Here is a 41,605-nt window from a genome sequence, read left to right as displayed (position 1 = left end):
ATTATACGATATAAATGATTAAATCACAACGATTTATCAAAGTATAATTTACGAAGAACACAAGCAAAGGAGTGATGCAGGTGAAGGATATTCTCTCGGTTATAACCGCATATCGGGAGGAACGGGGCTGGACAGAGTATCAGCTTGCAGAACGCTCCGGTTTACCGCAATCCACGATCTCCTCGTGGTATCGTAAGAACATGGTTCCGACCATTCCATCTCTGGAGAAAATCTGCACAGCTTTTGGTATTACGCTGTCTCAGCTGTTTGCAGAAGGAGATGCACCTGTTTCCTTGACTGAGGCGCAGAAAAAACTTCTGGAACGCTGGTCAAGACTAAGTGAAGAACAGCAGGCCGTTGTATTTGCTTTGATTGATAAGATGTAAAAAATCCGTCAGAGGCACATCTTGAAGATGTTGCTTCTGGCGGATTTTTTGTGTCAGCCTAACAGGTGTTTCTCCGTCACAGCCTTTAGATACAGTTCTGGCTCACCATTCAAAATCAGTTCGGCATAGGCCAGCGGATCGTTGTAGATTAGCCAGTCCAGCTCCGACCGCTGGTACATGCTGTTTGCCACCTCGTTCTCCACGGTGGTGCAGTCGATGGAGAGTAGCGCTCCTTTTTCCAGGCGCAGCTCCACGCAGGCGGTGTCCATGTTAAACTCACAGGATACAATCTTTCTCATGCTCGTTACCTCCCAATGTTAAATTTCGGCTCATTCTCCGCAGCGGCACAAGGACCGTTTCGGTTATTTGGGATATTCGCAAGCAATGCGTGTGGATAGCCACACACAAATCCGGCAAGCAATGCGAGTGTTAATACACACTCACATTTCCTGCCGTCTGCTTGTTGAGGGCAATGCCCCCAAGCCCCCTTTTGAACACAGAATTTCATTCTGTGGCTGCGCGTTCTCCGAACGCTTCTGAGGGATATGCCAAAACGCTGTAACCTTCTCTAACCGGTACGTCATGAAACGCGACGTACCCTATGGAACAAGTTGTTCCACCCACCCGTATCGTTTCGGGAGCTACCGTGAAACAACGTAGCCCTGGAAAGATGGGGTGGCAAAATATCGCCCCGGTTTTTCCTTTCCGCGACGGTGGCGACGGTCGCAACGGTGCTGGGAGTACCCCTCAAAACATCGTCGCGACCGTTGCGAGCGTCGCGCTTTACTCGATTACTTCAAACGCAGGTGCTTCCACCACAATGTAGGTCAGCCGGATACGCCGTCCAGCGTGTTTGGTTTTATTCTCGTACTTCACCTGATGTTCTTCCAGCAGGCGGCTGGCATTCACATTCAGATGTTTGGTGAGCCGGTTCACTGCCATATCCGTTTGAATCGCCTGGGCCAGCTCAGTGGGACTGCTTTCCCATTCTCGGTTATCAACAGATACGATCTTCGCCACAGCTTCCAGTACCGGGTCCGTAGGCTGCTTCCAAAGCTCATTCTCTGCATGGTCGAGACCCCAAACCAGGTTCTCTTGGTCTTTGCTCAGATACAGCCGCTGATCCGGCTGGTCTCTGCCTACCGCCTCCAAGGTGGCCTTGCTATCTGTTCGCTTCTCCTTCTGCATCAGGAGCGCACCATCTGCACAGCCCAGCAGGCCGGTTGTACCGGAAATCATCTCAAAGCTGTCTCCCGCAGGCTGCTTTCTGGTGTGGTGGACGATCAGGACGCAGACCCCATACCGATCGGCAAATTGCTTCAGCTTGCCGATCACCTCATAGTCGCTGGAATAGCTGTAGCTGTCGCTCACCGCTTCCCGAACCTTTTGCAGGGTATCCACAATAATCAGCTTGGCATCACTGTGTTCCCGGACGAACTTTTCCAACTGTTCATCCAGGCCACCGCCGATCATCTTGGCGCTGGTGGCAAAATGCAGGGAGCTTGTTCCCTCTACACCAAACATGCGGAACATCCGGCGCTGCAAACGGCTCTCATCATCTTCTAGGGCAAGATAAAGGACGGTTCCCTGGTGGACTTTGTAGCCCCACAGTTCTTGCCCGGTACTGACATGGCGGGCGATTTGCGCCACCAGGAAGGACTTGCCGATTTTCGGCGCTCCGGCAAGGATGTACGCTCCTGTATAGAGCAGGTTCTCAATCACCGCGGACTTGCCCTCGAACACATTGTCCATCAGCTCGTCCAGGGTCACAGTATAGAGGTATGCCGGGTCGCTCATGCGGCCCATCTTCCGGTAAAGTTCCTCCAAATCTCTTTCGGGGGAATTGCTTTTTTCGTCCGGGTCTGGTATAGTGGTCTTGGAATTTTGAGAGATTGACTGCCCATCATCTGCGCCAACAGATGAGCCCTGGGCGGTCATTTTCTTTTTATCATCGGTCATAGGCAAAATCCTCCTGCATCCCGTTCATAATGGTGGCGATCATCTGGATGGTGTCCAGCAGCTCGCCGTTTACGCCCTGCCCAGCTTCGATCCGGCGCAGCTCGTCCAGCACGGCGGCCAGCTGGTCCCGCAGGGCCTTGTAGACCCTGGGGTTGCCCTGGACCACCACATCCCGGCAAAGCAGCCGTCGGATGATATAGTCCTGCTTGGTCAGGCCGGTGAGCTTCACCGCCGTCTCGATCTGGGCGTCCTCCTCCGGGGAGACCCGAAAAGCCACGGTCTTGTTCCTCCAACGGTTGTGCTTATCCAAATTCTTTGCTGACATTTTTAATTGCTCCTTTCCATGTTCAATTTATCCGCCATTTCCGCCTGCTTGGACGGAAACAGATGCGCATAGTTGTAAGTGATGTCGATGCTCTCATGTCCCACCCGGTCCGCGATGGCCGTGGCAGAGAACCCCATGTCGATCAGAAGTGAAACCGCGCTGTGACGAATATCGTGGATTCTGATGCGCGGCACTCCCGCTTCTTTGGCTCCCCGGTCCATTTCCCGGTGGAGATAGCTCTTGGTGACGGTGAACATTCGATCATCCGGCCCGATCCCGTAGAGCATCTTGATGTAATCTTGGATTTCCTCGGCCAGAAACTGCGGCATGGTGATGACCCGATTGCTCTTTTCCGTCTTGGGGGTAGTAATCAGGTCTTGGCCGTTCAGCCGCTGATAAGACTTGTTGATAGACACAGTGCGCTTCTCAAAGTCAAAGTCCGCCGGAGTCAGCGCCAACAGTTCCCCCTCTCGGATACCGCACCAGTAGAGCATCTCAAAGGCATAGAAGGATAGCGGCTTGTCCATCATCACCTCGGCAAATTTCAGGTACTGCTCCTTGGTCCAGAACATCATCTCCCGGTTTTTCTTTTTGCCCATGCTGCCTGCCTTCTTGCAGGGATTTTCCCGGAGGTTGTAATACCGAACCGCGTGGTTGAAGATGGCGCTGAGCTGATTGTGGACCGTTTTCAGATACACCGGCGAGTAGGGCTTGCCGTTCTCGTCCTTATGGTTCAGCATCTCGTTCTGCCAAGTGATAATCTGCTGGGCGGTAATGTTGCACATTTTCAGTCTGCCGAAGTAGGGCAGCAGCTTGGTGCGGATGATATGGTCCTTGGTAGCCCAGGTGTTCTCCTTGAGCCGGGTTTTCATATCCGCCGTGTAGAGATCCACGAAACTCTTGAAGGTCATGTCCAGATCAGCGCTGGCCTTGTTGAGCTGTTCGCGCTCCCAGGCCTGTGCCTCCCGTTTGGTCTTGAAGCCCCGCTTCTGGGTCTGCTTGCGCTCGCCATTCCAGTCAGTATAGCGGTAGACCGCCCGCCAAGTATTCGTCTTTTCTTCTTTGTAGACCGCCATGATTAGCCCTCCTTTCCCGTCTTGCCGTAGCAAAACTTCTCCATGAAAAAGTTCCGATTGACCCGCCCGGAGATGGTCACATAGCCCTTGTCCCGGAGTTCGGCATTGAGCTTGTGGATTACCTTGTAGGCGTGGGACTTGGAGATGCCCAGCTCTTGGGCCACTTCCTCCACGCGCATAAAGTTTTGTGCCTGCATTGAAAATACCTTCCTTTCTTCATTGATGGCTGCTGCGGTTGGATGTTGTGTTCCATAAATGCCTCCTCACTTTCGTCCGCCACTTTTTTCCCGGATGTATAACCGATGAATCGTAGCAGTTCTTTTTTATTTATTGATTCTAAGCTATTATGCTTAGTCTATTGTCATTATACTAAGCATATTAGCTTATGTCAATTGTGGCGCGCAAAATAAATTAAATAAAATTGTTTAGTATTCTCTTGACTTTACTAAGCATTTCTGCTACGCTTTCCCTAAAGACAATCAACGATTGGAGTGGATGATATGGCGATTGGCGAACGGATTCACTTTTTCCGTCTCCTGCGGGGGATGACACAGAAATATCTCGGCATGGCGCTGGGCTTCCCGGAGAAGTCCGCTGATGTGCGCCTTGCTCAATATGAAACAGGATCAAGAACCCCTAAGGCAGACCTTACTGCTGCCCTAGCCCAGGTACTGGATGTCTCGCCCCATGCCCTCTCTGTCCCGGATATAGACTCCTATGTGGGGCTGATGCACACCTTGTTTACCCTGGAGGACAACTACGGGCTCAAAATCAGCGAAACAGATGGAGAAGTCTGCCTGAAGGTGGATGTGCGGAAGAATAAGGATGCCGCCCGGCTGCATGAGATGCTCTGTTCCTGGCAACAGGCCGCAGCCATGCTGGAGGCCGGAGAAATCTCCAAAGAGGATTACGACAAGTGGCGCTACCACTACCCGGAATTTGATCAGACCCAAAAACAAGTAAAGGTTATGTCACAAAGACTAAGCGACATGCTGACAGAGACAATTAAAATTCCAAATAATTCCCAGGAGTGATATCATGGCAAATTCAATGTTTGAATCGACCTATGCAGCGTGCCAAGAAATAACTAAAACTTTTGATATGGTATGGGCTCTTGATGCAGGCCTTTGGAACTTACGGAGAGATGCACAAAAATATTATGCTGAACATCCTGATGCTACTGAGGAGGAAGTCAAGGACAATTTGGTGCAAGGCCTAACCATTCATGGCCTTAACCCAAAACAAATTGCGATAGAGTTAAGTTGGGAATATGAAGAACAATATATTGCAAAATTATTGCTTATAAATGCAACTGCTATCTTTGATACATGGGTTGATACATTTGTAGAGGCAACAATTTCTAAGAATGTACTACAGCAAATAATTTATCCCAAAAGAGCTCACAAAAAGCCGTATACATTAGGCGATAAAATTAAAGCTGATTTCAAAGCTGGCTTCTTTGACACTTATGTAAAACAATTAAAGGCTGAGCAAAAGTCAACATTATCTGGAAGCTTTGAATTCACTGCCGAGAGACAAGATAATTACATCGAAAATCTTCGATTAACTTATAAATATTTCAAAAGTTGTCGAAATTGCTGCGCCCATGGTGATGTAAACTTCACCGCAGCTACTGAGAAAAGCTATAATGCGATCAAAGCTCTCACCAAAACTGACTGCGGGCTCAAAGAATTCCCAAAAATTGAGCCAACTGTTCAAGGAAATCCCTTCAAACTCTATCTGCGGGGTGTTGTTGGATTTTATGACATTTTAATACGAATTATCAATCATTTTGACTTGTTTGCAGCTGATTATATAGCAGTTGAAAAAGAACTATTAAAACGTTGGTCACAAATTCCAAACGTCAAATTATCAGCAAACTCCGAGAAGAGAAATCGATCTATTAGGAACTACATAATAAGTGTAAATATGTGTCCTCCTTACTCAAATAAAACAGACGATGTGTTTCTCTTTCTCAAGGGAATGAAAATTGTAAAATAAAAAGAGAGCTAACTGACTAATCAAAATCAGTTAGCTCTCTTTTTATGAATAATGAAAAAGTGTTGCCAAATCGTTGCCACGAAGGGCCTTAACCCCTCAAAAACCCAGTGAAATCAGGCTTTTCCGGACTTCTGAAATTACTCCCACTCTATGGTGGCCGGGGGTTTACTTGTGATATCGTAGACCACACGGTTAACATGCTGGACTTCATTGACAATGCGGTTGGACACCTTCTCCAATACGTCATACGGAATACGTGCCCAGTCAACCGTCATGAAATCCGCTGTGGTAACACCGCGCAGGGCAACGGTATAATCATAGGTACGCCCATCCCCCATCACGCCGACGGAACGAACGCCGGTCAAAACAGCGAAATACTGGCTGATGGAGCGTTCCAGACCGGCAGCGGCAACCTCCTCGCGGAAAATGGCGTCTGCTTCGCGCACAATTTCCAGCTTCTCCTCATCCAGAGCGCCAAGCACACGGATTGCAAGACCTGGTCCCGGGAAGGGCTGACGCCATACCATCGGACTGGGAATTCCCAGCTCCAATCCCACACGGCGAACTTCATCCTTGAACAGATCGCGCAGCGGCTCCAAAATGCCCTCAAAGCCGATGTCCTTCGGCAGGCCGCCCACGTTGTGATGGCTCTTGATCACGGCTGCTTCTCCTGTACCGCTCTCCACCACATCGGGATAAATGGTTCCCTGGCAGAGAAACTCAATCTTACCAAGCTTGGAGGACTCTTCCTCAAACACACGGATGAACTCTTCTCCAATAATTTTACGCTTGCGCTCCGGATCACTGACACCAGCCAAGCGCTGCAGGAAACGCTCCTTTGCATTGACACGGATCAGGTTCATATCAAACTGGCGGCGGAATACACGCTCGACCTCGTCCCCTTCGTTCTTTCTCAGGAGACCGTGATCCACGAAAATGCACACCAGATTTTTCCCAATCGCCTTGTGCATCAGTACAGCAGCCACAGAGGAATCCACTCCACCGGAAAGCGCGCAGAGCACTTTCTTGTCTCCCACTTTTTCCCGGATGGAACGGATGCTCTCGGCAGCAAAGGCATCCATACGCCAATCACCCGTACAGCCACAGATATCATACAGAAAACGGCGCAGCATATCGCCGCCAAAGACAGTATGCTCCACTTCGGGATGGAACTGGAATGCATACAGCTTACGCGAAGCACACTCCATTGCCGCTGTGGGACAGTCATCGCTGACCGCTGTCACACGGAAGCCTTCCGGAACCTCTGCAATATAATCGGTATGGCTCATCCAGCAAACAGAGCTGTCCTCCAGTCCGTCAAACAGGATGCTTTTTTCAAAACGAACCGGCGTCTTGCCATATTCACGAATCTCACTGGGAGATACTTTGCCGCCAAGGCTGTACGCCATCAGCTGAGCGCCGTAGCAAATTCCCAGCACAGGAATATCGAGATCAAAAATCTCCTTATCACAGACAGGGGCATTTTCTCCATAGACGGAATTCGGTCCGCCGGAAAAAATGACACCGCGATACCCAGCCGCCCGAATTTCGGCGGCCGTCATGCGATACGGCTTAATTTCACAGTACACGTTCAGGTCACGGACGCGGCGGGCAATCAGCTGGCTGTACTGTCCACCGAAGTCCAGAATCAGAACCGCTTCATTTTTCATAGGTTTCCTCCAAATGATTGTGTTCTCTGCCACCTGGAATATCATCACATGCTAAGAGCCATATTATTCCACGGTAACGGATTTTGCAAGATTCCTGGGTTTATCAATATCGCAGCCTTTCATGGACGACACATAATAGGCAAAGAGCTGGAGCGGCACCACGGAAAGCGAGGGCAGCATCATCGGGCAGGCATCGGGAATGTAAAACACATAGTCCGCTTCCTTCTCGATCTGCGTCTGCTCCTGCGTCGTCACGCCAAGCACAACAGCTCCGCGCGCCTTGACCTCCTTCATGTTGCTCATCATCTTTTCAAACAGACTCTTCTGCGTCGCCAGAGCCACGACAAGCGTGCCGTCCTCCACCAGACTGATTGTTCCATGCTTCAATTCACCGGCAGCGTAGGCGTCGGAATGGATATAAGAAATTTCCTTGAGCTTCAGGGAGCCTTCCAGCGACATGGCATAGTCGAGGTTGCGGCCGATAAAGAACACATCCCGGACATTGAAGAACTGGGAGGCTAAATACTGGATATTAGCGCGATTTTGCAGGATGCTCTCCATTTTTTCCGGAAGCGCCTCGAGCTCCTTCACATACTCCGCGTACTGCTCCGGAGTCAGCCGTCCCAGCAGATCCGCCAGATAGATGGTAAGGAGATACACAACCGCCAGCTGCGTGCTGTACGCCTTAGTCGTGGCGACGGCAATTTCAGGGCCCGCCCAGGTGTAGATCACGTCGTCGGATTCGTTCGCGATGGTGCTTCCCACCACGTTGACAATTGACAGCGTATAGGCTCCCAAACGCTTTGCTTCCCGCAGAGCGGCCAGCGTATCCGCTGTTTCTCCCGACTGGCTGATCACAAGTACCAGCGTATCCTTACCGAGAATCGGCTGACGGTACCGGAATTCGGAGGCGACGTCCACCTCCACGGGAATCCGGGCCGTCTGTTCCAGCACATATTTCGCCACCACGCCGACATGATAAGCGGAACCGCAGGCGACAATAAAAATCTTGGAAAACGACTGAATTTGCTCTGCGGTCAGGGAAATTTCATCAAAGACCACGCGGCCATCCCGCAGGCGCGGCGAGATCGTGTCGCGCACCGCCTTGGGCTGTTCCATGATCTCCTTGGCCATGAAATGCTCATAGCCGCCTTTTTCCGCCGCGGAAACATCCCAGTCAATATGAGTGATCTGCTTTTCCACCGGCTCCCTATCCATATTGAGAACCTGGACGGAATCCTTTTTCAGAATCACAATCTCATTGTCCTGCAAGCGGTAAATATCACGTGTGCGGCTGAGAATGGCCGGAACGTCGGAAGCAATGAAATTCTCTCCCTGGCCCAGCCCCACAATCAACGGACTGTCCTTGCGCACCGCGACAATCTGATCCGGCGCGTCCTCACACAGAACGCCGAGGGCATAGGAACCCTCCACGCGCCGGAGCACCTGGATCACAGCGTCAATGATGTCGCCCTTATAATAATACTCCAACAGCTGCGCCACAACCTCCGTATCGGTTTCCGAAACAAAGGTGACGCCCTTTTTCATCAGCTTTTCCTTGAGCTGAAGATAATTCTCAATAATCCCGTTGTGAACCACCGCGAATTTTCCGGAATCGCTCACCTGCGGATGGGAATTCACATCCGACGGCGCGCCGTGCGTCGCCCATCTGGTGTGACCGATGCCAATCACACCGGGAACCAGCGCGCCGTCCTGCGTCATTTCACGGAGCACCTGCAGGCGTCCTTTTGCCTTTGCAACATGCACGGTCTTTCCGTCATAAACAGCCAGCCCCGCGGAATCATAGCCGCGATATTCCAGCTTCTCAAGACCGCTCAAAAGAACCGGTGCTGCCTGCACCTCACCTGCATATCCAACTATACCACACATAAAATCCTTGGCTCCTTCCTGAGGACTCCTCCTCAGCGGTAAATGATATCATCACGGGATGGGCCATTGGAAACCATCGTAACCGGAACCCCAATCTGCTGCTCCGCAAATTCAATGTAACGGCGCGTGTTTTCCGGAAGCTTTTCATAGCTGCGGATTCCACGAATATCACACTTCCAGCCCGGCATGGATTTCAGCACCGGCTTGCAGCGCTTGAGATCGCAGGTGGGCGGGAAATAGTCAATCTTCTTTCCGTCCAGCTCATAGGCCACACACACAGGAATTTCATCCAGATATCCCAGAGCGTCGAGAACCGTCATAGCAATCGCGGTCGTTCCCTGCACCTGGCAGCCGTAGCGGGTAGCCACCAGATCCAGCCAGCCCATACGGCGCGGACGGCCCGTGGTCGCGCCATACTCGCCGCCATCGCCGCCGCGGCGGCGCAGCTCGTCGGCTTCTTCTCCAAAGATCTCACTGACAAACTCACCGGCTCCCACAGCGCTGGAGTAAGCTTTTACCACCGTGATGATTTCCTTGATCTCATACGGCGGCAAACCGGCTCCCACCGCGCCATAGCCCGCCAGAGTTGAACTGGAAGTGACCATCGGATAAATACCGAAATCGGGATCCTTCAGAGAACCAAGCTGGCCTTCCAGCAGGATGCGCTTGCCTTCCTTCACCGCGTTGTGCAGAATGGAGAAGGTGTCAGCCGCATACGGAGCGAGCATCTCTTTGTATTCCATCAGCTTTTCAAAGACCTCATCAACCGTCAAAGGCGGCTGATGATACAGGTGCTCCAAAAGGACATTTTTGATCGCCAGCACATGCTCGACACGGTCGCGGAGCAAAGACTCCTCCTCAAACAACTCGCTGACCTGGAATCCGATCTTCGCAAACTTATCGGAATAGAAGGGAGCAATGCCGGAACGGGTGGAGCCAAACGATTTGGAGGACAGGCGAGCCTCCTCCAACGTATCAAACGTCACATGGTACGGCATAACCACCTGTGCGCGATTGCTCACCAGAACATGCGGCTTTGGTACTCCACGGTCCTCCAACGCCTTGAGCTCACCAACCAGCTTTTCCGGGCTCAGAGCCACACCGTTTCCGATGATGTTGAGAATATGACCGTGAAACACACCGGAAGGCAGCTGATGCAGGGCAAATTTTCCGTAAGGATTGATGATTGTATGTCCCGCGTTGCTGCCGCCCTGATACCGGATCACGATATCGGACTGCGCTGCCTTGACGTCTGTAATTTTTCCTTTTCCTTCGTCGCCCCAATTGGCTCCAACGATTGCAGTTACCATACTGAAAGCACCTTTTCCCTTTCCTAATATATGCCGGTTTGATTTTCTGTGTGCCTGTCCGCTGTAAAATGGAATACGGACAAAGGTATTTTACACGTTGATCTCCGGCGTTTCCTCTGCGATCTCCTGGTATTTGGCCAGAACAGGCTCCACCACATCATGCAGGAATCCTGCCGTCTGAAGCGGAGCGCATCCAACATAACGGGAAGGCTCCATCATTTTCTCCAGCTCTTCCAGCGTAACACCGAACAGGGAATCGCCTGCGATCCGCTCCAGCAGATCGTTTTCACCGCCCTCTTCCTTGACCACGCGGGAAGCCGCCATGGAGTGTACACGGATCCGCTCATGAAGCTGCTGGCGATCGCCGCCGCGCTTGACCGCGTCCATCATGATGTTCTCCGTTGCCATGAAGGGAAGCTCCCGGCGCAGACGCTGCTCCATCACCTTCGGATAAACCACAAGACCGTCGGTAACATTGCGGTACAGATTGAGAATGGCGTCTACTGCCAAGAATGCCTCCGGCACACTGATGCGCTTGTTTGCGGAGTCATCCAGTGTTCTCTCAAACCACTGGGCCGAAGCGGTCATTGCCGGATTAAGGCTGTCGGCAATGACATAGCGGGCCAGGGAAGCCATACGCTCGGTGCGCATGGGATTACGCTTGTACGCCATCGCGGAAGAACCGATTTGATTCTTCTCAAACGGCTCCTCCACCTCCTTGAGATGCTGAAGCAGGCGGATATCGTTGGAGAATTTCGCGGCGCTCTGGGCGATCCCACTCAAAACGGACAGGATCTGGCTGTCCAGCTTACGGGAATACGTCTGACCGGAAACGGCAAAGCAGGCCGAATAGCCCATCTTCTCTGCAATCTTCCGATCCAGCTCACGCACCTTTTCATAATCACCATCAAACAGCTCCAGGAAGCTTGCCTGCGTTCCCGTCGTTCCCTTGGAGCCAAGCAGCTTGGCCTTGGAAAGCTGATATTCCACGTCTTCCAAGTCCATCAGCAGATCCTGAATCCAGAGCGTTGCACGCTTACCGACCGTCGTGGGCTGAGCGGGCTGAAAATGCGTGAAGGCCAGCGTCGGCTGATCCTTATGCTGCTCCGCGAAGCGGGACAGTGCGCGCACGACAAGCACCAGCTTCTTCTGCACCAGGTGGAGCGCTTCCGTCATAATGATAATATCCGTGTTATCTCCCACATAGCAGGATGTAGCGCCGAGATGAATGATCGGCTTAGCCTTCGGACACTGCACGCCATAAGCGTAAACATGGGACATGACATCGTGGCGGACTTCCTTTTCCCTTGCCCGGGCAACCTCATAATTGATGTCGTCCTGGTAAGCCGTCAGCTCATCGATCTGCTCCTGGGTGACGGGAAGCCCCAGTTCATGCTCTGCCTGCGCCAAAGCAATCCAAAGCTTGCGCCAGGTGCGGAATTTTTTCTCCTCCGAGAAGAGATATTTCATCTCTTCATCCGCATAACGGGAGGAAAACGGAGATTCATAATTTGTATGCATACCTTTCACGCTCCATTTTTTATTTTCCAATTCAAAGGTTTATTTGAAACATCATGCGCATGGTCTTTTCCATCTTCAAACAAACTCCAAGGCTAACGCAACTCAAATTTATCAGAAAAGCAAAAAAGAAAATTGCCCCGAAACAGACGTATGGATACGCTGCTCCGCCGACAATTCCCTTTTTCTGTCAGGGAACCTGTTCCAGGAGGAGGCTCCCACCAGTTGTTTTGTTGTTCCCGAACGCCCGGGCAGCAGACAGATGCGGAAAAAAGAGCCGGGCTCTCCCCTGGCGGCACAACGCACTTTTCATCCAGCGGGTTTCTTTTCTCTCCGGCAATTTTCTCCTCTCCTTTCCGCTTGCAATTCTCATTCCGACAAATCAATTTCTCCATCAAACACGAAGGCAGCGGGGCCGTGCATCATCACATGGTTATCTTCTTCCCGCCAGTGGATCGCCAAATCTCCTCCGCGCAGATGGACGACCGATCGCCTTTTCGCCTTTCCGCACAGGCAGGCGGCAACAACAGACGCGCAGGCGCCGGTGCCGCAGGCCCAGGTTTCCCCGGAGCCGCGCTCCCAGACGCGCATTTTCAGGCTGCCGTCCGGCAAGGGCTGGATAAATTCTGTGTTGACTCCCTGCGGAAACAGGGGGTTCCATTCAAAGCGGGGCCCCAATTCTTCCAGATCAAGCGCGTCCACGTCCTCCACAAACAGCACGCAGTGCGGATTGCCCATGGAGACACAGGTGACGGAAAAGACATCGTCTCCCATCTCAACAGGAACGGACACCGCTCGTTCTCCGGGGAGAAGGACCGGAATGGAGGCAGGCTCCAAAACAGGCTCTCCCATATCCACCTCGATGGATTGGACCGTTCCATTCGCAACATCCAGATGCAGCGTCTTCACACCGCTGAGCGTATCAATGCGCAGCGTCTCTTTTTTCGCGATCCCCCGCTCATACACATAGCGGCCCACACAGCGGATTCCATTGCCGCACATCATGGCGCGGGAGCCATCGGCATTGTAGAGATCCATCATGGCGTCGCCGTTCTCCGTGGGGCGGATCAGGATCAGCCCGTCCGAACCGATTCCAAAGTGACGGTCGCTTAACCGCCGGGAAAGAGCGGCGGGATCCGCCGGAATTTCCTCTTCAAAGCAATTGACATAGATGTAATCATTGCCTATGCCGTGCATTTTCGTAAATTTCAAGGAAGCTCTCCCCTTCCTCAGAATTTGCTCAGATATCGATCGATCTCCCACTGGGAAACGCGGGTGGAATATTCATCCCATTCCAGCTTCTTGGCCTCGGTGTACTTGTCATAGGCATGGTCGCCGAGCACTTCGCGGATAAACGGATCCGCCTTCATATAGTTGATGGCCTCCAGCAGTGTTGAGGGCAGATTCTCTATGCCGTTTTCCAGACGCTCCTGCTCGCTCATATCATAAATATTCGCAGAAACCGGCTCGGGCGGCGTCATATCCTTGCGGATGCCTTCCAGACCGGCGGCCAGCAAAACAGCCAGCTCCAGATACGGATTGCAGGCCGGATCGGGAGAGCGCAGCTCCACACGCGTTCCCATTCCGCGCGTAGCGGGGACGCGCACCAGAGCGCTGCGGTTGCTCGCCGTCCAGGCGATATAGCAGGGAGCCTCATAGCCGGGCACCAGACGCTTGTAGGAGTTTACCAGCGGATTGGTCAGCGCGCTCATGCCGCGAATGTGGGCGAGAATGCCCGCAATAAATTTGTACGCAATGCGGCTCAGGCCCGTGGGAGACTCCGGATCATAGAACGCGTTTTTGCCGTTCGAGAACAGGCTCATGTTGGTATGCATTCCGGATCCTGCCTGCCCGAACAGGGGCTTGGGCATGAAGGTGGCGCAAAGGCCATGGGAATCGGCTGCGGATTTTACAACCATTTTAAAGGTGAGAATGTTATCCGCCGCACTGAGAGCGTCACTGTACTTGAAATCAATCTCATGCTGCGCGACGGCACACTCGTGATGGGAGGCTTCGATCTCAAATCCCATCTCTTCCAGCGTCAGGCAGATCTCACGGCGGCAGCTCTCCCCCAGATCGGACGGACCCATATCAAAATAGCCCGCGGTGTCATGCGTGACCGTGGTGGGATGGCCGTGCTCATCGGTGTTGAAAAGGAAAAACTCACACTCCGGGCCTACATTGAAGGTATACCCCATGTCTGCCGCTTCCTGCAAGGTTTTCCGCAGGATGTAACGAGGATCTCCCTCAAACGGCTCGCCGTTTTTCTTATACACGTCGCAGATCAGGCGCGCAATTTTGCCATGCTGCGTATGCCACGGAAGCAGGCAGAAGGTGTCCAGATCCGGCTGCAGATACATGTCGGATTCCTCAATGCGCACAAAGCCCTCAATGGACGAACCGTCGAACATGCACTCGTTATCCAGCGCCTTTCGCGCCTGGCTTCTGGTGATGGCGACGTTTTTGAGCGTACCGAAAATATCGGTAAACTGCAGGCGGATAAACTTGACGTCGTTTTCTTCCAGAATCCGAAGGATGTCTTCCTTGGTGTATTTGGCCATTTGCTTACGCCCTCCTAAAAAGAAAATAACAAGGGGTCGAGTCGGCAGAATCGAGTCGGAAGCCTCCTTGTTAAGCCAGCAGCACACATCCAATATGCGTTTTCATTCTATTATATTTTTATTTTGGTGTCAATCATTTTTACACCCCGTATCCTGATTTAGATTTGTGCACAAAAATAGGGAGATGTGGAAACAGAAATCCGTTTCTTTCCAAACTTTTTGCAACAAAAAATATTTTTCCTGCAAAAAATGAAAATTAATTCAATTTTTTTCCTTTTAAATATTGATAAATGAATATTTGTGTGATAAACTTGTAACATATCAATCTAAATGGAACGCTGAACACCAGCGCCAGAGTTCTGTACAGGAGGTAAGCGACTATGTCCTATGTTAGCGAACAGTTGGAAAAGGTAATTCAGAAGAACCCGGGCGAGCCCGAGTTCCATCAGGCCGTCACAGAGGTTCTTCATTCTCTGGAGGTCGTGATCGAGAAGAATCCGCAGTATCAGAAGGAAGGCCTGCTGGAGCGTCTGCTGGAGCCGGAGCGTCAGATCATGTTCCGTGTTCCGTGGGTGGATGACAACGGCAACGTTCAGGTCAACCGCGGCTTCCGTGTACAGTTCAACTCCGCGATCGGCCCCTACAAGGGCGGCCTGCGCTTCCATCCCTCCGTTAACCTTGGCATCATCAAATTCCTCGGCTTTGAGCAGATCTTCAAGAACTCCCTGACCGGCCTGCCCATCGGCGGCGGCAAGGGCGGCTCTGATTTTGACCCGAAGGGCAAGTCTGACCGTGAGGTCATGGCCTTCTGCCAGAGCTTTATGACGGAGCTGTACCGCCATATCGGCCCCGACACCGACGTACCCGCCGGTGACATCGGCGTGGGCGCCCGCGAGATCGGCTATCTGTTCGGCCAGTACAAGCGCATTCGCAACGCCTACGAGGGCGTGCTGACCGGCAAGGGCCTGACCTACGGCGGTTCTCTGGCCCGTAAGGAGGCCACCGGCTACGGCCTGCTTTACTTCACGGAGGCCATGCTGAAGAAGAACGGCCTCGACATGGCCGGCAAGGTGGTCGCTATCTCCGGCGCGGGCAACGTGGCTATTTACGCCTGCGAGAAGGCGCAGCAGCTTGGCGCAAAGGTTGTCACCATGAGTGATTCCACCGGCTGGATTTATGACGCTGAGGGCATCGATCTCAACGCCATCAAGGAGATCAAGGAAGTCAAGAGAGCCCGCCTTACCGAGTACAAGAACTATCGTCCGAACGCTGAGTACCATGAGGGCAAAGGCGTATGGAGCGTCAAGTGTGACATTGCTCTTCCCTGCGCCACGCAGAACGAGCTGCTTATTGACGACGCGAAGGCTCTGGTAGCCAACGGCGTGATCGCGGTCGCGGAGGGCGCCAACATGCCCACCAGCATCGAGGCCACCGAGTACCTGCAGAAGAACAACGTTCTCTTTGCTCCCGGCAAGGCCAGCAACGCCGGCGGTGTTGCCACCTCTGCTCTTGAGATGACTCAGAACAGCATGCGTCTCTCCTGGAGCTTCGAGGAGGTTGATCAGAAGCTGCAGGGCATCATGGTCAACATCTTCAATCAGGCTTCCGACGCTGCCGAGAAATACGGCTTCCCGAAGAACTATGTGGTCGGCGCGAACATTGCCGGTTTCCTGAAGGTTGCCGACTCCATGATCGCGGAAGGCGCAATCTGATTGCGTTTCCCCTCCCCAACAAACAAAGCGACAAAAAGAGCTCCCGGTTATTCGCAAAATCGGGAGCCCTTTTTTGTTTCCGAATATGGCGCAGACAAGGAATCGGGAGGAGGTCTGATGATGACCGATGTACATATTCACATTGAAAAAGGCCCCTATACAAAAGAATGGATTGACCAATTTGTGCAGCAAGCGATCCGCATGGGAATGGATGAAATTTATCTGTTGGAGCATTCCCACCGTTTTGCAGAGTTCGCCCCTATGTATACTTCCATTTGTGAATACAGCGAGTATCAGAAAAACTGGTACAAAAAGAAAGCAACCCTTTCGATCAAAGATTTCCAAACACTCATTACCGAAATGAGAACGATCACATTCCCCATAAAAATAAAATGGGGACTTGAGGTGTGCTATTTTCCTGAGTACGAAAAGTTGATCGGCGATATCCTGCGATCTTTTCCATTTGATTTTTCGGTAGGCTCCATTCACTGGGTGGACGGATTCGGATTTGACCATAAAGCGGAATTCTGGAACAACATCGATACGGAACACATTTACTCAAACTATTATCAGCTGATGCTCCGGCTGGTAAAAAGCGGTTTGTTTTCCGGGGTCGCGCATCCCGATTCCATAAAGTGCTTCCACCATTATCCGACACAGGATTTTACCGACATCTACCGTTTACTAGCCGACGAATTAAAAGCACATCATATGTATGCGGAACAAAGCGGCGGTCTTGCTTTGAATTATGGATTTGAGGAACTCGGTATGAATCAAACCATGCTGCATATATTTAAAAGCAAAAATGTTGAGATCCGCTGCGCTTCGGATGCCCATAAACCGGAAGATGCGGGGGCAAATATTGCAAAGCTGCAAGCTATTTTGCAAGTATAAGAAAGCGGCAAAAGAACAAAGCACAACCCGGATGAGAACAACGCTTCATCGGGTTGTGCTTTATTTATGATATTTTCCATTTGTGTTGATCTGGAATGCCCGGTACAGCTGTTCGCACAGCATCACCCGTGCCAGCTGATGCGGAAACGTCATCCGCGAAAAGGACAAGCGCATACGGGCCGCTTGCTTGACTTCCGGGGAAAGCCCGAACGAACTGCCGATGCAAAAAGCAAAGCTGCTGGTCCCCTGAACGGAAAGCGTTTGCAGCGAAGCGGCAAGTTCCTCGGAGGAAAGCTCCTTGCCCTCAATGCACAGCGCGGCCAAATAGGCATTCCCCACCGTCTCAAGAATCTTCTTCCCTTCCTCTGCCAGTGCCGACTCAATTTGCGCCGCAGATGGATTGTCCGGCAAGCGGCTTTCCGGCAGCTCCACTATCCGAAACCGGCAGAAAGCGGCAAGGCGCTTTTCATATTCCGCACAAGCATCCCGCCAGTATTTTTCTTTCAGCTTCCCGACACAGATCAGGCTGACAGTCATCATCTCAGAAAATCATCACCTTTCCCGCGTCATTGCTGCGGGGAGCGACAGCAAGCTGATAATCCAGATTTTCCTTCATGCCCGCCATGGTCAGACTGCACAGCGAAGTCTGGTACGCAAGCTCCGGTGTATTGTTCTCCTGGCTCAAATGTGCCAGCCAGAAACGTGTGGTCCCGGTGCGCACAAAGCGGCACAGCTCCTCCGCACAGGAAAGATTGCTCAGATGCCCCATCCCCGAAAGGATCCGCTGTTTGAGCGCATAGGGGTATGGACCGTTGCGCAGCATCCCGATGTCATGATTGGATTCCAGCACGATCAGATCGGAACCGGTTACCGCTTCCCGGATTTCCGCTGTCATATAACCGAGATCCGTGGCGATGGAAACGCCCCGGCCATCCTCCGTCATCAGACGGTAGCCATAGCCCTCCGCACAATCGTGCGGAATATGAAACGGCTTTATGTACATCCCCGCACACTCCATGCCTTCCAGGGAAAGCGCGTTTGCGGGAAACTTTCCGTTTAGAATTCCCATATCCTGCAATGCCGCCATGGTACCGTTAGAGGCATAAACCGGGATTTTGTGGCGGGATGCAAACACTCGCAGACCACTTACATGGTCACTGTGCTCGTGGGTAACAAAAATGCCCTCAATCGCGTGAATCGGAATCTTACAGCGCTGCAAAGCCTCCGTGATCTGCTTTGCATTCTTTCCCGCATCAATCAGGACGCCATGTTCAGCGGAGCCAATATAATAGCAGTTTCCGCTGCTGCCGCTGAAAAGAGGACAAAATCGCGCCATACCACCGCAGAATCCTTTCGTAAAAAATTGCAAAAAATATTATTGGTTCCCCGGAGATTATTTAAATCGCGCAGGGAACTGAAACCTCCGGAACATGCACGCGCTTGATATCCGCACCAAGGCTGCACAGCTTCTCAACCACATCCTCATAGCCGCGCTCGATGTGCTGAATATCCTCAATCTGCGTGGTCCCCCTTGCAGCCAGAGCAGCCACCAGCATCGCCGCGCCCGCGCGCAGGTCGGTCGCTTTGACAGGAGCCGCATTGAGATGATCCACACCCTCAATCACAGCCAGGCGGCCATCCACCGAGATCTGCGCGCCCATGCGCTTGAGCTCCTCCACATAGCGGAACCGGTTGTCCCAAACGCTCTCATTGATGATGCTCGTCCCCTTGGCCGTGGACAGCAGGGCCGCGATCTGCGGCTGCATGTCGGTCGGGAAGCCGGGGTGCGGCAGCGTCTTGATGTTGCATTTATTCAAGCTTCCGCTGCGCGTTACACGGACAGCATCGTCAAACTCTTCAATGGTCACGCCCATCTCCTCCAGTTTGGCGGAAATAGACTCCAAATGCTTCGGAATCACGTTTTTCACAAGAACGTCGCCGCTGGTTGCAGCCGCGGCCACCATATAAGTCCCAGCCTCAATCTGATCGGGGATAATGGAATACGTCGTCCCGCGCAGATAGGAACAGCCGTAAATCTTAATCACATCCGTGCCTGCTCCCCGGATATCCGCGCCCATGGAATTCAGGAAATTCGCCAGATCGACGATATGCGGCTCCTTGGCCGCATTTTCAATCACCGTCGTTCCTTTTGCGCGAACGGCAGCCAGCATGATATTCATAGTGGCGCCCACAGAAACGACATCCAGATATACGCTGTTGCCTGTCAGCTCCTCAGAGCTGACATCCACCATGCCGCCTTCCAGGCTATAGGAAGCTCCCAGCGCGGCAAAGCCCTTGAGGTGCTGATCGATCGGGCGTACGCCAAAATTACAGCCGCCCGGCATTGTCACCACCGCGTGGTGAAAGCGCCCCAGCAGCGCGCCGAGCAGATAATACGATCCGCGAATATGGCGGGCCAACTCATATGGGGCAACGCAGGTGCTCACGGTGGAGGAATCAATTTCAATCGCAGAACGTCCTACCGTCCGGATCTTGGCTCCCATATCCTGCAAAATGTGAATAATCGAAGAAACATCGGTAATGTTCGGAATATTTTCAATACGGCACACGCCGTCGGAAAGAATCGCAGCCGGAATGATCGCTACGGCGGCATTTTTCGCTCCGCTGATCAGAACCTCGCCCGTCAGACGGCGGCCACCGTTAATTACAAATTTATCCAATGCGGCACGCTCCCATCATTTTAATCACAGTTATGATGCGTCCAGAAAGAAAAAATATTTATGTCATTTATATCAAGAAAAGAAAGATTCTATATTTCAAGCGTTTTCCCCGGATCAAAGAGGGCTCAGCCCGCTGGCTTTGCCTGGTATCTCATCCGAACAGGAAAACAAACCGGCAGTCTGCATGGAAACCGCCGGAACTTCTTAGGCAAAATCCTTTTGAAAAAGAGGATTCCTGTAGTTTCGCACAAACAAATCCTCATACTTTTAGATGATAATACACTGACCGGAAAATGTCAACCAAGAGCCGGAATAATTTCTGAAAAAAGGGTAAAAACGGCGCTTTCTCCAAAGAGAAAGCGCCGTAAAATGAAATTTAATTTCAAGTGACGTACGGCAGCGGATCCACCCGCGAGCCATTGACATAAATTTCAAAATGACAATGCGCTCCGGTCGAATTTCCGGTGCTGCCCACAAGAGCGATTGTTTCGCCCTGGTTCACCTTTTGCCCGACAGAGACCAGCAGCTCACTGCAATGCGCATAAAGTGTCTGCATCCCGTTTCCATGGTTGATGATCACGCGATAGCCGTAGCTTCCAGAATATCCCGCCGCTGTCACTGTTCCGCTGTCGGAGGCAACAATCGGCTTGCCGTATGCGCTTCCTCCCGAAATATCCAGAGCCGCGTGGAAGGAACCCCATCTATATTCATAGTACGTTGTAATCACATGGAGCGAAGGACAGGGCCAGATAAAGTTGCCTGTACCGATACCGGAGTTCTTCGGACGTTCCTTGGTTCCAGTAACCACCACCCGATCCACAGCGGGCGTCAGGACCGTTGTGGAGACATTTTCTCTTGAAATCTCAACACCGTTCACATAGGTAACGCGGTCGACACATTCCTGCACACCCTTGCTTCCCTCTGTGATCACCTCACTGTAATCGGTATACTGGGAGTCGTCTGTCTGCGTGATAGTCTTATACGGCAGTGCCTCCTGATACGTCTCCGTTTTAACAATCTGCACTTCCAGGCGCGATACCGCTGTTTGGAGGGTGAGCACATCTCCAATGTGGAGCATTCCATCCGCCACACCGGCATTGAGACTGTCAAGCTCCTCCAAAGACATATTATTTTTCTGCGCGATATCAATGGCCGTATCGCCTTCCTGCACCACATAAGTTACAGCCTTCTGAGAGGTTGCGGTAAGCTCACTTTCCATCTCCTGAGAGCTGATGACCGTTGAGGTGGGAAACAATCCCGTTACACTGTCTACCGTCTGTGCAAAGACAGCGGTGGCGTCCTCGTCATCCCCCTTCGCCTCATCCAGAATCCCTTCCAGAATATGGCTGAGATCGGCGCTGCTCTTGACCGCGCCAATCAGCTCACCGTCAATATACAGGCCCGTCGCTTCCTCAATGATTCCATTCGACTGCTCAATGATCTTATTGCAGACTGCGTCAGCCACTGTATAGCTTTCACTGTCGGAAACCGTGAGGGAAAACACAGGTGTCAGGGCCATGCTTTCATTCTGTTCGGATGCGTCGTGAACCATACGCTGGCTCACCATCTCTGTTGCCTGCTCAAACACCTTCTCATTTTCAATTGTACCAATCATCTCACCGTTGTAAGTGAGATTCAGGCCGAATTCAAGAGAATTCCAGTAGCGCACCGTTGCCAGCAAAACACAAACCGCTGCAACCGGAGCCGCGATATTCAAAAAAGTACACCAGATATTCCGATGACGGATTACGCCCTTCCCCGCTACAGAGAAGGATTCCTTCACCACAGGCAGAGCACCCTTTTCCTTCGCACTTTTCAAACGTTTCCTCGCAATGGAAAAGCCCTCCCGCACAGAACGCAGTTCTTTGCGAAGTTTTCCTATCCAGCGTCCGCCTGTGGCCTGCCAGACGCGGGACAAAAAGCGTCCGACGGGACGCAGAAAACGGGCTGTCCGTCTTTTCCAGCGCTTGAGAATCCGCATTGACTGAATGCCGACCAAATATAACATGCGCGACAGACGCACCAGCCTGGCAGTTCCTTTTTTCTGAGACAAATCCTTTCGCTCCCTTCTCCTTATCGGAAAACAGGCTTTCCGATACAGGGGCCTTCCTGCATTCAATAAAGTTACAGCTTTGTAATCAATGTATTTATCATATTACAAAGATTACACTCTTGCAACCCTTTTCAAAATTATTTAACATTTTCCCTACCATCTCGGCATGCACAATCTGAAATCTGGTAAAAAGCTGGAAAAAGCAAAATGGTATGCGCCTCTATCCATCAACAAAAATTTTGCATAAAAAGGTTGACAACAGGATTAGAATATGATATTCTAATGCACGTAAGTTAGTTAAAGCTAACCAACTTACACAGCCAGCGAATTCTATTCGCTTTTTTCTTTTCCATGTGGTTAGTTAAAACTAACAAAGGAGGCAGCCTATGCGTCCATCATTTGAAGAGACACTCGTTTCCCATGCAGCGCCAGTCTTAGCGGGGATCAAGCCTGCCGCCCTGCTTTCCTTTTCCAGGAAAGCATACCCTCAGCTTCCCTCGATCGCACGGGCATACTCCCGCCGTTTTCAAGCAGAGGGCCTTATATTTGAAACTGTCTGCCGCTGCAGCCAGCACTTTCTTCTGCTTGTCTACAGACCCCGGCTTTTGAAGCAGCGGTTGGAAGAAAACGAAGTGCGCGGCTGCCTGACCCGGTTTGGCTATCCGCAGGATTCTCTTTCCCGGATCCTGCACCATCTTCGCCGCCGTCTGCGGCAAACAAACGGCTTTCCGCATGAAATTGGACTGTTTCTGGGATATCCCCCGCGCGATGTTCTCGCATTTCTGGGAGAAATTCCCGCGCCGTGCCTGCTGTGCGGCTATTGGAAGGTCTACTTCAACGTGGAGGAGGCCAAGCAGCTGTTCGCGCAATACGATCACTGCCGCGAAGCCTATTGCAAGGCCTATCAGGAAGGGCACACCGTTTCCCAGCTTCTCAGTCTGCCTCTTTTCGCAGCATAAGTGAAAAATCTTTTAAAACAACAGGAGGTTTTGTATGAATCAGATTGCTGTCATTTATTGGTCCGGTACCGGCAACACAGAAAGCATGGCACATTCCGTAGCGGATGGCATTGCGAAGGTTGGAAAGGAAGCCGTACTGAAACAGGTATCGGAAATCTCTGCGGCTGATGCGGCCGCATATGAAGCTCTGGCTCTCGGCTGCCCCGCAATGGGCGACGAAGTGCTGGAAGAAGGGGAATTCGAACCCTTTTTCTCCGATCTGGAAGCAAGCCTTTCCGGCAAAAAGATCGCCCTGTTTGGCTCCTACGGCTGGGGCGATGGCCAATGGATGCGTGACTGGCAGGACCGCGTGATCGCCGCAGGGGCCGCCCTGTGCGGCGGTGAGGGTCTCATCGTTCAGAACGCACCTGACGGCGACGGGATTTCCCAGTGTGAAGAACTCGGCGCCGCTCTGGCCGGAATGTAATCCCTTTTCTCTTTTGATTGTATCCTCGCGGCTCCCCGCCGGATGGCTGCCGGTTGCAGGTTTTTTGTTGCCGTCCGGGCCGCGATTTTGATCTCTTTCCTCCCTCCATAATAGCCGCCGCTCCCGGATGGGAAGCGGCAAAAAGCAGGCAGACGCTTTTAGGTGTCTGCCTGCTTTTTATATCCATATCTTTCTCCTGTTTCAGGAAACCATCGAAACAGCTATAATTCAAGCATTTTCGTAGAGGACGGCCAGATCCTCCTGTGTCAGTGTCCAGCTGGAATCCACACACAGAATCCGTTCGTTCCCAACCAGAAGCCAGCTCTCGTCTCCATCCGAATGGGAAAAATGATATACTTTGTCCACAGGCAGGGAACCGGCAGCCTCTTCCCTCCACGATACAGCGTCATCGGTTAAAAGCTGATCCACACACCAGGGAGAAAGAGCGGACAAATGCGGTTCATAGACCCGATAGAAAAGGAAATCTTCTCCCGGATGCATCTCATACTGGCGTACATTCTGGAACGACAGCAGCGGAGAGGTACTGCCATCCCAAAGATCGTCCCAGCTGTTGCCTGACGGAACACTGGCAAGAGACTCCGCGCGGACAATTTGGCGCGGTTCCGACGGCGCCTGGCGCAGCCATCCCGTGGCAAACGACATCACAACACCCACCGCAAGCGCCATCCCCACATCCACCAGAATCACAGCGGTACGGTTCCCCCAGCGGGAAACTCCTTCCTGACGCAGCTGCCGCCGCAGAGAACCCAGAGCCGCGATCATAACGAGAATACAGGAAGCATACAGAAGAAAATAAGCGGCTGGGCCTCCCTGTCCAGAAGCAAAGGCTCCTATGATATAAACCGCCAGCAGCAGCAAAACCAGCACCAGAAAAGCGTTGTCAAACCGATAGCAGAACCGGCTGGCAGCACACAGACCGCCATGCGCCACAGAACGCGCCGATCGCAGGACCCACACACCGTAGACCAGCAGATGCACCACAACCATGACAAACGCAAGCGAAGTCACGCACACAGAAAACAGCGAGTCCGGTTCACTGAAAAAAGCAACCGCTCTCGAGCCCCGGATCGATACAAGGGAAATGAAAATCCACAGCAAGAGAAGAAGTAAAACGCCCAGAGGAAGCAGATAGGATTTGCGCAGAGAGCGCCGGATCGCCCGCAGGCGAACCGATTCGTCCGTTTCAAGCGGAACGGGATCTGCCTGATCGGTGCGGTAAATCTGCATCTGGGTCCAATCGCACACCTTCTCCCAGCCCGCTTCTTCACAATACTCGTCCAGCGTGCGGGAAGCTGGGGTAACCTCGGGATCAAATGCCGAAAGCTCCGGCAGATAGGTCACAGCATAGGATGTTTCACGCGGATCTTCACGGCGATATTTCCAGAAGAAATTTCCCACCTGCTCAAGCTGCCAGCCACGCCGCGCCATCCGTTCCAAATGCTCCTCCACCGCCTGATATTCAAACAGCTGATACGATTCTATCCGATACTTATATTGTTTTTCTTTCATTGCTCTCCCTCCTTCCGCATCCATCGCCGGTAATCCTCCACGCGGGCGCACAATCTGCCGTATTCCTCCTCCAGCAGCCTTTGCCCCTTTTCCGTCAAACGATAGCTCCGCTTTCTTCCGATTGCCGCCATTTCCTCAATCATGCCATCGTGCAGAAATTGATCCAACAGGTGATAGAGCGTACCGGGTCCCACAGTCACGCGTCCCCCTGTGACAGCTGACACTTCTTCCATCACATCCGCTCCACAGCGCTCCTCCCGCAGACTGAGCAAAATATAAAACATCTGCTCCGTCAGCGTCTGGAATTTTTCCCTCGGCACCTGCTCCACCCTCTTTCCACACACTTTTTGACCGGCGCACCCCGCCCACCCTGAAAACCGTTTCCGTCGGCTCCTTACACAAGCGGAACCTGTACGGCACAATATCGAATATCGTTATTTCTATCTTTACTATATCATCGAATATCGATATTGTCAAGCAAAAAAGAGGATCCCCGAAGCCAAAGCCTTGGGGATCCTCTTCATCAGGATTCCATTTCTATCGCTTTCGTATCCTTTGCTTCCTTTTCCTGTTTCTTACCAAACCGCTGCACCAGACCAATCAACTGGCCGGAGAGCGCCACTGTCAAAAGCGAGCACAAAAGCCGCTCCAGCGGGATATAACTGATGGAAAGCAAAAGAACAATCAGGTCGGTGATCAGATATGCCCATTGAATGTTCCAGTGTGTCAGATGGGAAATCACCATCGCGAGGGCGTCATCCCCTCCCGGCGCACCTCCCGCGCGCACACTCAGCCCGACGCCAAAGCCGACAAACACCGCGCCAAGCACAGCAGCCAGCCAGGGAAGCTCCGCAAGCTGAGGCCATAAGGGAGGAAACTGCTCAAAGACGGCATAAAACAGAGAAAAGCCGCCGCCCGCTACCGCGGAGGTGATCAGGAAATCCTTCCCCAACAGCTTCCATCCCGCCGCGTAACACAGGATGTTCATCACCAATCCTGAAACAGCCGGCGAGAGGCGGAACCAGTGCTGCAAAAGCAGCGTCATACCAAGAACGCCGCCCTCAGTAACATTCGAGAGCGCATGGACATTGTACAGGCCGAAGGCAAGAATCGCGCTGCCCAAAAGAGCCTGCGCGTAGCGCTTCAGCTTACCGGGGGTAAACACAATAACACATCCTTTCCCCCTCATCTTACCATACAGTAAAAATTTTGACAAGGGGGGAAGACGCTCTGCAATCAGGAGGTCTTTTTCGCGCTCATTTTTGCAAACTCTTCCAGACTTTGCCCTTTCAGCACACGTTCCAGCATTTCCGGCAAACGCTCCGGCGTACAGGCAAAGCAGGGAATTTCCATGGCAGCAATTCTTTGTGCTGTCTGCGCGTCGTAGTAGGGCTTGCCGCCGTCCGCAATCGCCAACAGCGTAACCACCGTCACACCCGACAGCTTGAGTTCCTCCAGACGGCGCAGCAAAGCGGCGCGGTTTCCTCCTTCCTCCAGATCGGAGATGAGGAAAAAGATGGTTTTCGCAGGTTCCTGCACCAGCCCCTGACAGTAAGCAATGGACTTTGCAATATCCGTGCCGCCCCCCATCTGGAAACCAAACAGCAGATCCACCGGATCCGCGCACAGCGGCGTGAGATCCATGATCTGTGTGTCAAACGCCACCACATGAGTCTGCACAGCTGTCATGGAAGCCAAAATACAGGCCATCACCGAGGAATACAGGATGGATTCCCCCATGGAGCCGCTTTGGTCGATATCCAAAATGATGTTCCAGCGGTTGATACGGCTGGAACGGTCGAAAAACCATACCTTTTCCGGGATCACAACGCCAAGATCCGAATTATAATGGCGCAGGTTCCGCTGGATGGTACGGGGAAAATCAATCGCAGCGGCGGAGGGCAGCGGAGAATGTGCGCGCCGGTTGAGAGCAGCCGTCACCGCCCGGCGCAAATCCTGCTCCAAAAGCCGGTTGATCTCCTCCACAATTTTCCGAATAAAGCGGCGGGCCGATTCCTTTGATTTCTGGGGAATCTGATCCTTGAGCATAAGCAGAGTGGAAGCCAGATTCAGATCCGGCTCCAAACCGTCCAGCAGTTCCGGCTCCAGCAAAAGCTGCTTGAGCCCCTTGCGCTCCACGGCATCGTTCTGCACCACCGCCACCATTTCCGGATCAAACAGACTGCGCAGATCGCCCAGCCACTTGGAAATATGCGGGGCGGACGGGCCATGCCCCGCACCGCTGCGCTGGCCGAAGCTTTCATCGGGACCGCCATAAATGGCGGAAAGCGCGCTGTCCATCAGCATGGCTTCCTGCGAAAGCGGAGACGCGCCCATTCCCTCAAAAGATTGCTGGCTCTCAGTACCGAGAATCAAACGCCAGCGGGTCTTTGGATCGTTCCATTCCATTTGCGTCCCCCCTCAAATATCGTCAAAATCAAACTCATCCAATCCGCTGAGCGTCTCCTGTTCCTCATGGGTCAGCTCCTGCATCACCTGCTCCGCGGACTCTCCGCTGTTCACTCCCCAGATCTCCCCTAGGTTCTCCGCGATATCATTCTTTTCGGCCGGCGTGAAATCCGCAAAGGCACGCCGCAGAAACACCAAAGCACGGCGGAATTCTTTGTCGTCCAGCGTACCCAGATAGCTGTCCAGATACTGCCACAGCGACAGCCGGGCGATCAGCGCGTAGCGATTTTTGGAGGCAAGTCCTTCAAACCAGCCCGCTCCCAGATCGGCGGGTACGCCGGGAGACAGTCTGCGAGATACCTCCCGGGCCAGCAGCTCCTCGTCCGCCTTTCCCCGTTCCAACAGAGTAGCCATGGCAAAGCCGGAGCAGCGCGTGTTGAGATCGTCCCGATCGGAAATTCTGCCGAGCAGCTCCAACCAAGGCGTTTCATCCAAAAAATCATGGTGCAGCGGAAGCTGATTCACCCGATCCATCGCTGCCGTCACCACAGGCGCCGTTTTGGCATCGCATTGGCAAGCTTCTTCCATGGTCAGACAGGCTCTCAAATAGAGCTGCCGAAGCAGCGGAATCACCGGCGCAGTGTCAAAGCGGCGTAAATCGCCGTACCGTACCACAAGAGACAGGCTTTGCGCTGTCTCCGCCACCTCGCTGATCGCGGCGGCATCCACAGAAAGCGTTTGCAGCAGCTCCAGCGCATGACGGGCGGCGGAGGGCATCCCGCACAAAAACGCATCCTGGAAAATCGAGGCTGCGTCACGGATGCTTGTGCTTTTTTCTCCGCGCTCTTTCAGGGCAAACGCAGCTGCTCCCTCGATCGTATCTCCCAGCAGCGCAGATTCCACGATCTCGATCTCCACCTCCGGTGTCCAGTGAAGCTGCCAGTATTCTCCCCAGTTTGCCCCCTCCTGACGGGAAGGGAGCAGAGTGGCAAAGGAGATCCCCAACACCCGCAGACGGTGCAGGAAGAAGGAACGGCGCAGATCCAGAATCGCTGTGGCGGGATCTTTGATATTCAGCCTCTCGCGCAGATCCAAATCCAGATTTTGCAGTTCCACCGTCCGATATTTTTCCAGACGCAATTCCTTGATCTGCCGGTAAAAATCCTCCTGCACGGAGGTGCGGCTCACTCCCTCGGGAAGAGTTCCGATTCTGCGGCCGATTTCCGTCTCTGCCACGGCCACGGCGAGCTCGGAAAAGGCGCCGTGACCCATCGTGGTCACAGCGGCGTCGCGCAAATCCTGAAGGCAGGGGTACCGGCTTCCCCGCATGGCGCACAGTGTCCCGGCCAGACGCACCGCCTCAATCACCTCGGCAGAGGAAACCAGATTTCCCGCCTTCCGGTGCGCGGCAGCCAGGCTGACCAGGTACCGTCCGGCCAAGCCTGCGAGATCTCCCCGGTTCCGTTCCTCCCACAGCAGTTCAAAATAAGCCGGAGCCTTGTTTCCCGCCCCGTACCCGGAACGGGTGGAGAGCCGGTAATAGGAATAGGGCATCAGCGTGGAGGCGCTGTCCGTTCTGGGAAGCGTCCGTTCTTCCTCCTCCGTCATCACGGGGCCTTCCCGCAATCCTGCTACATGGAACGCACCGCAGACACAGAAGATCTTCTCCTCCGGTACACCGCTTTCCACGGCTTTTTGGATCACCCGCCTCATATAGGCTTCCCGCACCAGCGTCTCGGCGGTGCGCAGAGGATGATCCCGTGCTGTTTCCCGAAGCTGCTCTCCAAACATCTGAAAAGCTGCACTGGACTCCTGCCAGCCCTCGATCTGCTCGAAATTCCGCTCCCAGAAGGTATCGTGATCCTCCCCCGTCATTGTTTCGAGCTGTCGGTATACCCACTCTGTATCCTCCTGTACATTTGGCTCCGATGGTTCGGGGTTCTCCCCCGGTTCCGGCTCCCCTGTCTCCTCCGACTCCCGGGCTTCCTCCTGTTCTGCATCAACCGTTTCCTTCGCTCCTTCTTCCAGAGCCAGAAACACATCGGAGGGAAGATCCATGAACCGGCATTCCACCCGATGCTCGTGCGCCCAAAGAATCGCCTGAATCTCCGGCGAATAGCAGGCAAAAGGATACAGAATGGTACGAACAGGCGGCTTTTTGGTATAAGCAAGGATCGCCGCGGGAAACTGCGTTTGCGGGTGGCATAGCCAGTGCATCTGATCGTTGAGGTCGCTTGGCCCTTCCACCAGGACAAGCTGAGGCTGGTGTGCGTCAAGAGCCTGCCGCAGACAATAAGCCGCGGAGGGGGATAAATGGCGCACACCAAACAGCACCGGCCCGCCCATCACGGATTCAGCTCCCGGCAGGCGCGGTATAGGGGAAGCCAGGCGCTGCCCCGCTTTTTCATCACATTTTCCAGATATTCTTTCCAGGAAACCTTGTCCTTTTCCTCGTCCTTGACAATCGCGCCCTGTAAGGCGGCGGCCAGATCCTCGCCGTCAATCTCACCGCTGCCGAAGCTTCCTGCCAGCGCCATGGAGTTTGCAAGCAGGGAGATTGCCTCCGCCGTAGAGAGAACGCCGCTCGTCCCTTTGAGCTTCTGTTTGCCGTCCAGCGTTGCGCCGGAACGCAGCTCGCGGAAAATCGTAACCACTTTCTCCACGGTATCCTTATCCGGCTGTTTCGCATTCAGATCCAGTCCGGCGGAAAGCTGTGCCACACGGGTGCGTACGATCTCCATCTCCGTCTCCATATCGGACGGCGTGGGAAGCACCACGATGTTAAAGCGGCGCTTGAGCGCGGCAGACATTTCATTGACACCCTTATCCCTTGTGTTTGCCGTGGCAATTACAGAAAATCCCTTTTCAGCCGGAACCTCCAATCCCAGCTCCGGTACGCTCAGCCGCTTTTCGGACAATATCGAGATCAGCGCGTCCTGCACCTCGCTGGCACAGCGGGAAATCTCCTCCAAACGCGCGATCGAACCGGTTTCCATAGCGCGGTAGATGGGGCTTTTCACCATGGCTTCCAGGCTCGGCCCCTTCGCGATCAGCATGGCATAATTCCAGGAATAGCGGATCTGCTCCTCGGTGGTGCCTGCCGTTCCCTGCACAACCTTGGTGGAATCGCCGTTCACCGCTGCCGCCAAATGCTCACTGAGCCAGGATTTCGCCGTGCCGGGCTCTCCGATCAGAAGCAGCGCCCGATCCGTAACCAGGGTAGCGATGGCAATCTCAACCAGGCGGCGGTTGCCCATGTATTTCGGTGTAATGTCCACGCCCTTGACGGACACGCCGCCCGTAATATAGGTCAGCACCGAGCGGGGCGACATCCTCCAACCGGTGGGGACCGCATCCTGCTCCGCCGCAATCAGCGCTTCCAGTTCCCGCTGGAACAGCTCCTCCGCGGGAAGGCGCTGTACATTTTTTTCAGCCATTTTCTTTTCCTCCTTCTTTCAGCTTCCGCTCGTTTCTTCTCCGGATGCTTGGTTTTCCCATTCATGAATACGGGCCGCCGCCATATTTTCTTCCCAATAGTTGTGCCGCAGCTTGATCTTTTTCTCCCGCACCAGATGATCCATCTTCCGAAGCTGGGCTGCCTTTTCCTTCGGAGGAACCGGCAGAGTGTTCAGCAGCATCATGCATTCCGGAAACGAAACCTGTCCCTGCTTGAGAAAATACTGTACCACAAAATTCTCCCAACGCTCCCAGCCCAAAGCGCTCAGAATCCGAATCCATTCTGCCGCGCTGTAAACGCTCAGGGTGCTTATCGCCTCCTGGTATACATAGGGAACCACCAGCCTGGAAAGCCCCGGAATTTCCTGCCGATCGGAGAGCACGGCTGCCAGAGCATCGTCCATATCCTTTCCAAGCTGCGCCAGAAGCTCAAACCAGCGCACATCCAGACAGGGAACGGGAACACCCATCTCCATTTCCCATTCGTTTCTCAAAGACGCTCTGACCATGAACCGATAACCATTCTCCTCCCGGTTCCATTTCACACGCATCAGGACATAGCGGATAAAAGAAAGCGCTTCTTCCTGCACCGTCTTTTTGAGAAACTCCCGCTTGAAAAGACGCTCTTTTGCCCACTCATAGCTCTCCGCGCTGTCTTTTATGAGAAGCTGTGCGGCAAAAGCGGGAACCAGATACGCCCCGCCCTCACGCTCATACAGCTCCACAGCCAAATCGCACAGCTCACGATCACCCCGGCCCATCACGGTCATCGCAAGCACATAGGGCAGCGACACCGCAAAAGGCGGCTGGGACGAATTAGAAGGAGAAGCCGTATAAAAGATCAGATCGCGCAAAGGATCGATGCCGGGCTTTTTCTTTTTTTCCTCCGGCTCTCCAAACAGCTCAACCGCCTCGCGGTAAATATCCGCGATCCCCGGCCCTGTTTTTCCAATCAATGCAAGAAGCAAGGCCCGGAAGCGCTCATTCCGCTGGGAATCGGAAAGCTTTTTGCCGGTGTGCACAGTCTTTATCTGTTCCTGCGCAATCGCCGCCGTCAACCGGCTCGCCATGGCCGTTTTTTCTCCCAGCAGATAAGTAAATGCCTGCACCGGATTCTTTTTCCCCAGCACGCGGAAATACTCCTCCACCTCCGGCGTTTCCTGCTTCACCAGAATCTCATGGGCACAATCCCTGCTTTCCCCTCTTTTTTCCGTCTGACACAATTCCAGAAGAAGCTGCGTGTTATGAGAATCATGGCGCAAAGCCCGAATCAGTTCTGTGCGCACTTCTTTTTTAGCCTGTGGAAGCTGAGCGAGATAAAAATCATTTTCTTTCTCACCTGCCAGCTGCTGGATCAGGCGTACCCGCCGGACCATTCCGCCTTTTCCTTCCGGATCAAATCCCTCTTTCAAAAGCGGGATCATTTTATCTCCCTGCTCTTTCAGGATCTCCGCATTTTGATCGGCCATATCCGCATAGCCATCCCCCAGACCTTCGATCAAAGCAGGCAAAACGCGGTAATCGGAAAAATACTCCGGATGTTCCTTCCAGGCATTCGCCACCAGGGAAAACCGTCCGCTGCCGGTTCCTTTGAGCGCCTCCAAAAGCGGATGGAGCTGTCCATAGGAGAGAACGCACAGACTTCCTACACCGTCCGACGCAAGAGGTGTCAGTTCCCCTTCGCCTCCTGTGCTTCCCTGTGTATAAACAACAGCATCTACCAGAGCGAGAACATCGAGCAGCGCTCCACCCCGTTTTTCCTGCGGAGTGGAAAAGAGCGCGTCCACTCCCGCAGTGATTTTACCAAATACCGGACTGGCAGCGGCCAACGGGGTCAGCGATTCCCTTGCGCGTTTCAGACGGAAATCCTCGTCCAAAAGGCCCGTGCCCGCCACAGCGGCATGTTCCAGACGATCCTTGAGATCAAACAATGGCTGCAAATTCATCTTTTCGCCCTCCTCAATACAGCAAACGGACAATCTGCGAACACGTCACGACGCTGTACGGATGCAGGCAGAGCGACCGATCGCTCTCCTCATAAAACAGCAGGCCAAACAGCGCGGCACCCGCCGGAATACCGCCTGGAACCTTGGCAAGCCGTGCAGTGCAGGCGTGATCCTCTCCGTCTTCCGTGCGATCCCGCAGGACAATCCGTCCTCCGGCGGGATCCTCCAGTACCAACTGCTCTCCCACCATTCCTACGCGACCAACGGGAACCAGAACGGGGACATATTTGGGCAGAAGTGTATTCTTAATCTGCGATTTGGTCAGCTTCACCGCCGCAGCCAAATCCGGATGTGCCAAAGAGAGAAGCTTCGCGCGATCCTCCTGCGTGACAGGCGATGACGCGCCACTTTCCCAGCGGATACGGCGGCATCCCTCACCAGGGTAGTAATACAGTGTGGGAATCTCCATGCGATCAAAAAAGCTGCCTTCGGATTTCACATATTTCAGCGCCTTGTACGGACGCAGGTTCAACGTCTGATCCACGCGGCCCGTATCGAGATCGATCCAGAAAGCCCGTTCCACAAACTCTCGCCGCGCTTCATCCCCGGACACATCAAAAGAAAGCTGCACCAGCCGGGCATTTTCCTTATAGGATCCGATGGCGTGCAGATCCTCCAAACGCCACACGCCCCCCAGTGCTTCAAACAGGACAGAATCCTCGGCGGAATACTGGCCTGCTTCCAGCTTATTTTGTAAAAAGCTTCTCCCTTTCTTGATGGTGGAAAGCAGCGCAATCAGGATCCGCAGCGCTTCGGCATACGCTCCCTCCGCCTGCTCCGGCGACTGCTGGATTTCCCGCACCGCCAGCGCAATACGGGAAAAAGCAATCTGCGGTCCCGTCAGATAATAGTTCCCCAGATCTTTTGCCAGCTTCTCATAGGTTTGCGCGGAGCTGCCGGCCATACTGGCAAGACCGGTATTCAAAAGCTCCTCCGCCATCTTTTCCGCCATGTCCAGCCCTTCCAGCTGGCGGGCCAACCGCTTGGCCTGCGCCGCTGTATTGGTTTTTTTCGGCTTTTTGGGCTCTTGCGCAGCAGCCTCCTTTTTGGCCGCTCTCGCCGCCTGTTTTTCCCGCTTTTCCACAATATCCTGCGGGATCTCAGCAGTCTCAAAGTTTTTTCCCGATAACTGCTCAAACATCAGCCCCAGTGCGTGCTTACACGGAAACTGGCGGCTGGGACAGGAACACCGGCAAATCGGGGAATCCGGGTTGGCCCAGTCAATCGAAACACGGTATGGTGTTTTGCCGCTTCCTGCACACTCTCCCCAGCAAACGGACCCATCCTCCGAGCGGTGCAGACCGAAGAATTTCCCTCCGCGGGAAAGTTTGCGCCCATTTTCCGCTGCCGCGGGATTCGGGGCCTGACGCAGAATAAATTGCTCAGTAAGTTCCATAAAGCACCTTCCTTTGCAGAAACTTGTCCATATTTTATTATAAAAAAACAAAAATCGCAACCACAAATTTTATCAGAATGCCGGAGATTTCACCGGTTCGTGCCTCCCAAAGAACTGCAAGCTGAAAACATTGCGGAAAGTTCCTTCTTATGATAAAATAGTAGCAGGACAAACTCTATGAAACACTGTCTGAACGGCTTGTTCTTCGCTGCTTCGGATAAAAGAAATCACCCGCTCATAAAATGAAAATACTGCACTGCAAAACGAAGGAGGGATTCTGTGACCGCTCTTTTACTGCTGGCGGCCATCGTCATTTTTGCCTGTGTTCTGGGGAATCGTGTTTCTCAACGGTTCGGCGTTCCGACGCTGCTGGCCTTTATCCTGCTTGGCATGCTGTTTGGTACAGACGGTCTGCTGCGCATTGATTTCGATAACTACCAAATCGCGGAGGATGTCTGTTCCGCTGCTCTGATTGGCATTATGTTTTACGGCGGCTTCGGCACCAGCTGGCAGGAGGCTCGGCCAATCGCGGTGCGGGCTTCTCTGCTCTCGTCTCTCGGTGTTGTGCTGACCTCTCTGTTAACCGGTCTGTTTTGCCGGTATGTCCTGCATTTTTCTATGCTGGAAGGAATGCTGATCGGAGCCATTCTCGGCTCCACCGACGCAGCTTCCGTGTTTTCCATCCTGCGTTCCAAACGTCTCAATCTGAAAGGCGGGACAGCCTCTCTCCTGGAGGTAGAAAGTGGATCCAACGATCCTTTTGCCTACATGATGACCATTATCCTCCTCTCCGCCATGCAGGGGGAAGGGCTTTCGTTGGAAAACATCATATGGACTGCCGGAACCCAGTTGATTCTGGGATTGCTGTTCGGTGTGGTGATTGGGAAGCTCGGCACCCTTCTATTGCGCCGCTTTCCTTTCGGCAGCGGCGGGCTGGATGCCGCCTGCCTGCTGGCGCTGGCTCTCCTCTCTTATGCTGTACCTACGATGCTGGGAGGAAACGGCTATCTTTCCGCATACCTGGCCGGACTCCTGCTGGGCAACGCGGATTTGCCGGGACAGCGCGGCCTGGTTCATTTCTTTGACGCCACCACCGGCCTGATGCAAATGTTGATCTTTTTCCTGCTTGGCCTTCTCAGCTTTCCCTCCCGCCTGCCGCAGGTTCTCCCTATTGCGCTGCCCATCGCCTTGTTTCTGACCTTCGCGGCACGCCCCGGCGCTGTTTTCCTTCTCCTCTCCCCATTCCGGTGTCCAGTACGACAGCAGCTTCTTGTTTCCTGGGCTGGGCTGCGCGGTGCGGCCTCCATCGTGTTTGCGATTTTAGCCGTCAACTCCCCTGCCGTTGTGCAAAATGATATCTACCACATTGTATTCGCTGTTGTCCTCCTGTCCATTGCCTTCCAGGGGACGCTCCTTCCAGCCGCCGCCCGCCGGCTGGACATGATCGGTACCGGAGAGGATGTCATGCGGACATTCAGCGACTATGCTTCGGAAACCGAAGTGGAGTTTATCCAGCTCAACATTACTCCCGGCCACCCTTGGGAGGGCAAAACCTTACGAGAGCTGGCGCTGCCTTCCGGCCTGCTCTGTGTGATGATCCTGCGTGGAGAGGATCCGCTCACCCCCCGAGGGAAAACGATCCTGCGCGCCGGAGATTCCGCTGTGCTCTGTGCCGCCTCGTTTGCCGGACAGGAGGAGGGTATCACACTCTCCGAATTCCCCTTGACAGAGGGGCATCCCTGGGTCGAAAAACGAATCAACAATCTGGGACTTCCTTCCCATGAACTGATTGTTCTTATTCGCCGGGGTGCAAAAGCCTTTGTACCAAACGGCGGCACTCTGCTGAAAAGCGGAGATCGGATCGTGGTGGGAAAAAGCTGAGCCAGGGCGCATTTCGCGCCCTGGCTCAGTTAAAAATATCAAAACACTATGGAGTCCGGTCCGGACACAATGCATCCGTTTCATGAATCTCTTCCAAGGCTGCACGCACCGCAGCGATCACGAAAGCAGAGAAAGTACAATTTTTGCCTTGAATTGCCTTTTCCACCTCTTCCACCACATCGCTTGGGAAGCGGATTGTTTTGTTGACAGTAGGCGGTGTGGATGGTATCTGAAATCTGCTCATCGAATTTTCCTCGCAATACATTTGTATTGCAATTAGTTTATATCAGCCTTTTTTAAAAGTATGCATTGCAAATGCAATGCATACTTGGTGTCATGGAATAGAGGTGATACCAATGAAAGAATTCTGTTTGGATTGCTGGAATAAGCTCACAGGCTCTGAATACAATCCACTGTGCTTCCTTTTCTCCGAAGAGCCTGATTTTTGTGAGGAGTGTGGAGAATGGAAACCAGTGATCGTTTGTTTTAAGAGGCGATGCCGTATAGTGGAATGGTTTCACGAGAAATTCAGCGACTTTTCCAGGTAAGCAGTTATAAGAAAATCCTTTCTCCCGGCAGCTAAGCTATATGTGTGATACAACCACTCATCCTGTTTTCCCTTGACAGGATGAAAGCCAAAAGAATCTCCACAGCATCACGCCATAGAGATTCTTTTAAAAATTCTTGATAAAATGGATATCTGTCTTAAGTGCGAGCGATTAGGCAAATAAAAAGACCGAATCCGGAACGCAAATTGCGTCCAGATTCGGTCTGGGAAGAGTTGACAAAATAGATACCCGCTACAAACACGAGCGCTAAAGCAAAATAAAAACTGAGTCTGGGACATCGCAACACTATAGATGCCACAGTCTTCGCCCATTCGCAAGCTACCGGTATATTATATTTTTTACTCCATTGGAGATAGTTCTCCGCTATGAGCCTCCAGAGCTTCAATGCGGTGATCCTGCGTTAAGATCTCCATCTGGCTGATAGCAATGGCATTAAGCTTTGACAGCCGCTCGGCCTGAGACATTCCTTCGCCAATGAATACAGCATTCAAGTTTTCCAAATTGGACAGGCAGACCAACTGAGAAACATTGGCGTAGTCGCGGATATTTCCTTTCAGGTCCGGATTTATGGCACTGTATTGGGCTGCGGCGATGGCCAGAATGAGCTTCTGAGCGGCATCCTCATCGATTGGCTGTTGGTCCATCACGGTATCCAATTCCCTTTGCAACGCCTGCTCTGGGATTGGGGGCAAATGTTCCAGCTCTGGAAGCGTGATGCGTTCCGATGATATAATCAGACCATTGAGCAGGTTCAGTACCTGCTGTTCCATCTGCTTTGTGGCGGTATGGCCGCTGAGCCGGCGCAGGAGCTTTTGCGCTTCTGTTTTTTGTGCAGGAGCTTGTTTCGCACTCCGCTTTTCAAGGACTCTATTCAGTGTCTCCTGGTCGGTAATAGCGGGATAACCACCTCTGCCGGTGTAGCGATGATCCTCCAAAATACGGGCGACCATGTTTTTGTTCCATAGCTTCCCCTCGTCATAAGGAATTGGCTGTTCCCGCAGCTGGGCCACTAATATGTTAAATGAGGCACCAGAAAGGTACTGTTGGAAGATATACTCCACCAGCTTTGCTTCTTGGGTGTGGAGACAACCTCTCCCATTTCCACCCGATACCCAAAGGGTTGCTTTCGAATGCCCATTACCGTACCGTCCTCTCTATGGCCTCGGCCAGCTCTAATCCGTTTTTCAGGCAGAAGCGGAGCTGCACATTGCTGTCCACGATGATTTTTTCAACGAGTTCACCGAACAGCTCCACATCGAAGCAGTCAAGGAAATCTGGCCCTGCATCCAATATTTCCATCAGTTCCCGCGTTTGGGTGATGGTGCTATCGCCGTCAGCGACCAGCAGGCGTTCCTTTTTCAGCTTTACAGTACGGATCTGTTCGGTCAGCTCATTGTTCTGGGATATAAAAATGTCAGGATCAATGAGGCCCTGCTGTTTCAGCGTGGCCAGCATCTGATTCTGACTGGTCAATTCGGATATTTATTTATTGAGTTCAATGACATCCAAGCTCCATAGCATTCGACGGTTGCGAATCGTCTGGAGCGAGGTAAGCATTTCAGAGAGGATGACTTCGCCGTGTATCTTGAGGTTGTAGTACAATCGCAGGAATGCCTCGCGAATCTCGGCATCAAGCACTTGTGTGACAGGACAGCTTCGAATGTCTTCATTGTGCTTTCTGCAGCTCCAGAAAACTTTCCCATGGCTGACTTTTTTCGAAAGGATGTTCCGCATTGACCGCAGAATACTTTTTGATCAAATGGGGATCTATTTTTGGGGCATGATTCTCGTTTTGCGCGTTGCTCAAGAAGCATTTGAACTGCGTCAAATTCTTCTTTTGTAATAATTGCTGGGTGCGTTGCCTGTGCATAGTACATTTCTTTTTTACCACGGTTTCGTACCATCACCGGAGGAAACGCATCTGTCATATATGTTTTTTGCCATAGCGAATCACCGACATATCGCTCGTTGGAGAGCATATATCGTATGGAGGTTTTATGCCAGATGATTTCGGCATTGTCCTTCCGCTTTGGTATTCCTATGCGATTTAACGATGCCGCAATCTTTGCCATATTGATACCAGCAAGGTAATCCCTGAAAATTCTGCGGACGACTTTGGCTTCTTCCTCATCAATTACAATCTGGCGATTGCAAATTCTGTATCCGTATGGAACAGAGGACGGAAGGAATGTCCCGCTTTGCATCCTTCTCTGGTAGCTCCATCGTATGTTACCAGAGATGGACTCGCTTTCGGCCTGAGCGAAGGATGCGATCAGAGCAGTCATCATTTCGCCGAACATGGTTGCGGTGTCAATGTTCTCTTTTTCGAAGCACACCCCAACCCCCAGCGATTTCAGCTCTCGAATCGCCTCCAGACATTCCTTGCTATTGCGGGCAAATCGGGAGATGGACTTTACCAGCACTCGGTCAATCAGACCTCTGCGGCAGTCTTCAAGGAGTCGCTGGAAGTCCTCACGCTTCTCGGCTGATGTGCCGGTGATGCCTTCATCGGCATATATGTCCACCATGCTCCAATTTTCCTTGCTGGAAATCAGGCTGGTGTAGTACTGGTTTTGTGCGGCGAAGGAGTTGAGCTGGTCATCCGAAGCCGAACTGACACGGGCGTAGGCAGCGACCCGCAGTTTCACATTCTTTGGTTTTTCCGTAGCCTCGATGGTTATGACCCTATACTTTTTTCCCTGCAGCGCCATGCTGTCGTCCGTCATTCGCTTTTCTGCCATGTCAGTTCACCTCCTTTGGCAACACAAACAATACCACAACACCCTTGAAATAGCTATTGAAAAGAGCAACAATTCAGAAGGAAATAACAATGCTGGCGCCGGTCTGTGCGGCAATTCGGGACAATATCTTCCGGGCCTCTTTTTCTGTTGCTTTCTTCTGCGCTACCAACGAACGGAGCGGCTGGATAACGCCGCACAAATCAATATTTTCCATCACGATCCCTCACTTTCCTATACTGCTTTTGATAGCAGAAATATGGGAACCAATCAGGGAGCCTTGGAGACGGGGGCTTGAGGCAATGAAAGGATGGCGGATGTTTCAGATATCTTGAAAAGGAGGTAGATAAAAGCCTATAACCGATTCCCATATTTCTATTATCAAAGGAAACAGAAGGCCGCCCCCAAAGGTCAGGAGAGCACGCATAGGCTCCAAGTCTAGAGCGACCTTCTGTTCTTTGACAATAGCTTTATTTGCCTGTATTCGACACTACTTCCCCAGGCAGGGCAACAACTTGAACTGTGTTGGTGCACATCATGAGACTCTCACCTCTCCGAGCTGCGTAAACAGAAGTATCATTATAGGCTGACGGGATCGTGGCGAAACAGCGTGCCAAGACTGTTTTGGCCTAAGTGGGTATCGCTCTGCACCTTATATGGCCATCCTTTGATGCGGAGTGCTCCGCACAGGTGGTCTTCGCGCACTCGGCCTGACGCTCTCTCCATCAGCTAATGTATTCAAGTTGCCGGATATGACCGCTGATAGGACGGTGTTTTTCAAAGTTCAATGAGATGTTTTGATCTCACAAAGATTGTAACTCCGTGAGTATTCTTCCAACAGAAACAGAATGGAAAGTTCCCCAACCCAAAATGGAAAGTTTTTAGAGAGATGCCTCCAATTCAGACAGAAGAGAAATGGCCATCCGCAGTCCGCGCTTTTGTTCCTTTGCAAAATCTCCTTTTCCCACCAAGAGATAACCCAGAGAAACCGCAAAGAATTCTGCAAATTCTACAGCCAGTTCGACCGGGCCAGTTTGTTTACCATTTTCGATTTTCGCTATGTAGGGAGTGCTGACATTCATCTTCTCTGCCAGTTGCTCCTGTGTGAACCCACGCTTTTTCCGTAAGCTTCTGATCCGTGAACCATAGTCGTCTCTATTAAAGCACATAGTGAATTCCTCCGTTTTCTAAAATTTGGGTTTGAGCCAAATTTCAGAGCGGATGTCCACGGCAACTGCAGATACACTTACAGACAAAGAAAGAAGGGATGCTTATGCAAATAAATGCAAAAGCACCCCCATCGGAGAAAGTGTTGGTTTCAAAATAGCAACCCCTGTAATTCAGATGTCGAACTCTTGCTCAATCAATCTAAATTATGGGGGTCATTTGGCCCATTGGAGGGCTGTCACACATTCCTTTGGAGATATCAATACCAATGCCGTTCATTCACAATCCCCCAATACAAAATGTCCGCAGTTTCTATCGATAATACTGCTGAGTGATGGGATCGATCTGTTGGCCGTAGTAGGTGAAGCGGTTGGGAATCGCCTCCTCCTTGACCGTGATTTTGCCCCATGCGTCATACCCATAGTGGTTCTGGACATTGCCGTTTTCATCAACGATATGGGTCGTTGACCCCATCTCGTCGCTGGCATAGTGGTAGTACGTCCGGGCGCTCTCGCTACTGCGGGCGATCAGCTCTGTGGAACGGATGAGACGGGTCAGACCGGTGCTGTCCTCCTCGGTGACAACCTCACGCTCCTGGTTGAAGATAAACTGCACAAGGTTCCCGTTTTCTTCCATCTCATACCGCAGGCCCTCCGCGTCGTAGCGGTTCACCTGTACATTGCCGTCAAAGGTTTCCACCCTGGTGGTGCGGTTGAAGGCGTCGTAGCTGTATCGGGCCTTGTCGTCCACCAGAAGGTTACCGGCGTTGTCGTACTGGAACATCGTCGTTACGCCGTTTTTCGTATAGGCCATCAGGCGGTTGCGGGGGTCGTACCGGTACAGCTCCTCCTCCCCGGCCACCAGCCGTCGGGTACGGTTACCTGCCCTGTCGTAGAACAGTTCCTCAGTATAGGAGGGATACTCCACCTTATTCAGTTGGTTCAGCGGGTCATAGTGGTAAAGGGTCTCACCTCCCAGCTGACGTTTCAAAG

General features: G+C 52.6%; 39 protein-coding genes. 9 read left to right on the top strand and 30 right to left on the bottom strand.

All coding sequences use genetic code 11. From position 1 onward, the window contains the following. Positions 1-74: 74 nt before the first annotated feature. A complete protein-coding gene (locus tag B5F35_RS13450) occupies positions 75-386 on the top strand; it encodes a helix-turn-helix domain-containing protein (RefSeq protein ID WP_087241805.1) in 312 nt (103 codons plus the stop codon). A 53-nt stretch (positions 387-439) separates the two neighbouring features. Here the strand turns inward: B5F35_RS13450 and B5F35_RS13445 are convergent, their stop codons facing one another. The 5 genes from B5F35_RS13445 to B5F35_RS13425 form a co-directional block, all read right to left on the bottom strand. After that, the gene (locus B5F35_RS13445; protein WP_087241803.1) at positions 440-685 is read right to left on the bottom strand and encodes a DUF6061 family protein; all 246 of its coding nucleotides are present in this window, start codon (positions 683-685) and stop codon (positions 440-442) included. Positions 686-1,169: 484 nt separating this feature from the next. Next, positions 1,170-2,345, bottom strand: a complete 1,176-nt coding sequence (locus tag B5F35_RS13440; protein ID WP_087241801.1) for an AAA family ATPase — start codon at positions 2,343-2,345, stop codon at positions 1,170-1,172. Beyond that, complete coding sequence (locus tag B5F35_RS13435; protein ID WP_087241799.1) at positions 2,335-2,670, bottom strand: plasmid mobilization protein; 336 nt, start codon at positions 2,668-2,670, stop codon at positions 2,335-2,337. Before B5F35_RS13435 ends, B5F35_RS13440 begins: the two co-directional genes overlap by 11 nt. A gap of 2 nt (positions 2,671-2,672) precedes the next feature. Then, positions 2,673-3,746, bottom strand: a complete 1,074-nt coding sequence (locus tag B5F35_RS13430) for a site-specific integrase (RefSeq protein ID WP_087241797.1) — start codon at positions 3,744-3,746, stop codon at positions 2,673-2,675. Positions 3,747-3,748: 2 nt separating this feature from the next. Then, on the bottom strand, positions 3,749-3,943 hold the full coding sequence (locus B5F35_RS13425; protein ID WP_087241795.1) for a helix-turn-helix domain-containing protein: 195 nt from the start codon (positions 3,941-3,943) through the stop codon (positions 3,749-3,751). Between the two features lie 303 nt (positions 3,944-4,246). Here B5F35_RS13425 and B5F35_RS13420 point away from each other — a divergent pair, with 303 nt between their 5' ends. Further along, positions 4,247-4,780, top strand: a complete 534-nt coding sequence (locus B5F35_RS13420) for a helix-turn-helix domain-containing protein (protein WP_087241793.1) — start codon at positions 4,247-4,249, stop codon at positions 4,778-4,780. Positions 4,781-4,784: 4 nt separating this feature from the next. Beyond that, positions 4,785-5,747 (top strand): hypothetical protein, encoded by a 963-nt coding sequence (locus B5F35_RS13415; protein WP_087241791.1) that lies wholly within the window; start codon positions 4,785-4,787, stop codon positions 5,745-5,747. 137 nt (positions 5,748-5,884) lie between these two features. On the opposite strand, the gene guaA is transcribed toward B5F35_RS13415, so the two are convergent. The 6 genes from guaA to glnA form a co-directional block, all read right to left on the bottom strand. Next, a complete protein-coding gene (guaA, locus tag B5F35_RS13410; RefSeq protein WP_087241789.1) occupies positions 5,885-7,417 on the bottom strand; it encodes a glutamine-hydrolyzing GMP synthase in 1,533 nt (510 codons plus the stop codon). Between the two features lie 63 nt (positions 7,418-7,480). Then, positions 7,481-9,307, bottom strand: a complete 1,827-nt coding sequence (gene glmS / locus B5F35_RS13405) for a glutamine--fructose-6-phosphate transaminase (isomerizing) (protein WP_087241787.1) — start codon at positions 9,305-9,307, stop codon at positions 7,481-7,483. A gap of 32 nt (positions 9,308-9,339) precedes the next feature. After that, positions 9,340-10,617: an adenylosuccinate synthase gene (locus B5F35_RS13400; protein ID WP_087241785.1), complete on the bottom strand. Its 1,278-nt coding sequence runs from the start codon at positions 10,615-10,617 to the stop codon at positions 9,340-9,342. 90 nt (positions 10,618-10,707) lie between these two features. Continuing rightward, positions 10,708-12,138 (bottom strand): adenylosuccinate lyase, encoded by a 1,431-nt coding sequence (gene purB / locus B5F35_RS13395; protein WP_087241783.1) that lies wholly within the window; start codon positions 12,136-12,138, stop codon positions 10,708-10,710. Positions 12,139-12,504: 366 nt separating this feature from the next. Then, complete coding sequence (dapF, locus tag B5F35_RS13390) at positions 12,505-13,347, bottom strand: diaminopimelate epimerase (RefSeq protein ID WP_087241781.1); 843 nt, start codon at positions 13,345-13,347, stop codon at positions 12,505-12,507. Positions 13,348-13,364: 17 nt separating this feature from the next. Continuing rightward, a complete protein-coding gene (gene glnA / locus B5F35_RS13385) occupies positions 13,365-14,696 on the bottom strand; it encodes a type I glutamate--ammonia ligase (protein WP_087241779.1) in 1,332 nt (443 codons plus the stop codon). Between the two features lie 380 nt (positions 14,697-15,076). On the opposite strand from glnA, the gene gdhA reads away from it, so the two are divergent. Next, positions 15,077-16,408, top strand: coding sequence for an NADP-specific glutamate dehydrogenase (gene gdhA, locus B5F35_RS13380; protein WP_087241777.1), 1,332 nt, complete (start codon positions 15,077-15,079; stop codon positions 16,406-16,408). Positions 16,409-16,525: 117 nt separating this feature from the next. After that, positions 16,526-17,302 (top strand): PHP domain-containing protein, encoded by a 777-nt coding sequence (locus tag B5F35_RS13375; RefSeq protein ID WP_242969530.1) that lies wholly within the window; start codon positions 16,526-16,528, stop codon positions 17,300-17,302. A gap of 60 nt (positions 17,303-17,362) precedes the next feature. Here B5F35_RS13375 and rlmH read toward each other — a convergent pair whose 3' ends face one another. The 3 genes from rlmH to murA form a co-directional block, all read right to left on the bottom strand. After that, positions 17,363-17,842, bottom strand: coding sequence for a 23S rRNA (pseudouridine(1915)-N(3))-methyltransferase RlmH (rlmH, locus tag B5F35_RS13370; RefSeq protein WP_087241775.1), 480 nt, complete (start codon positions 17,840-17,842; stop codon positions 17,363-17,365). Position 17,843: 1 nt separating this feature from the next. Further along, positions 17,844-18,638, bottom strand: a complete 795-nt coding sequence (locus tag B5F35_RS13365; protein WP_087241773.1) for an MBL fold metallo-hydrolase — start codon at positions 18,636-18,638, stop codon at positions 17,844-17,846. A 61-nt stretch (positions 18,639-18,699) separates the two neighbouring features. Next, positions 18,700-19,983: a UDP-N-acetylglucosamine 1-carboxyvinyltransferase gene (gene murA, locus B5F35_RS13360; RefSeq protein WP_087241771.1), complete on the bottom strand. Its 1,284-nt coding sequence runs from the start codon at positions 19,981-19,983 to the stop codon at positions 18,700-18,702. A gap of 60 nt (positions 19,984-20,043) precedes the next feature. Between murA and B5F35_RS13355 the strand changes: the two genes are divergently transcribed. Then, positions 20,044-20,373, top strand: coding sequence for a hypothetical protein (locus B5F35_RS13355; protein WP_087241769.1), 330 nt, complete (start codon positions 20,044-20,046; stop codon positions 20,371-20,373). Here B5F35_RS13355 and B5F35_RS13350 read toward each other — a convergent pair. Then, entirely contained in the window at positions 20,366-22,036 is a 1,671-nt protein-coding gene (locus tag B5F35_RS13350; RefSeq protein WP_087241767.1) for a M23 family metallopeptidase, read from the bottom strand. The genes B5F35_RS13355 and B5F35_RS13350 overlap by 8 nt on opposite strands. Before the next feature lie 386 nt (positions 22,037-22,422). Between B5F35_RS13350 and B5F35_RS13345 the strand changes: the two genes are divergently transcribed. Both B5F35_RS13345 and B5F35_RS13340 read left to right on the top strand, forming a co-directional pair. Further along, positions 22,423-22,995 carry a DUF3793 family protein gene (locus B5F35_RS13345; RefSeq protein WP_087241765.1) on the top strand — a complete coding sequence of 191 codons (573 nt, stop codon included), beginning with the start codon at positions 22,423-22,425 and terminating at the stop codon, positions 22,993-22,995. 34 nt (positions 22,996-23,029) lie between these two features. Further along, positions 23,030-23,461, top strand: coding sequence for a flavodoxin (locus tag B5F35_RS13340; RefSeq protein WP_087241763.1), 432 nt, complete (start codon positions 23,030-23,032; stop codon positions 23,459-23,461). A 228-nt stretch (positions 23,462-23,689) separates the two neighbouring features. On the opposite strand, the gene B5F35_RS13335 is transcribed toward B5F35_RS13340, so the two are convergent. From B5F35_RS13335 to B5F35_RS13300, 8 genes are all read right to left on the bottom strand, one after another. After that, on the bottom strand, positions 23,690-24,991 hold the full coding sequence (locus B5F35_RS13335; protein WP_162611426.1) for a DUF2812 domain-containing protein: 1,302 nt from the start codon (positions 24,989-24,991) through the stop codon (positions 23,690-23,692). Continuing rightward, a complete protein-coding gene (locus B5F35_RS13330; protein WP_087241807.1) occupies positions 24,988-25,311 on the bottom strand; it encodes a PadR family transcriptional regulator in 324 nt (107 codons plus the stop codon). The genes B5F35_RS13335 and B5F35_RS13330 overlap by 4 nt, the downstream gene beginning before the upstream one ends. A 203-nt stretch (positions 25,312-25,514) precedes the next feature. Next, on the bottom strand, positions 25,515-26,156 hold the full coding sequence (locus tag B5F35_RS13325) for a YitT family protein (RefSeq protein WP_242969529.1): 642 nt from the start codon (positions 26,154-26,156) through the stop codon (positions 25,515-25,517). A gap of 71 nt (positions 26,157-26,227) precedes the next feature. Further along, positions 26,228-27,400 (bottom strand): VWA domain-containing protein, encoded by a 1,173-nt coding sequence (locus B5F35_RS13320; RefSeq protein WP_087241757.1) that lies wholly within the window; start codon positions 27,398-27,400, stop codon positions 26,228-26,230. A 12-nt stretch (positions 27,401-27,412) separates the two neighbouring features. Continuing rightward, a complete protein-coding gene (locus tag B5F35_RS13315; protein WP_087241755.1) occupies positions 27,413-29,746 on the bottom strand; it encodes a DUF5682 family protein in 2,334 nt (777 codons plus the stop codon). Continuing rightward, on the bottom strand, positions 29,746-30,837 hold the full coding sequence (locus B5F35_RS13310) for an AAA family ATPase (protein ID WP_087241753.1): 1,092 nt from the start codon (positions 30,835-30,837) through the stop codon (positions 29,746-29,748). Before B5F35_RS13310 ends, B5F35_RS13315 begins: the two co-directional genes overlap by 1 nt. 18 nt (positions 30,838-30,855) lie before the next feature. Further along, positions 30,856-32,802: a hypothetical protein gene (locus tag B5F35_RS13305; RefSeq protein ID WP_087241751.1), complete on the bottom strand. Its 1,947-nt coding sequence runs from the start codon at positions 32,800-32,802 to the stop codon at positions 30,856-30,858. A 13-nt stretch (positions 32,803-32,815) separates the two neighbouring features. After that, complete coding sequence (locus B5F35_RS13300) at positions 32,816-34,258, bottom strand: SWIM zinc finger family protein (protein ID WP_087241749.1); 1,443 nt, start codon at positions 34,256-34,258, stop codon at positions 32,816-32,818. Positions 34,259-34,537: 279 nt separating this feature from the next. On the opposite strand from B5F35_RS13300, the gene B5F35_RS13295 reads away from it, so the two are divergent. Continuing rightward, positions 34,538-36,139: a potassium/proton antiporter gene (locus B5F35_RS13295; RefSeq protein ID WP_087241748.1), complete on the top strand. Its 1,602-nt coding sequence runs from the start codon at positions 34,538-34,540 to the stop codon at positions 36,137-36,139. A 46-nt stretch (positions 36,140-36,185) separates the two neighbouring features. Here B5F35_RS13295 and B5F35_RS13290 read toward each other — a convergent pair whose 3' ends face one another. From B5F35_RS13290 to B5F35_RS18755, 7 genes are all read right to left on the bottom strand, one after another. Beyond that, on the bottom strand, positions 36,186-36,383 hold the full coding sequence (locus B5F35_RS13290) for a YlcI/YnfO family protein (protein ID WP_087241746.1): 198 nt from the start codon (positions 36,381-36,383) through the stop codon (positions 36,186-36,188). 663 nt (positions 36,384-37,046) lie between these two features. Further along, on the bottom strand, positions 37,047-37,772 hold the full coding sequence (locus B5F35_RS19525; protein WP_330396272.1) for a recombinase family protein: 726 nt from the start codon (positions 37,770-37,772) through the stop codon (positions 37,047-37,049). A gap of 73 nt (positions 37,773-37,845) precedes the next feature. After that, positions 37,846-38,181, bottom strand: coding sequence for a hypothetical protein (locus tag B5F35_RS19270; RefSeq protein WP_242969528.1), 336 nt, complete (start codon positions 38,179-38,181; stop codon positions 37,846-37,848). Next, positions 38,178-39,449: a recombinase family protein gene (locus B5F35_RS13280; RefSeq protein WP_242969527.1), complete on the bottom strand. Its 1,272-nt coding sequence runs from the start codon at positions 39,447-39,449 to the stop codon at positions 38,178-38,180. The genes B5F35_RS19270 and B5F35_RS13280 overlap by 4 nt, the downstream gene beginning before the upstream one ends. A gap of 73 nt (positions 39,450-39,522) precedes the next feature. Further along, positions 39,523-39,663: a hypothetical protein gene (locus B5F35_RS18760; protein WP_162611425.1), complete on the bottom strand. Its 141-nt coding sequence runs from the start codon at positions 39,661-39,663 to the stop codon at positions 39,523-39,525. A 664-nt stretch (positions 39,664-40,327) separates the two neighbouring features. Next, complete coding sequence (gene relB / locus B5F35_RS13275) at positions 40,328-40,615, bottom strand: type II toxin-antitoxin system RelB family anti-toxin (protein WP_087241742.1); 288 nt, start codon at positions 40,613-40,615, stop codon at positions 40,328-40,330. A gap of 310 nt (positions 40,616-40,925) precedes the next feature. After that, positions 40,926-41,605: RHS repeat-associated core domain-containing protein (locus tag B5F35_RS18755; RefSeq protein ID WP_087241740.1), on the bottom strand; the 680-nt coding region annotated here is incomplete at its 5' end.

Source organism: Anaeromassilibacillus sp. An200 (assembly GCF_002160025.1).
GTDB classification, from domain to species: Bacteria; Bacillota; Clostridia; order Oscillospirales; family Acutalibacteraceae; genus Caccousia; species Caccousia stercoris.
This window is presented reverse-complemented; position numbering and strand designations above follow the sequence as displayed.

Excerpts from the sequence above, each read along its gene's own strand:
- B5F35_RS13450 (WP_087241805.1), top strand. The coding sequence starts at position 75 with ATGCAGGTGAAGGATATTCTCTCGGTTATAACCGCATATCGGGAGGAA.
- B5F35_RS13445 (WP_087241803.1), bottom strand. The coding sequence starts at position 685 with ATGAGAAAGATTGTATCCTGTGAGTTTAACATGGACACCGCCTGCGTG.
- B5F35_RS13440 (WP_087241801.1), bottom strand. The coding sequence starts at position 2,345 with ATGACCGATGATAAAAAGAAAATGACCGCCCAGGGCTCATCTGTTGGC.
- B5F35_RS13435 (WP_087241799.1), bottom strand. The coding sequence starts at position 2,670 with ATGTCAGCAAAGAATTTGGATAAGCACAACCGTTGGAGGAACAAGACC.
- B5F35_RS13430 (WP_087241797.1), bottom strand. The coding sequence starts at position 3,746 with ATGGCGGTCTACAAAGAAGAAAAGACGAATACTTGGCGGGCGGTCTAC.
- B5F35_RS13425 (WP_087241795.1), bottom strand. The coding sequence starts at position 3,943 with ATGCAGGCACAAAACTTTATGCGCGTGGAGGAAGTGGCCCAAGAGCTG.
- B5F35_RS13420 (WP_087241793.1), top strand. The coding sequence starts at position 4,247 with ATGGCGATTGGCGAACGGATTCACTTTTTCCGTCTCCTGCGGGGGATG.
- B5F35_RS13415 (WP_087241791.1), top strand. The coding sequence starts at position 4,785 with ATGGCAAATTCAATGTTTGAATCGACCTATGCAGCGTGCCAAGAAATA.
- guaA (WP_087241789.1), bottom strand. The coding sequence starts at position 7,417 with ATGAAAAATGAAGCGGTTCTGATTCTGGACTTCGGTGGACAGTACAGC.
- glmS (WP_087241787.1), bottom strand. The coding sequence starts at position 9,307 with ATGTGTGGTATAGTTGGATATGCAGGTGAGGTGCAGGCAGCACCGGTT.
- B5F35_RS13400 (WP_087241785.1), bottom strand. The coding sequence starts at position 10,617 with ATGGTAACTGCAATCGTTGGAGCCAATTGGGGCGACGAAGGAAAAGGA.
- purB (WP_087241783.1), bottom strand. The coding sequence starts at position 12,138 with ATGCATACAAATTATGAATCTCCGTTTTCCTCCCGTTATGCGGATGAA.
- glnA (WP_087241779.1), bottom strand. The coding sequence starts at position 14,696 with ATGGCCAAATACACCAAGGAAGACATCCTTCGGATTCTGGAAGAAAAC.
- gdhA (WP_087241777.1), top strand. The coding sequence starts at position 15,077 with ATGTCCTATGTTAGCGAACAGTTGGAAAAGGTAATTCAGAAGAACCCG.
- B5F35_RS13375 (WP_242969530.1), top strand. The coding sequence starts at position 16,526 with ATGATGACCGATGTACATATTCACATTGAAAAAGGCCCCTATACAAAA.
- rlmH (WP_087241775.1), bottom strand. The coding sequence starts at position 17,842 with ATGATGACTGTCAGCCTGATCTGTGTCGGGAAGCTGAAAGAAAAATAC.
- B5F35_RS13365 (WP_087241773.1), bottom strand. The coding sequence starts at position 18,638 with ATGGCGCGATTTTGTCCTCTTTTCAGCGGCAGCAGCGGAAACTGCTAT.
- B5F35_RS13355 (WP_087241769.1), top strand. The coding sequence starts at position 20,044 with ATGTCATTTATATCAAGAAAAGAAAGATTCTATATTTCAAGCGTTTTC.
- B5F35_RS13345 (WP_087241765.1), top strand. The coding sequence starts at position 22,423 with ATGCGTCCATCATTTGAAGAGACACTCGTTTCCCATGCAGCGCCAGTC.
- B5F35_RS13340 (WP_087241763.1), top strand. The coding sequence starts at position 23,030 with ATGAATCAGATTGCTGTCATTTATTGGTCCGGTACCGGCAACACAGAA.
- B5F35_RS13335 (WP_162611426.1), bottom strand. The coding sequence starts at position 24,991 with ATGAAAGAAAAACAATATAAGTATCGGATAGAATCGTATCAGCTGTTT.
- B5F35_RS13320 (WP_087241757.1), bottom strand. The coding sequence starts at position 27,400 with ATGGAATGGAACGATCCAAAGACCCGCTGGCGTTTGATTCTCGGTACT.
- B5F35_RS13315 (WP_087241755.1), bottom strand. The coding sequence starts at position 29,746 with ATGGGCGGGCCGGTGCTGTTTGGTGTGCGCCATTTATCCCCCTCCGCG.
- B5F35_RS13310 (WP_087241753.1), bottom strand. The coding sequence starts at position 30,837 with ATGGCTGAAAAAAATGTACAGCGCCTTCCCGCGGAGGAGCTGTTCCAG.
- B5F35_RS13305 (WP_087241751.1), bottom strand. The coding sequence starts at position 32,802 with ATGAATTTGCAGCCATTGTTTGATCTCAAGGATCGTCTGGAACATGCC.
- B5F35_RS13300 (WP_087241749.1), bottom strand. The coding sequence starts at position 34,258 with ATGGAACTTACTGAGCAATTTATTCTGCGTCAGGCCCCGAATCCCGCG.
- B5F35_RS13290 (WP_087241746.1), bottom strand. The coding sequence starts at position 36,383 with ATGAGCAGATTTCAGATACCATCCACACCGCCTACTGTCAACAAAACA.
- B5F35_RS13280 (WP_242969527.1), bottom strand. The coding sequence starts at position 39,449 with ATGGCAGAAAAGCGAATGACGGACGACAGCATGGCGCTGCAGGGAAAA.
- B5F35_RS18760 (WP_162611425.1), bottom strand. The coding sequence starts at position 39,663 with ATGGAAAATATTGATTTGTGCGGCGTTATCCAGCCGCTCCGTTCGTTG.
- relB (WP_087241742.1), bottom strand. The coding sequence starts at position 40,615 with ATGTGCTTTAATAGAGACGACTATGGTTCACGGATCAGAAGCTTACGG.